A 55,973-nucleotide genomic window follows, 5' to 3' on the forward strand; every position below is an offset into this window, starting at 1 on the left:
CATGGTGTATCCTCGGAAACTGCGGCCTCAGGCGGCCATCTTCAGGTGACTTCCGGCGCGAGTGCTAAGGCGTCGCCGACCGGAGCGCAAGATTTCCCGGTGCCGGCGCACCAGAGCTGTGGCCTCAGCGGCGGGTCGCCACCACCGCGCCGCCGACGATGCAGAGGCAGGCGAGCCCCAAGGCAAGGCTGGGGGCGGCGAAGCCGGTGAGCACCAGCAGCACCGTGGAAAGCACCGGCGCCGCATAGGAGGCCACCCCCAGCAGCCGCACGTCGCCCCGCTTCATGCCGATGTCCCAGGCATAGAAAGCGAGTCCCACCGGACCGATGCCCAGCGCCACCACCGCCCCCCATTGCATGAGGTCCGCCGGCCAGATGGTCTGTTCCCACACAAGATGGCAGAGGCCGGCGAGCAGCGCCGTCACCAGGCAGAAGCCGGCGACCGCAGCGGTGGGCACATCGGCGAAATGGCGCGAGGCTACCGAATAGATGGCCCAGATGAAGGCGCAGGAAACGGCGGCGAGATAGCCGGGCACATAGCGCGCCTCGATGCCGGAAAAGCCACCCTTGCCCAACAGCAGCACCACCGTTCCAGCAAAGCCCAGAAGCGCGCCGATCACATGGGTGCGTTTCAGCCCGCCGCCCGGCAGGGTCGCTGACAGCAGCACGATGAGCAGCGGCCACAGATAGTTGAGCAGCCCCGCCTCGGCCGGCGGCGCCAGCTTCAGGGCGGCGAAATAGAGGAAGTGATAGCCGAACAGGCCGCCCACCCCGTGCACATAGGCAAGCGGGCGCTGCCGCAGCACGCCGAGCCCCGGCCCCAGGAGCGCCGCGACCAACCCCACCAGCCCGCCGGTGCCGAAGGTGAGCGCCGTGAGCAGAAAGGCCGGCACCGCGCCGGTGGCTGCGGTGAAGAAGGCCAGCGTGGACCATAACAGGATGGCCACGAGGCCGATGCGCGTCGCCTGGCGGGGAGAAATCTCGCGGAGCGACAGGGCCGATGGGGAGGCCGAAGGCATGAACGGATCCGAACGAAAGGCCGGGCAGCACCCTGCCCGGCGAAGAGGCTTCAAGGGCCGAGCAGGTCGATGAGCGGGGGAATGAGCGGCGCGTCGGCGGGCGGCATGTCGAGCTCGCGCAGCTTGCCGGGGCGCACCCACTTCAGGGCCTGATGCTCCTTGCGGGTCACCGTGCCCTCCCAGCGCCGGCAGATCCACAGGGGCATGAGGAGATGGAAAGTCTCATAGGCGTGGCTGGCGAAGGTGAGCGGAGCGAGGCACGGCTCCTTCACCGTGATGCCCAGTTCTTCCGCCAGCTCACGAATGAGGCAGTCCTCCGGCCGCTCGCCGGGCTCCAGCTTGCCGCCGGGAAACTCCCACAGGCCGGCCAGCGCCTTGCCCTCCGGGCGCTGGGCCACCAGCACCCGGTTGTCGGCATCGATGAGCGCGCAGGCGGCCACCAAGGTGATCTTCACGAGCGATAGTCCCCGTTGATGGCGACATATTCCTTGGTGAGATCGCAGGTGAGCACCCGGTCGGCGCCGCGGCCGAGGCCGAGGTCCACCGTGAGGTCGATGACCGGGTTCTTCATGTAAGCGGAGACCACCGCCTCGTCATAGTCGGGGTCGCGCTCGCCGTCGCGGGCCACGCACACATCGCCGAAGGAGATGGTGAGCTTGTCGCGGTCGGCCGGCTCGCCGGCCTTGCCCACGGCCATCACCACCCGGCCCCAATTGGCGTCCTCGCCGGCGGCGGCGGTCTTCACCAGCGGCGAGTTGGCGATGGACATGGCGATGCGCCGTGCCGACTTGTTGGAGACGGCGCCGGTGACATGGATGCGGATGAGCTTGCGCGCGCCCTCGCCGTCGCGGGCCACCTGCTCGGAAAGATCTGCCAGAAGGTCCACCAGCGCCCGCTTGAAGGTCTTCAGGCGCGGATCATCCGCATCCTTGATGAGCGGGGCGCCCCGGGTCTTGGCAACGCCGGTGGCGAACATCAGCAGGGTGTCGGAGGTGGAGGTGTCGCCATCCACCGTCACCGCGTTGAAGGTGTTCTTCACGCCTTTGGAGAGCAGCTTCTGCAGCACGTCGGCGGCGATGGGGGCATCTGTGAAGACGAAAGAGAGCATGGTCGCCATGTCCGGGGCGATCATGCCGGCGCCCTTGGCGATGCCGTTGATCCGCACCGGCACGTCGCCCAGCAGCACCTCGGCGGTGGCGAGCTTGGGGAAGGTGTCGGTGGTCATGATGGCGCGGGCGGCATCCAGCCACGGCCAGTCCACCAGACGGCCGGCGGCTTCCGCCAGCACGCCCTCGAACTTGGTGGCGTCGAGCGGCTCGCCGATGACGCCGGTGGAGGCCAGCGCCACCTCCGACGGCTTGCAGCGCAGCACGGCGGCGGCGATCTCGGCGGTGAGCTGGGTGGATTCGCGGCCCTTCTTGCCGGTGAAAGCGTTGGCATTGCCGGAATTCACCACCAGCGCCCGCGCCTTGCCCTTCTTCACCAGCTCCCGGCACCATTCCACCGGCGCCGAGGGGCACAGCGACTTGGTGGTCACCCCCGCCACCGTGGTGCCCGGCACGAATGACATGACCAGGACATCGGTGCGGCCCTGGTAGCGGATGCCGGCCGCGGCGGTGGTGAAACCCACGCCGGGAATGGGAAGCAGCTCGGGCACGAACTGGGGCGCCAGGGGTGAAACGGTCGCAGACATGGGAAATCCCCGCACGAGCCCGGCCCGAACCTTCCGCCCGGACGGGCTCATTGAAGAAGCGAGCACCGCTTGAGCGGCACGCGTCCAGGGCGGCACAGCCGCCCGGGTGCCTTTCCTGTGCCGCAGCCGCGCCGCGCGCGCAAGGGGTTGAGCGCTGCGGGCGACACCCGCGCCGCCACCGAGGAGGCCTTGATCCCCGCTCTTTTCTCCCGTGCCGTCCCGGCCTTACAGTGGTCGCGTTTCAGCCGCGGTCCACCGCCTCATTTTTCTTTTCTGTCTTGAGGAGCCGTCATGGCCCGTGCCCTTTGCGCCTTCCTTCATCGCCCCGATGTGCCTACCCGCGCCGCCCTGCAGCCGGCCATCGATGCCCTCAAGCTCAAGGTGACCCTGGACGACGGCTATGTGCCTCTGAAATCGTCCGGCTACCTGCCCTGCACCCTCGATGGCGAGGATGCCGGCTTCACCGTTCGCTTTCATGATGTGGATGCCGCTCTCGACGCCATGCCCAATCTCAAGGCAGCGCTCGACGGACGCGACGTGGCGATGGACCTCAAGTGGAGCGGCGACGTGCGCGAGAAGGTGAGCGCGCTGGCGGTCTGTTCCGCCCTTGCCGGCAGCTTCGGCGCCATCGTCCACGAGGCGGAGGGCGACAAGGTGCTCACCGCCGCCCAACTCACCGCCCGCGCCCGTGAGGGGCTGGAAGAGCTGTAGACAGCAAAAGGGGCGCCGCAGCGCCCCTTTCTTCAACACTGGCGATGTGCCCGTGTCACTTCCCGGCGGCGGCCGGAGCCGGCGTGGCGGCAGCACCCGGGGTGGCGGGCGCCGCGGCCTTCTCGATCTTGGCGTCGGCGCGCAGCTTGGTGACGAGATCGGCCTGGGCCTTGCGCACCAGATACTGGTCCAGCTGGCCTTCCACCTGCGCGTAGGTGGGCACCGGCTTCGTGCGCTTGTCCTCGACCTTGATGATGTGCCAGCCGAACTGGCTCTTCACCGGGTCGGAGATCTGCCCCTTGTCCAGCTTGAAGGCGACCTCGGCGAACTCCGGCACCATCTGGTCCTTGGTGAAATAGCCGAGATCACCGCCGTCGTCGGCGCCGTCCTTGGAATATTCCTTGGCGAGCTTGGCAAAATCCTCGCCGGCCTTGGCCTTCTTGGCGATTTCCTTGGCCTTGGCCTCGTCATCCACCAGAATGTGGCGGGCGTGGACCTCTTCCTCCGGCGGCTGAGACTTGACGAACTCGTCATAGGTCTTGCGCTTGAGCTCGTCGGTCACCGCACCCTTGGCCGCCTGGGTCATCAGCGCTTCCATCAGCGCCTTGGTCTTCAGGTAGTTCAGGGTCGTCTGGAAGGCCGGGGTCTGGTCCAGCTTCTGCGCTTCCGCCGCCTGCGCCAGCAGGGTCATGTCGGTGAGGAAGGACAGCACATAATCGCGCCGCGCCGGCCCCTGAAGCTGGGGCGGCAGGCCGGGACCGATGTCCTCGGCGGCGATGGCCAGCTGGCTGGCATAGATCGGCGTGCCGTTCACCGTCGCCACCACCAGGTCGGTGTCGGCGGGCTTGGAGGCATCAGTCTTGGCAGAATCAGGCTTGGCAGCGGCGGGCTTGGCCGCAGCGGACTGAGCAAGGGCCGGACCGGAAACGGAGAACAGGGCGACAGACGAGACGAGGGCAGCCGCCAGCGCGGCAGTGGAAACGGAGCGCTTCATGGGTCCGGGTTCCTTTGGGTCCGGGTTCCTCGGGGATGGGTGCACCCCGAACGGCGTGCACCCTTGCCCGCCTTCTCCTTATCTGACAAGAGGGCATTGTTGAGGCGCCGCACCGGAATGGACAAAACACCGGGGCGGGGCTTCCGCTTCGCCGCGAGAGCCTGTATAAGGCGCGCCTTCAATCGAGAAACAGGTTTCGCTACAGCCTCGCGCGAACCGACGCAGAGGGCGAGACCGATCTTCGGATGTCTCGTCTTCAGGAGTTTGGACAATGGCCGTCCCTAAGAGAAAGACCTCGCCGTCCCGTCGCGGCATGCGCCGCTCGGCCGATGCGCTGAAGCAGCCCACTTATGTGGAAGACAAGGATTCCGGTGAGCTGCGTCGTCCGCATCACCTGGACCTCAAGACCGGCATGTACAAGGGCCGCCAGATTCTGGCTCCCAAGGCCGAAGCCTGAGCCTAAGATCGTACCGTCCCGGGTGAGACCCTCCCGGGCCGGGACAGGCCGGGGGCGTGATCATCACGCGCTGAACGCCGGCCCTGCCGTGCGTCCGCGCCGAACGCCCCTCGCCTCTTCCCTCCTTGCGGCCTGCCTCCTTGTCGCCCGCGTGGAGAGCCCAGGATCCGGTGCTGTCCGGATCGTCCTGGGGGCCCACGCGCACGGCCTCATCCGCCGGTGTCGGCAGATCGCGACTTGCCGCCGCCCGCGCTCGCTGCGCGGCGCCGCGGATGCACCGGATCGGCGGCCAAAAAGAAACAGCGGCCAAAAGCACCCGCAGGGCATCGACCTGGAATGGTGCGGCTGCCCCATGCGCGCCCGCCCACGCGACACGCTCCCCATCAATCATCCGACGGCGAAGGCCGCCGTGTCAGCGACGGCACGGGGCGCACAAAACACGCCCGCCAGCAGGCACGGCAACGGAACGGTGACACTCCGCACGGCAAGGTGGCACCTTGCCAATCCCCCTCCGCGATGCGGCATCCGTGTCCCAGCGTCGCCGCGGCCGCGGATCGGCCCGAAGGAGCACCTATGCTGACACCGGTTCCGTTGCTGATCATTCCGTTGGCACTGTTCAATATCGTCGCATTCCTGACGCCCAGCCTCAGCTGGGATTCGCCGCTCACTATCGTCTCCATGCTGTCCGGCGCCCAGTGGAAGATCACCCTCGCCGAGGCCTTCATCGCCTTCTCGCTGCTGATCCTGTTCTTCGAGATCGTCAAATCGACCCGCATCAGCTCCCGCTCGCTGATCGATCACATGCTGTCCATTCTGCTGTTCGTGGTCAGCCTTGCCGAATTCCTGCTGGTGCCGCAGGCCGGCAACTCCGTGTTCGCGCTGCTGTTGTGCGTGATGCTGCTGGATGTGGTGGCCGGTTTCTCCGTCTCGGTCCGCGTCGCCCAGCGCGATTTCTCGGTGCGCCCCGACCAGTCGTGAGGGGGGCCAGGCCCAGCGCAGCGGTAGGCGGTGCGGACACGGGACCGACCTGAACGGCAAAAGGGCCGGCACTATCATGCCGGCCCTCGCCATCCATCCTCACGTGCAGCCGGGCGCCGGCCTCAGCCGTTGTCGTCGGGCTTCGGCACATCGGGCGCAGGCGGCGCGACGTCGGGTTCCGGCGTCGGCGCCGGGCGCACCACCAATTGCTCGAGCTTGGCCTGCATATCCGCCATCTGGCGCTTCAGCGCATCGAGCTCGTCCGCCTCCTTGGCCGGCGTGGACGCAGCCGGCGCGGCGCCAGCCTCCTCCTGCTCCTCGTCCTTGGGGAACGGCAGGAACATGTGGAAAGCCCGCTCGAACATCTCCATGTTGCGCCGCACGTGATCGTCGAGCCCGGCGAAGCCGCCGCCCGTCAGTGTCTTGGCCACGTGGTCGCGATACTTCTCCTGGTCCTTGGTGAAGCTGTCGATGGACGCTTCCAGGTACCGGGGAACCAGCATCTGCATGCTGTCGCCGTAAAAACGGATGATCTGGCGCAGGAAGGTGATGGGAAGCAGATTCGTTCCCTTATTTTCCTGTTCGAAGATGATTTGCGTCAGAACCGAATGGGTGATGTCATCGCCGTTCTTGGCGTCATACACCACAAAATCCTCGCCATCCTTCACCATGTTGGCGAGGTCTTCCAGCGTCACATAGGTACTCGTGCCCGTGTTGTACAGGCGACGGTTGGCGTATTTCTTGATGGTGACTGGTTCTTCTGATTTTGCCATCGTCCGGTCATCCGATGTCCTTGGGGTTACACCACGTTAAGTGGTTTCGCGCCCCATAGCTACCAAATTATGTGCAGCGCGCGCATTCCTGGTGCACTGCCCGCGTCGCACGCAGGCCGGATCCCAAAGCGGCATCCCCAGCGACAAACCGGCGGCCCGCTCAACCCTGGGCACAGTGCGCCCCATATTGCACTTGCCATGATGTGGATCATTGACACATGGTCGTGCTCGACAGCGATATAATGCTCTGATCCAAAAGCGGCGCAAAGCCGCTCCCGCCTGTTCTAAGTCCCAGGAGATTCAATATGAAGGACGAGGTCGTCATCGTCGCCGCCGCGCGCACCCCGGTCGGGTCGTTCAACGGCGCGCTGGCTCCCCTGCCGGCGCACGAGCTCGGCGCCGTCGCCATCAAGGCGGCCCTCGAGCGGGCCGGTGTCTCCACCGACGCCGTGAGCGAGGTCATTCTCGGCCAGGTGCTCACCGCCGCCCAGGGGCAGAATCCCGCCCGCCAGGCCTCCCTCAAGGCCGGCGTGCCGATCACCAGCCCGGCTTATGAAGTCCAGATGGTGTGCGGCTCCGGCCTGCGCTCCGTCGCCCTCGGCGCCCAGGCCATCGCCAATGGCGACAGCGAAGTGGTGGTGGCCGGCGGCCAGGAATCCATGAGCCAGTCCGTGCATGGCGCCCACCTGCGCAACGGCCAGCGCATGGGCAACATGGAATTCGTCGACACCATGATCAAGGACGGCCTGTGGGATGCCTTCAACGGCTACCACATGGGCATGACCGCCGAGAACGTGGCCAAGCAGTTCCAGATCACCCGCCAGGAGCAGGACGAATTCGCCGTCGCCTCCCAGAACAAGGCCGAGGCGGCCCAGAAGTCCGGCAAGTTCAAGGATGAAATCGTCCCCGTCACCATTTCCACCCGCAAGGGCGACGTGGTGGTGGACCAGGATGAGTACATCCGCCATGGCGCCACCATCGACGCCATGACCAAGCTGAAGCCCGCCTTCGCCAAGGATGGCTCGGTGACCGCCGGCAACGCGTCCGGCATCAACGACGGCGCCGCCGCCGTGGTGCTCATGAGCGGCGCCAAGGCCAAGGCCGAGGGCAAGACCCCGCTGGCGCGCATCGTCTCCTGGGCCCAGGCCGGCGTCGATCCGTCCATCATGGGCACCGGCCCCATCCCGGCCTCCAAGCTGGCGCTGGAAAAGGCCGGCTGGACCACCGCCGACCTCGACCTCATCGAGGCCAACGAGGCGTTCGCCGCCCAGGCCATCGCCGTCAACAAGGGCGTGGGCTGGGACACCTCCAAGGTGAACGTGAACGGCGGCGCCATCGCCATCGGCCACCCCATCGGCGCCTCGGGCACCCGTATTCTCGTCACCCTCCTGCATGAAATGCAGAAGCGCGATGCGAAAAAGGGCCTTGCCACCCTGTGCATCGGCGGCGGCATGGGCATTGCCATGTGTGTCGAGCGCGACTGAGACTGTCACTCAACCATCATACTTTGGGCCGCGATCGAAGGTCGCGGCCCAAGACCCTCGCAACCTGCTGCAGGTTTGCTTAGACACAATCCCTGTGTGGCCCGATCCGCTTGGGATTGTTGTATTTCGTCTTTAGGTCGGGCCAACAGATGATGGAGGGAACTATGGCGCGTGTCGCATTGGTCACGGGCGGGACTCGCGGAATCGGCGAGGCCATCTCGATCGCGCTCAAGGAGGCGGGCTACACCGTCGCGGCGAACTACGCCGGCAATGACGAGGCTGCGAAAGCCTTTACCGAGAAGACCGGCATCCCCAATTTCAAGTGGGACGTCTCCAATTTCGACGCCTGCAAAGAGGGCATCGCCAAGGTCGAGGCGCAGCTGGGTCCGGTCGAGGTGCTGGTGAACAACGCCGGCATCACCCGTGACGCCCCCCTGCACAAGATGTCGCTGGAGCAGTGGAACGCGGTGGTCAGCACCAACCTTTCCAGCTCCTTCAATATGTGCCGCAATGTGATCGAGGGCATGCGCGCGCGCGGTTTCGGCCGCATCGTCTGCATCTCCTCCATCAACGGCCAGAAGGGGCAGTTCGGCCAGACCAACTATTCCGCCGCCAAGGCCGGCGAGATCGGCTTCGTGAAGGCGCTGGCCCAGGAATCGGCGAAGCACGGCATCACGGTGAACGCCATCGCCCCCGGCTACATCGGCACCGACATGGTGCGCGCGGTGCCGGCCGAGGTGCTCGCCAAGATCATCGCCACCATTCCGGTGGGCCGGCTCGGCGAGCCGGAGGATATCGCCCGCGGCGTGGTCTTCCTCGCCTCCGATGGCGCATCCTTCGTCACCGGCTCGACGCTGACCATCAACGGCGCGCAGTACATCTGCTGAACCGGGCTTCCCGCTCCATCATTCCGGCCGGCTCGTGCGCGAGCCGGCCTTTTCTTTGCGCCGCCCCGGCCTCAGGCCGGGGTCCTCACCAGGGCCTGCAGCACCGCCCGCACCGGATCGGGAATCGGCACCGGGCGCTGGCTGGCGCGGTCCACATAGACATGGACGAAGTGGCCCTGGGCCACCGCCTCGTCATCCCCCTGGAACAAAGCGATGTCATAGCGCACCGAGGAGGAGCCGAGCTTGGCCACCCGGAGCGCCGCCGTGACCGGCGCCGGAAAGGTGAGGCTGCGGAAATAGGTGCAGCGGGTCTCCACCACCAGCCCGATGATCGGGCTCGTCTGCGGGTCGAGCACCCCGCGGGCGATGAGATATTCGTTCACCACCGTGTCGAAATACGAATAATACACCACATTATTCACATGGCCGTAGACATCCACATCCGCCCACCGCGTGCTGATGGCGAGGCTGTGGGGAAAGTCTTTCAGAACGAAGGGGGCCTCCCGCCCCGGGGCTGACGTTCCCCGCGCTCCATGTGCCTCGGCCATCGGCATGCCTCCCTGTTGTCGTCGGCGCCGCGCCAGGCGACGCTCAATCCAGAGCCGCCTTGTAGAGCGCGGCGGCATCCTGCGCCACGAGGGGGCGCGGATTATTGGCCAGCAGCCGGCCCTGCCCCATGGCTGCCGCGGCCAGAGGGGCCACGTCCACCGCCTCCACCCCCACGGCGCGCAGGTCCGTCGGCAGCCCCAGCTCATGGAAGAAGCGCACCAGGTTGGCCGCGAAAATATCGGCACGCGCCTGGGCGTCGCCCACCATCGGCCGTTCGGGAAACAGGCGGGCGGCCAGCAGGCCGTAATCATGCGCCGCCACCGGTCCGTTGAAGCGCACCACCTGCGGCAGCATCAGCGCCGCGGCAAGACCCGCCGGCAGGCCATGCCGCACGCAGAGCGGATAGGCCAGCGCATGGGCCGCGCCGGCGGGCGCGTTGGCAAACGCCTGTCCGGCCATGAGCGAAGCGGAGAGCATGGCTTCGCGCGCCCGCCGGTCGGCGCCGTCCATCACCACCAGGGGCAGCGCCCAGCGCAGCAGCGCCAGCGCCCCTTCCGCCAGCGCCCGCGACACCGGATTGGCATTGGCATGGGCGGAGGTGAAGGCCTCCATGGCCACCGCCAGGCAGCCGGCCCCGGCCGCCGCTGTGGCCTCCGGCGGCGCGGTGAAGGTGAGGTCCACGTCGAGCAGCGCCGCATCGGCCAGCAGGCAGGAAGACACCACCGCCCGCTTCTCGCCATCGCTGGTGACCAGGGCGATGGGCGTCACCTCGGCGCCGCTGCCGGCCAGGGTCGGCACCAGCATGAGCGGCAGGCGCGGGCCCTCGGCAAGCCCGACGCCGTAGATCTCCGACAGCGCATCATGGCCGGTGGCCAGCAGCGCCGCCAGCTTCGCCACATCGAGACAGGAGCCGCCGCCGAGCCCGAGCACCCCCTCGGCGCGCATGTCCACCGCCTGCGCGGCGGCGGCCACGGCCAGTTGCGCATCGGGATTGGGGGTGACCGCCTGGAACACCTGGTGAGCGATGGACTCGGCCCGCAGGGCTTCGAGCACCGCCGCCAGGGCGCCGGCGCGGGCGACCCCGCCATCGGTCACCACCAGCACCCGGCCGACCCCGGCGGCGCGCCAGCGCCCTGCCACCTGCCCCGCCGCGCCGGCGGCGACCACGATGCGTGGCGGTGTGTTGAAGACGAATCCGGCCATGGGACACCCCCGGCTTTTGGCTTGCCCAGGGGGTCATGCTGCGCGCCTGCCGCGCGGCGTCAAGGGTTTGCTGGGCGCGTCAGTCGCGCGGCTCCGCCGGGCCGCTGGATGCATCCGGCAAGGGCACCTCCCGCGCGCCCAGGGCATCCGCCAGGCGCATGCGGGCGGAACCGGGGGCGAGCGGCTTCTGCTGGCTCTCATGGGGCACCCAGCCGGACAGCCAGACCATGTCGAAAGTCACCCGCAACCGCCCGTCGGCATCGGCGAAGCGCTCGCCATAGACTTCAGCCGCGCGCAGCAGCGTGGCGCGGCGCAGCGGCACCCGCCGCCGCTCCACCAGCGCATTGGTGGCACCCATGCGGCGCAGCTCGGAGAACAGGGTGAAGGGGGAGCCATAGCGCACCACCACCCGGTCCACATCCGCCACCGGCAGGGCGAAGCCCGCCCGCTGCAGCAGGCCGCCAAGGTCGCGCACATCGGCGAACGGCGCCACCCGGGGCGAGAGGCCGCCGGTCACTTCACTCTCGGCGATGGCGAAGGACTGGCGCAGCTCGGTGAGGCTGGCGCCACCGATGAAGCCGGCCAGGAACAGGCCATCGGGCCGGAGCACCCGCCGCACCTGGGCCAGCACCCCCGGCAGGTCATTGACGCTCTGCAGCGCCAGCGCCGACACCACCAGATCGAAGCTTGCCGGAGCGAACGGCAGGGCCTCCTCGTCGGCCACCACCGCGGCGCCATCGGACGAGGCGGGCGCCAGCGGCGCTGCCCGCAGCACCTGCCCCACCGCCGGCACGCCAGCCAGGGCGCGGGCCAGCCCATCGGTGGGGGTGCCGAGATCCAGGGCACGATCGAACCGCCGCTGCACCGCCCCCAGCCGGTCGACGAGGTCCTCCACGACCCGATCCAACAGGAAGGTTTCCGGTCCGAGGCCGGCGGCGCGGGCCAGCCGCCGGCGGACCAGGCGGCGATCAAAGACGAGGGGCAGAGAGGCGCTCATGCCGCCGCATATAGGCCCTTCCGGCCGGCGATGCATCGGTTGGATCGCGTCACACTTATTGACAGTACACTGTCGTTATGGCTGTATACTGTCATTATGAACGTTGTGCACGACCCCTTCACCCACCCCGCCAGCCGCCTGGCTCTGGAGGTCTTCCGCCTCAATGGCGCGCTGATTTCCGCCGGTGATACCCTGGTGGCGCCGCTTGGGCTCACGAGCGCCCGCTGGCAGGTTCTGGGCGCCATCACCGAGGCGGGCGGCGCCCTGCCCACCGCGGGCATTGCCCGCAACATGGGGCTCACCCGCCAATCGGTGCAGCGGGTGGTGGATGATCTGGCCGCGCGCGGGCTGGTATGCTTCGCCACCAACCCCCACCATAAGCGCGCCAAGCTGGTGCAGCTCACCGCCGCCGGGACGCAGGCCTTCGCCGCCGCCAGCGCCCGCTGGGCCCCCTTGGCCGACCTGCTGCTCGCCCGGATCGGGCCCGCCGCGGCAGAGGCCGCCGCCACCACCCTTCACCAGTTGCGCACGACGCTGAGCGAGGCCGGCGCCGGTTCGGGAGACCCCACATGATCCGCCGTCTGCATCCCCTTGCCGCGGGCCTCGCCCTGCTGATCATCCTCAGCTTCTGGAGCGCCACCGTCGTGAGCGAGGCCTTCGGCACGCCCGCCGCGGTGCGAACGGTAAAAACCGCCATTCTCTGGGGGATGCTGGCGCTGATCCCGGCGCTGGCGAGCGTCGGCGCCACCGGCTTCCGGCTCGGCGGGCGCTCCACCCAGCCGCTGGTGGTCGCCAAGCGCCGACGCATGCCGGTGATCGCCCTCAACGGCCTGTGCCTCCTGCTGCCGAGTGCGATCTTCCTTCAGTCGCGCGCCGCCACCGGGCTGTTCGATTCATCGTTCATGGTGGTGCAGGGGGTGGAACTGGTGGCCGGGGCCCTCAACATCACGCTGCTCGCCCTGTCCCTGCGGGATGGCCTGCGGCTCGCCGCCGCCCGGCGGGCCCTTCAGACCGCCTGAGCGCCAGACCGGGCCGCACTCAGCGGCGGGGCGCGGGCTCCGCGCAGGTGGTGAAGCGCACCGGGTCCGCATCCGGCGGCACCAGTTCCCCCATGGGCTGGCAGCGGCCGGCGCTGCACACCCGCCAGTCGGCGGTGGCGCCGGAGCGCCGCAGCAGCACCTCTTTCTGCGGCGCCAGCCGCGGATGGGCCACATAGAAGTCGCCCTGCAGCACCGCGTCGTCGGGCGGTTCCATGCCGGCGCCGGAGCCCTGGACCCGCACCTCGGTCAGCTGGAGGCCGGCGGGGGTCGCCCGCCAGTCTTCCTGCCATTCGCTTTTCTGCACCGAATGGGTCCAGGCCAGGGTCACGACCGCCGCCAGCCGCACCACGGTGGTACCGGCGACCAGGCAGGCGAGCACCGCCACCTCAGGCCTGCGCCACCTTCTGGGCGCGGGTGCGCCAATAATGCCAGGCAATGAAGGCCGCCGCCGCCACGAAGCCCAGCTCATCGCTCAACGGCACAGCGGCGATCAGCAGCGCCGCCGCCGCGAAGGCCACCACGCGCTCGACGATGTTGAGCGGGCCCAGCAGATAGCCGGTGGCGGTACCGGCCCACAGCAGAACGGCGATCACCGCCTTGATGAAGGCGTAGGCCACCGCCGGCCAGAAGCCGATGAGATCGGCCATGGGATCGCCGGTCTGCAGCATCAGCGCCGGCGAATAGACCGCCATGAACGGCACCACATAGCCGGCGAGGGCGATGCGTGTCGCGTTCACGGCGATGGCCTGCCCGGAGACGCCGGCGATGGGCGCCGCCGCGAAGGCGGCAAGGGCCACCGGCGGCGTCAGGTCAGCCATAATGCCGAAGTAGAACACGAACATGTGCGAGACGATGAGCGGCACGCCCAGGGCCAGCAGCGCCGGCCCGGCGATGGAGGCGGTGATGATGTAGTTGGGAATGGTGGGCAGGCCCATGCCCAGGATCAGGCACGCCACCATGGTGAGCACCAGCGACAGGAGCAGGGAGCTCTCGCCCACCGCCACCACGAAGGTGGCGAAGGTGGTGGCGACGCCGGTCAGGGTGAAGATGCCGATCATGGTGCCCACCAGGGCGCAGGCGATGCCCACCGGCAGCGCGTTGCGGGCGCCGTCGGCCATGCTGTCGAGGGCGATGCGCAAGGTCTCCCGCCCGCCCTTCACGAACAGCAGCAGCGCCACCAGGATGGCCACCACCGTGGCGACACCGTTGATGCCGTATTCCACGAAACTGGCGGCGGCGATGCCGAGCACCACCCAGAACACCACCCGCAGGCCATAGGGGCCGATGAGGCGGGCCACCGGCGTGCCGAGCACGATGAGCGCGGTCAGCGCCAGGCCCACGGTGCCGGCGAACAGCGGCGTGTAGCCGGAGAACAGCAGCCAGACCAGGACGCCCAGCGGCAGGATGAGGTACCAGCGCGCCTTCAGCGCCGCCCAGGCATTGGGGCACTCCGCCTTGGGCAGGCCCGACAATCCGTTGCGACCAGCCTCCAGATGCACCATGGCGAACACGGTGAGGAAGTAGAGGAAGGCGGGGATCACCGCTGCGGTGGCGATGCTCGCATAGGGCACGTCGATGGTCTCGGCCATGATGAAGGCCACCGCACCCATCACCGGCGGCATGATCTGCCCGCCCATGGAGGCGGTCGCCTCCACCGCGCCGGCGAAGGCCGGCTTGTAGCCGAAGTTCTTCATCAGCGGGATGGTGAACTGGCCGGTGGTGACCACGTTCGCGACGCCGGAGCCGTTGATGGTGCCCATCAGCGCCGAGGAGATCACCGAGACCTTGGCCGGGCCGCCGCGGGCATGGCCCACGGTGCCCATGGCCACATCATTGAACAGCTTGATCATGCCGGCCCGTTCCAGGAACGCGCCAAACAGAATGAAGAGGAAGATGTAGGACGACGACACATAAGTGGGCGTGCCGTAGATGCCCTCGGTGCCGAGGAACAGCTGGTCCACCACCTGCACGAAATCATAGGGCCGGTGGTCCAGCGGCGCTGGCAGATATTCGCCGAACAGGCCGTAGAGAATGAAGAAGCCGCAGATGATGGGCAGCGACAGGCCCATGAGCCGGCGCGAGCCCTCGAACACCAGCGCCACCGCCACCACGCCGACCACGATGTCCATGGTATCGGGATCGCCGGCACGGGCGATGAGGTCGGAATAGAAGATCCAGTGATAAAGGCCCACCACGAACGACAGGATGCCGAGCCCCCACAGCATGACCCGCCCGCCGCCGACCCGGTGATTGCCGGCGATGGCGAACACCACCAGCAGCAGGAAGCCCACGTGCACCGAGCGCACGATCTGGCTCGGCAGCGGGCTCCAGGCGGCGGTGATGATCTGGAAGGTGGAGAAGGCGACCGCGATCCAGAATACCGCGCGCCCCCAGCTGCCCGGGCCCCAGGTGAGGTCCAGCAGCGCGTCGTCCACCACCACGGAGGCCCCGTGATTGGGGTTGTTCAGGTCGTGGCTGACGGGTGGAGTCGTGGTGGGCGTGTGCAGCGAGGAGGTCATGGACGTGCGGCCTCAACAGGTCAAAAACTCTCCGCCCGGCGCCCCGCGCCCGGCGGCAACGTCACTGGAAACGATCACGGTCCCATCGGGGAGGAGAAGACCACAAAGGGGCTGCGCGCCCGTCGGCGCCGGCAGCCCCCGCATCTTTCATCCGCGGCGCGACACCGCGAGCGGCGGCGCCCTTAAGGGCCGCCGCCAACCCGGCTTCAGGGCGTGACGCCCTTTTCCTTGAAGTACTTGGCGGCGCCGGGATGGAACGGCACCGGCGAGCCCTTCATGGCATTCTCGAGCTTGATGCTCTTGGCCGCCGAATGGGCCGCCGCCAGCTCGGGCAGATTGTCATAGATGGCCTTGGTGATCTCGTAGACCTCCTCGTCCTTCATGTTGGAGCGGGTCACGAGGAAGTTCGGCACGGCCGCGGTCACCACGTCCACCGACTGGCCTTCATAGGTGTTGGCGGGGATCACCGCCTTGATGTAGGGCGCGCCCACCTTGTCGACCACGGTGTTGGGCACTTCCACCACCACGATCGGCACCGAATTGGCGAGATCCTTGATGGAGGCGACGCCGAGGCCGGAAGACTGCAGGGTCGCGTCCAGCTGACGGTTCTTCATCAGCTCGACGGATTCGGCGAACGGCAGGTATTCCACCTTGCCGAGATCGTCATAGGTGAGGCCAGCGGCGCCGAGGATGGCGCGGGCGTTGAGCTCGGTGCCGGAGCGCGGGGCGCCCACCGACAGGCGCTTGCCCTTCAGATCGGCCAGCGTCTTGATGCCGGAATCCTTAGCGGCCACGATCTGGATGTAATTGGGATAGATGCCGCCGAGCGCCACCACCTTGGTGAGCGGGGCCTTGAAGCCCGCCTCGGCCTTGCCGGCGGCCCCGTCCGCGAGACTGTCGGCCAGGGTGAAGGCCACTTCGCCCTTGCCCTGCTGAATGAGGTTCAGGTTCTCCACGGAGGCCTTGGTGGCCTGCACCGAGGGGCGCGCGTTCGGCACCTTCTCGCCGATCACCTTGGAGATGGCGACCCCCAGCGGATAATAGACGCCGGACGTGCCGCCGGTCAGAACGTTCACGAACTCCGCCTTGGCGGCAACAGGCGCCAGAACCAAAGCTGAGATGAGCGCGGCCGTGGTGATACGGATCATCAGCATCCTCCCTATCGGTATTGTTATAAGCGTTAACAGTGAAGCTAACGGCTCCGTCCGTAAAGGCCAGCACCTTTTACCCATTTCAAACGAAAGTCTAATGTCCTGTCCCCTGGCGGCCCGCCGGCGTGTTGAAAACCACGGCGACCGGCCGCATGCACAGGGCCTCGGAACCGGCGCGCACAACCGTATAAAGAGCATGGAAACAGCCACATCCACACCGGGCGCGGCCCCGGCGATTCTCCGGGCCCTGTTCGCGGCGGCGCTCGCGGCGGCGACGCCGGAAGGCAAGTTCGCCGGCCGGCTGCCGGCGCCACCCAAGGGGCGCACCCTGGTGGTGGGGGCCGGCAAGGCCGCCGCGCGCATGGCGCGGGCCTTCGAGGCCGAATGGGACAGGCCCTGCACCGGCCTCGTCATCACCCGCTATGGCCACGGCTGCCCCACCCGCTCCATCGAGGTGGTGGAGGCCGGCCATCCGGTGCCCGACGCGGCCGGTCTCTCCGCCACCCGGCGCCTGCTGGACATCGCCCGCTCCGCCGGCGCCGACGACCTCGTGGTGTGCCTCATCTCCGGCGGGGCCTCGGCCCTGCTCACGGCGCCGGCCCCGGGCCTCACCCTGGCGGACAAGCAGGCGCTGAACACCGCGCTGCTGCGCTCGGGCGCGCCTATCGGCGTGATGAACACGGTGCGCAAGGCGGTGTCGGCGGTGAAGGGCGGGCGGCTCGCTGCCGCCATCGCCCCGGCGCGGTGCGTCACCTATCTGATCTCCGACGTGCCGGGCGACGATCCGGCGCTGATCGGCTCGGGCCCCACGGTGCCCCGGCCGTCGGATCCCGAGGCGGTGCTGGCCCTGCTGGGCGCCTATGGCATCGCCGCCGATGACCGGCTCGCGGCGGCGATCCGCGCCAATGCACGCCTCACGGCGCCCCCTGTCGCGCCGACCGAGGCCGCGCTGCATCTCATCGCCACCCCATTCATGGCATTGCAGGCTGCGGCGGCGCAGGCGCAGGCTCTCGGCATCACGCCGGTGATCCTCGGCGACGCCATCGAGGGAGAGGCGCGCGCCGCCGGCACGGTGCTGGCCGGCATCGCCCGCGCCGCCGCCGCCCATGGCCAGCCGGCGGCGGCGCCCTGCGTGCTGCTCTCCGGTGGCGAAACCACTGTGCGGGTGACCGGGCGCGGGCGCGGCGGGCGCAACAGCGAGTTCCTGCTGGCCCTCACCCTGGCCCTGGAGGGCCTGCCGGCGGACGGGCCGGCGATCTCGGCGCTGGCTGCCGACACCGATGGCATCGACGGCAGCGCGGACAATGCCGGGGCCTGGAGCGATTCACGCACCCTGGCACGCGCCCAGGCCCTCGGCCTGGACCCGCGGCGCCATCTGGCGGACAACGACGCCTATGGCCTGTTCGCGACCCTCGACCAGTTGGTCGTCACCGGCCCCACATTGACCAATGTCAATGATTTCAGGGCCATACTGGTGCTTCCGCGCGCGACGTGAGCGCCCCGGCCCTCGAACATGGCCACAGCAGGGCCCGGCCTCGTCCAAAAGTCGCATCCGCCATGCGCCATTTGCATGGCTCATACGACATCTTACATTTCAGCATGTTGCGCTGCAGAATTGCCGTCTGCAGGGGAGTTCTGAACAGAGGGTTAAGGTCAGCCCCCTTGACCTTTGTTGCAGTGCACATAAATTCCGGCCCCAGGAGGAACCGGGGGGCTTCAAGACGCCAAGTCTGGAGACCAATATGACCGAACAGGTCGCACCGGGGATCATCCGCAAGCTTTGGGCCGGGGAAGCCGAGATCTTCAAGGATCACCTCCTCAGGCTCGATGTGGAGAGCCGTCGGTTCAGATTCGGCTCTGCGGTGTCTGCCGAATTCGTCGAGCGATATGCGGCGCGGGCATTCCGCACCGGCGCCATCGTTCACGGTTATTTCGTGGACGGCACCTTGCGTGCCGCCGCCGAACTCTACCCCATGGGCGATGTGCTGCCCGGGGAAGCGGAAGCCGCGTTCAGCGTGGAGCGCGAGTTCCAGAACCACGGCCTCGGCACCCAGCTGCTGGAGCGGGTGATCCTGGCCGCGCGCAATCGCGGCATCGGCAAGCTGTGCCTCAACTGCCTGGCGCAGAACCGGCGCATGCAGCAGATCGCCCGCAAGTTCGATGCCGAGCTGAGCTTCGACATCGATGAGGTGACGGCGGCCCTGAAGGCGCCCTTCCCCACCGCCTTGTCGCTGGCGCAGGAGGCCGCGGCCGACCTGCAGGGCATGGCGGGGGCGGTGCTGCAGGCCCAGCGCCTGGCCACCGGCCGTATGTTCGACATGCTGATTCCCGCCGGGGACGACGCGCAGATCGAAGCCGAAGCCGCCTGAGCAGGCGCCCCGCGCGCGCCGCTGGAGGCGCGGCGAAAACGATGAAAGGCGGTGTCCTGAGGATGCCGCCTTTTTTCATGGACGTGCAGATTTTATGGGCCTGCAGATTTTATGGGCCTGCAGATTTTATGAGCGCGCACAGGAACGCCCTAATGAACGGCGGTTTTCGAGAACAGGTTGACCACCAGCACCCCGGCGATGATGAGGCCGAGGCCGATCAGCCCCGCCGTATCCAGCGCCTGGCCGTAATAGATCCAGGCGAAGCCCGCCACCAGGATGATCCCCGCCGCCGACCAGATGGCATAGACAATGCCCACCGGCAGGTCGCGCACGGTCAGCGCCAGGAAATAGAACGCCACCACATAGCCCGCCCCCACCACCAGCGAGGGCAGCAGCCGGGTGAAGCCGGCGGTGGACTTGAGCGCCGAGGTGGCGATGACCTCCGCAAGGATGGCGATGGCGAGATAGAGATAGGTCATGTCCCGGCAATCTCATGCTGAACGGCGCACCGCCCGTGGGCTTCGCAGCGGCGAGGCTTGAACTTATTTTCCATACAGGAAAATCAGTGCCGCGGGAGAGAAATCACACGCTTTGGATCGGGGTTGAGACGCGCGCTCCGCCAGGCGGCATCCCGGCGCGGTGACAGTGCTCCGCCTCGTCCGGCCATCCCCCTCCAGCGGCGCGTCTTCCAGAGCTGAACGGGGCCTGGCACCCGACGGGGGGTACGCCGGCCGAGGCCTCAGCGCTCAATGGAAATTGCGCCCGCGCGGCAAAGCGGCACCGGGGTTCTCCCGGATGCGCGCGGCACGGCTGCGCCCGGCATCGGGGCCGCGCCGGCCTTCGTCGGCCGGGGCGGCGACGGGCAGGTCGGCGCCACGCTCGCCCAGACGCTCCAGGAGCGGGCTCCAATCCTCCACCTTCTCGGCCACCAGGTGAATGACGCTCTGTTCATTCTGCAGCCGGCCCGACACCATCACCAGCCGCGCCCCCAGCACCTGCGGGCGGAACGCCTCGAACACCCGGGGCCAGACGATGACATTGGCCCAGGCCGCCTCGTCCTCCAGGGTCATGAAGATGACGCCGCTGGCGGTGCCCGGGCGCTGGCGCACCAGCACCAGGCCGGCCAGGGTCAGCCGCCGGCCGCTGGCCAATGCCGGCAGCCGCGCCGCCGGGGTCACCCCGCGCCGTTCCAGCTCCGGCCGCAGGAAGGCCAGCGGATGGGCCTTCAGGGACAGTTTCATGTGCCGATAATCGGCCACCACCTGCGCCCCCGGCGGCAAGGCGGCGAGGTCCACATCGGGCTCACGCGGGGTCGCGGCGGCACGGAACAGGGGCAGGTCGTCCTTGTCGCCGGCGCGGCGCAGCCCCTTCACCGCCCACAACGCGGCCCGGCGATCGAGCCCGAGGGAGCGGAAGGCATCGGCATCCGCCAGTTTTTCCAACGTGGACGGCGGCAGGCCGGTGCGCAGCCACAGGTCGCGCACGGAATCGTAGCCGGCGCCGCGCAGCGCCACCAGCCGGCGCATTTCCTCCTCTTTCAGCCCCTCCACCTGCCGCAGCCCGAGCCGCAGCGCATGGGTGGTGCGGATATCTCCCGCCATGGCGCCATGGCGTGGCTGCAGCCGCCGCACCGCCGCCGACGGCTCCCCGGCGCCCCCAGGACTTCGAACCGGTGTGGATCGCTGCGTCCCGGCGCCCTCCGCTTCGGTTCGCCCCGGGTCCGCACCCTGTCGACACCCAAACGCCCCCGGCCTCCTCTCGCCCCGCTCCCTGTCCCCCGCCTCCCTCTCTTTTTCCGACACGGCAGCCCCCTCTCCCGCTTGCGGGGGAGGGTTGGGGAGGGGGAAGGAGGCGGTCTGGAGGGGGAAAGACGCGGTCTGGAGAGGCGAACGCGCCTCGGCGCCCCCCTCCTCCGCCTCCAGCGTGTGATCCCAATGGGAGGCGTTCACATCCACCGGGCGCACCGCGACCCCGTGCTCCTGGGCGTCGCGCACCAATTGGGCGGGGGCGTAGAAGCCCATGGGCCAGGCATTGAGAAGGCCGGCGGCGAACACATCGGGATAATGGCACTTCAGCCAGGCCGAGGCATAGACGATGAGGGCGAAGCTCTCCGCATGGGAGCGCGGAAAGCCATAGGAGCCGAACCCCTCGATCTGCCGCCACAGGCTTTCGGCGAACTCCCGCGTGTAGCCGTTCCCGAGCATGCCGGCGATGAGCTTGTCGTGGAAGCGGCCGATGGTGCCCACCCGCTTGAAGGTGGCCATGGCCCGGCGCAGGGCATCGGCCTCGCCGGCGGAAAAGCCGGCGCCCACCATGGCGATCTGCATGGCCTGCTCCTGGAACAGCGGCACCCCGAGGGTCGGCTCCAGGACCTGCCGCAGCTCCGGAGAGGGATAGGACACCGGATCGAGCCCCTGCCGGCGCCGCAGATAGGGATGCACCATGCCGCCCTGGATCGGCCCCGGCCGCACGATCGCCACCTCCACCACCAGATCCTTGAACTCCTTGGGCTTCAGGCGCGGCAGCATGGTCTGCTGGGCGCGGCTTTCCACCTGGAACACGCCGATGGAATCCGCCCGCTGCAGCATGGCATAGACCCGATGATCGTCGAACGGCGCATCGCCGATGCGGGCCATTTCCACCCCATAATGCCGCTTCAGCAGGCCGAAGCATTTCTGCACCGCCGTCAGCATGCCCAGGGCCAGGATGTCCACCTTGAGCAGGCCCACGGTTTCCAGATCGTCCTTGTTCCATTCGATGATGGGGCGCTCATCCATGGCCGAACGGGTGAGCGGCACGGTCTCGTCCAGCCGGTCGTGGGTCACCACCATGCCGCCCACATGCTGGGAGAGGTGGCGCGGAAAGCCGATGAGGGCGCGGGTCATCTCCAGCACCCGGGCGAGGCGCGGCTCGTCGGGATCCAGGCCGATGCGCCGCGCCTCCTCCGCCTTCACCCCGCCGGAGGACCAGCCCCAGATGGTGCCGGCCAGCGCTCCCACCAGATCCTCCGACAGGCCGAACGCCTTGCCCACCTCGCGCACCGCCGAGCGGGAGCGATAGGTGGTGGTGGTAGCGGCGAGCCCGGCATGGGCGGCGCCGTAGCGGCGATAGATGAAGGCCAGCACCTCGCCGCGCCGCTCATGCTCGAAATCGATGTCGATATCCGGCGGCTCGCCCCGCTCCTCGGAGATGAAGCGCTCGAACAGAAGATCGCTCTTCATGGGGTCCACATCGGTGATGCCGATGCAGAAGCACACCGCCGAATTCGCCGCTGACCCCCGCCCCTGGCACAGGATGCCGGCGCCGCGGGCAAACCCCACGATCTCATGCACGGTGAGGAAATAGGGCGCATAGGCGAGCTTGCCGATGAGGGCGAGCTCATGGTGCAGCGCCCCCTCCACCTTGGGCGGCACCCCGGCGGGATAATGGGCCCGCGCCCCGGCCCAGGCGAGGGCCTCCAGCGCCGCCTGGGGGCTTTCGAACCCCGCCCGCGCCTCGCGCGGGTAGGTCGGCTTCAGATCATCCAGCGAGAAATGCAGGCGGGAGAGAAAGGCGGCCGTCTCCGCCACCGCCTCCGGCGCGGCGCGATAGAGCCGGGCCATCTCCGCCGCCGGCTTCAGGTGCCGCTCGGCATTGGCGGCGAGGCGGCGGCCGGCGCCATCCAGGGTCACGTGGGCGCGGATGGCGGTGAGCACATCCTGCAGCGGCCGGCGGTCGGCATCGTGATAGAGCGCGTCGCAGGTGGCGAGCAGCGGCACGCCCGCCTTCGCCCCCACCGCCTGGAGCCGGGCGAGCCGGCGGGCATCGTCCCCCGCGAGGATCATGGGCGCCGCCAGCCACACCCGGCCGGAGGTGGCCGCCTGGAGATTGGTCAGGAACGGGCCGAACGCCTCCGGCAGGCGGCGCGGCGGCATCACCGCGAGGCAGAGGCCTTCGGCCCATTCCATGAGGTCGGCGCCGGTGAGCAGGCAATCGCCCTTGGCCGCCCGCATGTTGCCGGTGGTGAGCAGACGGCACAGGCGGCCATAGGCGGCGCGATCCTCAGGGTAAGCGAGAATGTCCGGCGTGCCGTCGGCAAACACCAGGCGCGCACCCACCGCCAGCCGCACCCCGCGGGATTTGGCCATGGCATGGGCCCGCACCACCCCCGCCAGAGTGTTGTGATCGGCGATGCCGATGCCCGCATGGCCGAGAGCGGCGGCGGTCGCCACATATTCCTCCGGATGGGAGCCGCCCCGCAGAAACGAGAAATTAGTGGTGACCGCCAGTTCCACGAACGACGGCGGCGCCTGCGGCGGGCGCGGCGGGGTGGGCGCGGAACGGAAAGGAAGCGGCGGGGCCATGGTGCTCACCCGAACAGGCCGTGGAGGAACCAGGTCGGCCGGCCGGCCTCCCGCCCGTAGAGGCCGGCGCGGAACAGCCAGAAGCGATGGCCGCTGGCGGTCTCGACCCGGAAATAGTCGCGGGTGGGCAGATCTCCCGCCGCGCGCCACCATTCGGCGGCGATGCGCTCCGGCCCCTCCGCCCGCACCACCGGGTGCAGCTGGCGCCGCCAGCGGAAGCGGATGGGCGGCCCATCGGGCACCTCGGCCACCGCCTCCACCGGCTCCGGCGCCTCCAGAAGCCGCAGCGGCCGCGCCGGCCCGGCCAGGTCGGGGCACTCTTCTTCCGCACGCCAGGACTCCCTGAAGATCGCCCCATCCGCATCACAGTTCCCGCCCCCACCGGCGAGAAACAGTTGGGATGGCCGCGCAGCCATCCGTCCCACGTCGACAGAAGCCACAGCAGCGCCCGGCCCAATCGCCCGCAACGGCGCCCGGCCTGTTGCATCCGCCTCATCCCCCTCCGCACCACCGCTCCCTCTCTCGCTTGCGGGGGAGGGTTGGGGCGGGGGAAAAGCCACAGCTTCCGCTGCTGCAGGAGCAGCACCAGCGCCCGGGTCAATCACCCGCAGCAACGCCCGGTCCTCTGCAGCCGCCCCCTCCGCCGTCGCACCACCGCTCCCTCTCCCGCTTGCGGGGGAGGGTTGGGGCGGGGGAAAAGCCACAGCTTCCGCCGCTGCAGGAGCAGCACCAGCGCCCGGGCCAATCATCCGCAGCAACGCCCGGCCCTCTGCAGCCGCCCCATCCTCCGTCGACACCCCATTCTCTTCCCACCCACCGATGCGCGCAGGTTGGGATACGGCCGACAGCCGCCCCCCTCGTGACACCGGCTCAGGAACGAGCTCCTGCTCCCCCGACCGCACCGGTGCGAGGGTGGATGCCGCCGGCGGCCGGAACGGGACGGCGGCGGGCGGATCATCCGCCCATGAAGCCATCGCCCATGAGGCCATCGCCCATGAGGCCATCCCTGGCGCCATGGCCGCCCCAGCCGGAGGCAGGGCCAGAGCGGCGGCGGCCTCGGCCCAGCCGCGCCGGCCCTGCGCCGGCACCGGGGGGCAGGCCTCTTCCGGCAGGTGGCGGTCGGCCGGCACGAGGCGCTGCACCTGGGGGGCGCCGAAGCGGATGGCGAGGCGGTCCATCAGGCCATCCAAGGCCGCCGCGCGATCGGGCTCGGCGCCGAAGCCGTCCTGCTGGGCCGTGAGCGGTCCGGTCTCGCGCACGGCGAGGCGCAGCAGCTCGAAGCCGAAGCCGGGCTCCAGGCTGGACAGGGTCGCCACCTTCTCCGCGAACAGGCGGCGGATGGCCTCAGGCTCCCGCAGCGGCCGGCTGGTGCCGATGGCGAGCCGCGTTACCTTGCCATCCACCCGGAACAAGGTGAGATCCAGCCGCCGCGCGCCCACCCCGTGCCGCTCCAGCGCGCCGGACAAAGTGGTGGCGAGATGGGTGGCAAGGCCCAGCACGTCCTCCACCCGCTCCACCGGTTCCGGCAGCGCCCGTTCGACGCAGAAGGCCGGCGGGGGAAAGCGATAATCCACCGCCATGGGCGCCCGCCCCAGGGCTTCGTCGAGACGGCGCAGCAGTTCCGCCCCGAAGCGGGCGGCCAGCGGTGCGCGGGGGGCGGCGCGCACGTCGTCGATCCGCCGGAAGCCGAGCCGGGCGAGGCTGTCCACCCGCGCCGGCTCAAGGCCCAAGGCAGCAAGCGGCAAGGGCGCCAGCACCGCGCCGAGGTCTTCGTCCGGCGGCACCACCACGCCGCCCCGGCCGGCGGCGAAGCGGGCGAGGGCGAAGGCGGCGCCGGCGGTGGCCGCCAGTGCCGCCCGTCCGGTGAGGCCGGCGCCCGCCACCCGCCGCAGCAGATCGCGCACCAGCCCCTGTTCGCCGCCGAACAGATGGGTGCAGCCGGTGACGTCCAGCAGCAGCCCGTCGCGCCCTTCCAGGGCGATGAGGGGGGTATAGCGCTCACAGGCATCCGCCAGCTGAGCGAGCAGTCGGGCCACCGCCCGCGGCGCCTCCTCACTCACCTCCAGCTCGGGATGGCGCGCCCGCGCGTCGGCCAGGGTGAGGCCGGGCTCAAGCCCGAGGGCAGTGGCCGCCCCATTGCCGGCGATGAGCCGCAGCGTGCCCTGCTGCAGCGCCACCACCACCCGGGGCGCCAGCCGTGCCTCAGGCGACAACGACCGTTCGATCCGGTCGGTGGCGAGATGGGGCAGGACGAGGCCCAGGTAGCGCCGCCCGGCCGCCGGGGTCGGATGGGGCGCGCTCATGCCCGGCCTCCCCGACCAGCCGGAACCCGTCCGCCTCGATGCGCAGCGGCCATTCCCCGAGGGGGCCGAAGCGGTTGCGAGTGAGGCGGGCGCAGACGCACGGCGCACCGAGGCCGCCGAAGCCGTCCTGGGCCGGACTCGGCCGGGTGCGGATACGCCAGCGGGTGAGCGCCGCGCAGGGGGCCGGGTCCGCCTTGTGGCGCACCAGAAGGCCGAGCCGGTCGGAGCCGCGCGCGGCGAGGGAGAGACGCCGGGTGGCGGTGAGCGCCTCCGGCACCGGCGACAGCACTTCCCCCAGCACCACCGACAGACCCGCGCATTTCAACCCCTCCTCCATCACGAACATCACATCCTGCGGGCGTGGCACGCGCACCAGCAGCAGCGCCTCCGGCGGCAGGCCCAGCGCCGCCAGCCCCGGGCCGTAGAGCGCCCCCGCCTCCCACTGGGCGAACGCCTGCTGCACCACCAGCACCGGGCGCCGGAGCGCCCGCGCGCCCCGCGCCGCCAGGGCGAGGGCGAAGGCGCTGAGCGCCCCCTCCTCCCCCGGCCCGGCCGCCACCTCGTGCAGCGCGCCCCACCGGAACCCGCCGCCGAGCGCCCCATCCACGGCCGGCACGCCCAAAGCGAGCGGAGGCGGGTCACCGAAGGGCCGGGGGGGCGCGATGGCGGCCGGAACCGCAGGCACCGGGGACCGAGGCGGGGCGCCACCTTCCCCGGCAGGTCCGGGGCGCCCTGATGGGCTGTGCCCATCGCCCGCGTCCGGCTGAGGGGGTGGGGGTGTTGAAGCGGCACACATGCCGCCTTCAGAGCCGGCCACCAGCTCCGCCGTCGCCTGGGCCACCGGCCCGCCACCGATCGCTCCACCGATCGTCCCTTGGATCGGGGCCCGGGTCTGTGGCAGCTCCTGCGTCCGGGACGGCGGGGTAACGCCGCGCTCGATGGCGGAAATGATGCCGCGCAAACGCGCGAGATCGGCCGCGGTGCGGGATGCGCGCGGAATGCTCATGACGGCCCAACCGCCTCGTGTTCACTATTTGTTCTAGATAGATTCCGGAACCCGAGGCGGGAGTCAAGGCTCTCGTCCCGCCCATGGTAAACGCCCCGCCACTCCCTCAATTGACAAGCGCTTCACCTATAGGTGAACCTGGAAGCAAAGGTGGATCGGAGCAACCTGCCGCCCCGATACCGGACCCGGAAACGGCAGGCTCCTGAAGCAGAACACCCGCGCGGCGGCCATCCGGCATGCCGCCATGGAGAGGAAACAGATGTCCCTGCCCGCGCTGTTCCACGGCCGCCTGGCCGTGCCCGCCATCGCCGCCCCCATGTTCCTGGTCTCGGGGCCGGACCTCGTCACCGAGACCTGCCGCGGTGGCATCGTCGGCACCTTTCCGGCCCTGAATGCCCGCAGCACCGCGCTTTATCGCGACTGGCTCGACGACATCGCCGCCCGCACCGCGCCCCCTTCCGGCAGCGCACCGTTCGGCGTCAACCTCATCGTCCACAAGACCAACACCCGCCTGGAGGCGGACCTGGCGGTGACGGTGGAGAAGAAGGTGCCGATCGTCATCACCTCCCTCGGCGCCGCGCGCGAGGTGGTGGATGCGGTGCACAGCTATGGCGGGCTGGTGTTCCATGATGTCATCAGCCGCCGCCACGCGGAGAAGGCGGCCGCGGCGGGGGTGGATGGCATCATCGCCGTGTGCGCCGGCGCCGGCGGCCATGCCGGCACCCTGAGCCCGTTCGCGCTGCTCGGCGAGATCCGCCGCGTGTTCGACAAGACCCTGATCCTGTCCGGCGCCATGTCCACCGGCGCCCATATCGCCGCCGCCGAGGTGATGGGCGCCGACCTCGCCTATCTGGGCACCCGCTTCATCGCCACCCGCGAGAGCCTCGCCGCCGAGGACTTCAAGCAGATGATGCTCGCCGCCGCCGCCGAGGACATCATCTATACGGACGCCATCTCCGGGGTGAACGCCAATTTCATGAAGCCGTCCCTAGTGCGCGCCGGGCTCGATCCCGCCAACCTCGTCCGCCACGGCAATCTGGACATGGGCAACGAGGCCAAGGCCTGGCGGGACGTGTGGTCGGCCGGGCACGGGGTGGGCGCCATCACCGATATTCCCGCCGCCGCGGATCTGTGCGCCCGCCTCGCCCGCGAATATGACGCCGCCCTCGCCGCGGTGAGCGCCCGCCAAGCCGCCCGCAAGCGCCACCCGGACATCGCCGCCGTCTCCTGATCTCCCGCGCGGCGCTTGGGCGCCAGGCCACCGGCACAAAAAAAGCCGGAGAGACCAAGCTCTCCGGCCAGACCGTGGCCGCGCGGCACAAGTTCTGCGCGGCCCGGGAGGATCCATGTCCAAGGGTCATGAGCATGACTCATGGGGACCTTGGGTCAAGCCCGCCCAGTGCTTGAGCGGACCCGCTTGGCGCCGGCCAAAGACCGGCGCCGATGGCGTCAGGCGGCGGGCTCGGCCACCTTATGGGCCGCCACCGCATGCATGGAGCCGGTCTCGCGGGCCCGCACATGCCAGGACAGGGCCTCTTCGATGAGGTGTGGGGTGTGCCCGCCCCGGGCCACCGCGCGACCGAAATAATCCTCGATTTCGTCGCGGAAGCTCGGGTGCACGCAATTGTCGATGATCACCCGCGCCCGCTCCCGCGGCGCCAGCTCGCGCAGGTCGGCCAGGCCCACCTCGGTGATGAGGATGTCCACGTCGTGCTCGGTGTGGTCCACATGGCTGGCGAACGGCACCACCGAGGAGATGGCCCCGCCCTTGGCGATGGACTTGGTGACGAACACCGACAGATAAGCGTTGCGGGCGAAATCCCCCGAGCCGCCGATGCCGTTCATCATGTGGGTGCCACCCACGTGGGTGGAGTTCACATTGCCGTAAATGTCGAACTCGAGCGCGGTGTTGATGCCGATGATGCCAAGCCGGCGGATGATCTCCGGATGGTTGGAGATCTCCTGCGGGCGCAGGATGAGGCGCGACTTGTAATCGGTGATCTTCGGCATCACCTCGTCGTGCTTGGCCTTCGACAAGGTGATGGACGAGCCGGAGGCGAAGTTCAGCTTACCGGCGTCGAACAGGTCGAAGGTCGAATCCTGGAGCACCTCGGAATACATGGTGAGGTCATAGAACGGGCTCTCGATGAAGCCGTGCATGACCGCGTTGGCGATGGTGCCGATGCCGGCCTGCAGCGGCTGGAGGCGCTCGGTGAGCCGGCCGATCTTCACCTCGTGCTTCAAGAACTCCATCAGATGCGCGGCGATGGCCGCGGTCTCCTGGTCCGGCGGCAGCACGGTGGATGCGGAATCGAGCTTCTCCGTCACCACGATGGCGGCGATCTTCTCCGGCGGGATCGGGATGAAGGGCAGGCCCACCCGGCTCTCGGGGGCCACCACCGGGATCGGCTCGCGGAACGGGCGGCGGGTGGGAATATAGATGTCGTGCAGCCCCTCCAGCTCCGCCGGCTGGGTCAGGTTGATCTCGATGATCACCTTGTCCGCCAGAATGGCGAAGGTGGCCGAATTGCCCACCGAGGTGGTGGGCACGATGCCGCCCGACGCGGTGATGCCCACCGCCTCGATCACCGCCACGTCGATGGGCCCGAGCTGATGGGTGCGCAGGTGCTCCACCGTCTCGGACAGGTGCTGGTCGACGAACATCACCTCGCCGGTATTGATGGCCTTGCGCAGGCCGGGATCGGCCTGAAAGGGAATGCGGCGCGACAACAGGTGGGCTTCCGCCATCTGCTTGTCGAGATCGTTGCCCAGCGAGGCGCCGGTGATGAGGGTGATCTTCATCGGCTCGGTCTTGGCCCGGGCGGCCAGCGCCACCGGCACGGCTTTCGCCTCGCCGGCCCGGGTGAAGCCGCTCATGCCGACGATCATGCCGTCCTTGATGAGGCTCGCGGCCTCCTCGGCGGAAACGATCTTGTCGCGCAGAGAGGCGAGGCGAATACGGTCCTGAGGCATGGCGTCGTCCCGGGGTTTCCTCGATTAGGTTGGTTCGCGCATACCCACCGTCACGCCGTCATCGGAATTCGACTTAAGACAAAGTCGCCTCAGGCGGTAATGCAGACGGGCAAGCCATGCGCGTCCTGTTCCGGTGGATCAGGAAAGCGCAAAGCCTTGCCATATGCCACTCTTTTCGCCGTCCAGGCGCAGGCGCAGGCGTCGATCAGGTCGTCCAGCCCTGCCTTGAGCGCAAGGGCGGCTTGCGCTGTGAGCGCATCAATCGGCAGACCTTCGGCCTCCAGCAAGCCCTTGCGCAAATCCAGGCCCGCCGGATTCGGGCGGTTCTTCACCTTCTTGGCCTGGCGCACGGGACTGCATCCGTTCATGGCCCAGAAGGCCACTTCCGGATGGCACTCATGCACAAAGGGCAAGAGCTCCGGACGCGACCGCAGCAGCGCGTCCACTTCCATGATCTTCGGAAAAATGTGAAAGCACTGCTTGGCCACCGCCCGGGGCGGGTTGGATGTGGCGCGGGCGGCCGCGCAGGCCGCGCGGTAGCGGGTCGCCTCGTCCACCCCGGCGCGCACTCCCGCTTCCACCGCCGCCCGGGCCGGCACCGAAAACACCGAGGATTGCCGCGGCCCGAGGTTCGGCCGCGCCAGCCGTTCCGCGGTGCGCCCCTTCGGCCCCACCGTTTCCGGCAGGCCGATGGGCATGTCGATGGCGATCATGGGGAGCGCCGCCGGCGCGCCGGCGGCGAGCAGGTCCTCCAGCCGGGCGATGCGGCTCAGCTGCAGGGCGTCGGCACCATCCCAGCGGGCGCAGATCCAGCCGCCGCGGCAACCGTCGAGGCCGATGAAGGCCCGTGACGGCATCATCACTCAATCCTCGCCCGGCTTGGCCTGGGGCAACGGCATGGGCGAAGCCTGGGGAACGGGGGCGTTATAATATTTCCGCTTGGCGATGGACCCGGTTTCCAGCCCGCTGCCATGGGCAGACGGCGCATAGGACATGGGTCCCGGCGGCCGCAGGCCCTGCGGCCCCACATCCCACCCCGGCGGCAATTGGGCCGGCGGCAGCGGCGCCTGCGAGCTGGGGGCCGGCGCGGGATAGCTCTGGGGCGGATAGGATTGGGGCGGGTAGACCGGAGGCGGCTCCGCCTTCACCGGCAGCGGCTCCGGCTGCTGCTGGGGCGCCATCACCGCCGGTTCCGCCATCGGCGGCGCCGCCGCCATGGGGGGCACGTTGGGCGCCGGCATGGGACGCGGCGCGGGCTTGCAGATCATGCGACCCTTGGCGTGGCGCATGAGATCCACATGAATATGGTCGTAGTGGAAGATGTTGGAGCCCGGCGCCAGCACCGTGGTGAAACGCTCGCACGCACCTGCCTGCACCTGCAGCAGGAAGCCGCGCTCCTCCGCTGTGCCCTTCCAGCCGTTCTTCACCGTGATCCAGCGGCCATCGGCGGTGCGGAAGGCGCCCACATCGAGGGCGTTGCCAAAGGCGTGCTCGGAGATTTTCGCGCCCGCCTGACCATTCATGGTGCGGCAGGAATAAGACGACATCTGGCGGATCGCCACCACCGGCTGGCCGAGCCAGGCCTGGGCGGCAGGCTCCACCACCTCTTTCACCCAGGCATCGGTCTCCCGGATCACCGGGCAGGCCAGCCGCGCGGACGGTTCCACCACGACATTGCCTTCGGCGAAGGCGCTGACGCGGAATGGATACTCCATGCCGCACGACCCATTGCCGTCAATCGCGGGCAATGGCTCCATGAAGGCGGAAGGCACCACGCCCTTCTCCGCCAAGCACTGCTCCTCGGCCTCGACGCGCCAGGCCTCACGGCCGCTATCGCCGAAGCGGCAGCCGGTGAGGAGCCCCATGCACACGAGCGGAGCGACAAGATACCAGGAAACGCCGCGCATCATGCGCCGCACACTGGCCGATGCGATCTTGCGAACAGGTTAAGGACCAGCCGATTTGCCGCCGCCGACGGCGGATTCCCTCCGCCGCCGTGTCCTCATCCACGCCAGCATCAGCAGGCAGGCGCCTCTTCGCTCGCCGCGGTGACATGCGAGCGGACAGGCGCCGCGCGCATGCCGAGGCGTTGCAGCAGCGCCGCGTCCCGGTCCCGGTCGGGATTGGCCGCCGTCAGCAGCGTGTCGCCGGTGAAGATGGAATTGGCGCCCGCCAGGAAGCAGAGCGCCTGCATCTCATCGCTCATGGCCTCGCGCCCCGCCGAGAGCCGCACCACGCTGCGCGGCATGAGCAGGCGCGCCAGCGCCACCAGCCGCACGAAGGCGATGGGGTCCACCGGCGCGGCCCGGTCCATCACCGGCGCCCCGTCGATGGGCGTCCACATGTTCAGCGGCACGCTCTCCGGCGGCTCGTCCAGGCCGGCGAGCAGCACCAGCATGGCGATGCGATCCTCCACCTCTTCACCCATGCCGACGATGCCGCCACAGCACAGCCTGATGCCGCCGGACCGCACCTGCGCCAGGGTCTCCAGCCGATCCTCCAGGGTCCGGGTGGAAACGATCTGCGGATAGAAGGCGGGGGAGGTGTCGACGTTGTGGTTGTAATAGTCGAGCCCCGCCTCGGCGAGGCGGGCCACCTGCGCCGCCGAGAGCATGCCCAACGTCACGCAAGCCTCAAGGCCCAGCGCCTTCACGCCGCGGATCATGGCGCACAGCGCCGCCATGTCCCGGTCCTTGGGGGCGCGCCAGGCCGCCCCCATGCAGAAGCGCGTGGCCCCGCCCGCCTTGGCGCGCCGGGCTTCCGCCAGAACCGCCTCCACCGCCATCAGCCTCGACGCCTGGACCCCGGTGTCCCAATGGGCGCTCTGGGCACAATAGCCGCAATCCTCCGGGCAGCCCCCGGTCTTGATGGAGAGCAGCGTCGCCGTCTCCACCGTCTGCGGATCGAAAGACTGGCGGTGGGTCAGTTGCGCCTGCAGCAGCAGTTCCGGAAAGGGCAGATCGTAGAGGGCCCGCGCCTGCGCCAGCGTCCAGCGGGGCGCCGCGGCCGGCGCGCGCACGGCCGGGGTCATCGGCCCAGCCCCGCGCGCAGGCGGGCGCGCAGACCGGCGGGCAACAGGCCCAGGCCCAGCGCCAGCACGGCGATGTCGATCAGATCGCTGAGAAGGAAGGGGAACAGGCCCAGCGGCAGGATCCGCCCGGCGGGGACGAACAGGCCCAGCCACGCCAGGCCGCACGCATACACCACCACGAGCCCCGCCAGCATGGCCCCGAAGCGACCAAGGATGGCGCCTGCCCGACGGGCCGAAGCCCCCGCGCTATCGAACCGGCGCGCCAGGTGCCCGGTAACGCCGCTGGCCAGCAGGAAGCCGAGCAGATAGCCCCCGGTGGGCCCGACCATATAAGCGAGCCCCAGGCCCCGCTCCGGCGTGCCGGAAAACACCGGCAACCCCGCCGCCCCACAGGCCAGATAGGCCAGGAAGGTGACGGTGGCGCGCGCCGGGCCCAGCACGAGAGCGAGCGCCATCACCGCGAAGGTCTGCAAGGTCAGCGGCACCGGCCAGAACGGCACATGCAGTTTGGCGCTGAGCGTGAGCACGCCGACCCCCAACGCCACCACCGCCGCCGCCCGCCGCAGCGCCTGCGGGCGGCGCGCAGTTTCCTGTGAAAGAGCCGTCTCCATGCCGAACCTCATTTATAGATAATTTTTACAACTATCTATAATGAATCCACGATAGGGCCGGAAAAGCAAGGCACGCTATCTATAATTTCAACCAGACCGCTCAGCCGACGATGGCGAAGGCGTCGCGCCGCCGCCCGCCCACGCCCGGCACCGGCCGTCGGCCGATCCATTGCACATGCCGCGCCAGCGTCGCGCAGGCTGTCTCCACATCGCCTTTGCGTAGGGCCGCCAGGATCGCCCGATGGTCGTGATCGGTCCGCGCCTCCCAGTCCGACCGCCAGGCGGCGAACAGGAAGCGCGCGCTGGCGGCGTGCAGGTCGTCGATGGTCGCCAGCAGCCGCGACATGCCGCACGGCTCCAGAATGAGACGATGGAAGCGGCGATTGGCCTCCTCCCACGAGCGCACGTCGCGGGATTCGTCACCCGCCCGGGTCGCGGCCTCGGCGGCGGCGAGGATCGCCGGCGTCACATGCGGCGCCGCGTGCCGCAGTGCCAGCACCTCCAGCGCCGCCCGCATCTCCGCCACCTCCTTCACCTCCGAGAGATCGAAGGCGGCCACCCGCACGCCGCGCCGCGGCTCGCTCACCGCCAGCCCCTGCGCCTCCAGGCGCCGGAACGCCTCGCGCACCGGCACATGGCTGGCGCCGAACTCCACCGCCACGTGATCCTGCCGCAGCCGGGCGCCAGGCTCGATCTCGCCGGCGATGATCCGCTCCGCCAGGGTGCGGCAGATCCGTGCCGCCAGGGTCTCTTCCGATCGCGCTGTCATGATTTTATAGATAATCTGCATCGCCCCGCCTGTCGACGCCGCGGGCGCCGGACCAGCCCACCACCGGCGGATGCGCCGGGCCCGCCGCAAGCCTCCGGATAGGCCGCTCCACCTTACCTCTCATTGGGTTGCGGGCGGATTGCATCTGGTGTGCGCGGGCAAATTGATATGTTATATGCCGCTGCGTCGGGCGGTGCCGATCGCCCGGCTCTGACCTCGTCGGGAGATGTCGTCCACCGGCCCTCTCGAGGACATTCAAGGCCGGTTGGACACGCCCGCCTCCGGGCTGGGCGCATGGGCAAGGAGACTAGGATGAAAGCGGCTCTCATCGTGGGCGCCATGGCGCTTGCTCTGGCGGGATGCAGTGAATATTCGCGTTCCGATCGCGCGGTGGGCGGCGCCCTGATCGGCGGCGGCGCGGGCGCGGCCATCGGCGCGGCGGCCACCGGCACCGGCACCGGCGCCCTGGTCGGCGGCCTGATCGGCGCTGGCACCGGTGCCATCGTCGGCGCCGAGACCACCCCCAAGGCCTGCTGGGCGCGCGATCGTTACGGCAATCGCTATCGGGTTCAGTGCCCCTGAGCGCCGCCGCTGCGGCTGCTTGCGCACGACCACACGAAAGGGGCGCCCAGCGGGCGCCCCTTTTGCTTTTGCCCCATGAGTGGCCCCATGAGTGGCCCCATGAGTGGCCCCATGAGTGGCCCCATGAGTGGCCCCATGAGTGGCCCATCATGGGGTCGATGACCGGCCGATGCCGACCCTGCGCCCTCTAAGGCACCGTGGGTCCGCGACGAAACAAGCCGATGACCGCAGACGCGACAAACAAGATCAGCGCCACGAAAAAGATCAGTTTCGCGATCTCGATGGCTGTTCCCGCAATTCCGCCGAAGCCGAGAACGGCGGCGATGAGTGCGATAATGAGAAAGCTGATCGCCCACCCAAACATGATCACCTCCAGTGCTGAACATGCGCTGCAGCGATACCTGTTTCTGTGCTGCACATCTGCATGATGAAAGTTGTCATGCCCTCTTCAACGCAAAATGTGGGAGCCTGTTCCATCGCAATGCACGTCACGGGATCGGGCAACGGAGCCGCCGCGCGCGGGGAACCGCCTGCCACCACAGGCGTTGTACACGCACCAACGAGCATGGAGGCCCCCATGAACGGCATGAGATCATCCCCCACGGCACCCACCGGCCGGCCGCCCATCGGCTACGACCGGCTGGAGTTCGCGCCGCAGGACTGTGGGCGCGACTTCCCCTCCCCACCGCGCCGACGGCGGGTGGGTGACGAGGAGCGCGCCCACCTGCGCCGCGTGACGGCGGACCTGCGAGCCCAGCCGGGCGATGACCACCAGCGCACCGGCTCCGACCTCGACATGGACAGCGAGGCGCCGCCAGGCGACGGCTCCTCCCGGCTCTATCGCGACTAGGCCGCGGCGATTCAGCCGGATCACGGCGCCCCAGGGGCGGCACCCTGGTTGCCTTACGGCCATCAGGGTGCCAGATGTAAGCCATTGCCTGCGGCAACGGGCGCGCCGGGCCACCGGCAAGCCGGACTTGAAGGCTCGACGGGGCATGCGAGCGGAGTGTGGCGGTTCATCCCAAGGGGCCATCACGCGAGGTCCGACCGCCGCGCGCCGGCCTGCCGCCAAGGTCCGTTCATCCTGGCAGCGCCCCTGCGCGGGTGCGGCCCTCGCGTTTCATTTGATGTGTCGATCTACGCCCATGACCAAACAGAACCAGCGAGACATCCGCGCCATGCGCATGCCCCATCGACGCGACATCTCCGCGCGGCAGGATCTTTTGGGACGGGAGCTGCGCCAATTGTTTGACGATTATGCGCAGGAGTCCGTACCGGACGAATTGGAGAGCCTCGCCCGTCGGCTGCAGACCGCCTTGACCGACCACCCCAAGGACGAAGCCCGGCACGACGAAGCGCCCCAGGATGAAATGACGAAACGCGGGACGCCCCAGGAGGAGACAGCGCCCACGCCCGCCGGGACGACGCCGCCCACCGAGGGCCGGGACGAGACCTGACAGGGCGCTCGCCAGCGCAACCCAGCCCACCGCCCCAGGACGTCGTGCGCCACCTCATCACGCCCGCATGTTCTCGAACAGATAGCTGCCCGGTTTCACCCCTGACGCTGGGAACCCTTGCGGACCAAACGCCGAAGACCCGCCGCAAGGCCGACACCTCCCGTTCAGCCGCAGTTCGCGCAGGGCCACGGCAGCATCGCCCGACGCAGCAGATGAGGCCTGATCGCCGGTCGGAAGAGCGGCTGTGTTCAGCGCCCCCCCGGCATGCGGGGCAGCAACTTGTCCCGGCAACCAACACCATGAGGGCGGCGCCGGGCCAGATGCGCGGAATGCAAACGGATGCTAGAGCTTCAGCCCCGCGCTCCGCTTCTTCGCCCGCTTCCCATCCTTGCCGTTGGGATCAATTTGGCTGCAGTGCAAGAACGCGCCCTTCGCAGCCTTCAGTTGGCCGAGCTCCTGAAGAGCCACTCCCCAGAAATACCACGCATCGGCGTGCGCGGGGGCGTAGACGATCGCATTCCGATAGGCGTTTTCCGCCGCCGCCGACCGGCCGAGCTTGCGATAGCAGTGCCCCAGCTGCACCCAGGTGAGGAAAAGTGACGGTCGCAACAACAGCGCCTGGCGATATTCATTGCAGGCCTCAAGCCACTTTTCTGCCTGCTTATACTTGCCGCCGCGCAAGATGAACGCTTCAACCCTTTGCGTGATGCGCTTTTCTGACAGCCCGTTGAGAAAGCGCGTGAGGCCGTCGGGCGCCCGGGTCTCATCGGCACCGTCCGCAGAAAGACAGGCCGGATCATAAGCCACCGGCACGACGCGCTGGCTGGCCTTTTCCGCCGCCGACACGCGCTTCGTCAGTTCCGCAATCTCCCAGAAGCGTTCATCCACGCTCCGCTTCAGCGTGTCGATTTCGTGCTGTGCCGCGACGCGCCCCTCCTCCAGCCGGCTGCGCGTGCCTTCGAGATCACGCATGGCCTGCGCCAGAAGCGCCTCCTTCTGGGACAAATCTTCCGTCAGCCGTGCGACCGACTGCTCTGTCGCATCGCTCGCCGACACGCGCTTCGTCAGTTCCGCGATTTCCCAGAATCTCTCATCCAGGCTTTGCTTCAGCGCATCGCGTTCGCTGGACAGGGCCGCGACCACTTTCGGATGCCCCGCCTTGAGGACCTCGCTTTCCGCGCGCAGGTGTTCCAACTGGCTGCGGGCGTCCGCCAGTTCCTCCGTGGCACTCTCCAGCGCCGCACTCTTCTGCGACAGCTCTTCCTTCAAACCTGGAAGCGACCGGCTCGCATCTTCCGCCGCGAAGATGCGTTTTGCCAACTCCGAAATCTCCCAGAAGCGGTCATCCAGGCTCTGCCGAAGCGCATCGCGTTCACCGGAAAGCGTGCGGATCGCTTCCCCATGCTCCCGCTTCAGGGTGCCGATTTCCTCGTTCGCCGCGACCCGCTCCTGTTCCTTTCGGCTCCGGAGCTCATCAAGGTCGCGGCTGAGCGCTGCCAGAACAGCATCCTTCTGGGCCAGCACCTGAGAGAAGACGCTCAGCTGCGTCGTCAGCTCCCGCTCGCGGAGCTGTTCCTCGCTGAGCCGCCGATCGCGCTCATCCAGCAGAGTGGACAGGCGGGCGTTGTCCTTGGTCAGCTCGACGCTTCGCTTCTCCGCGACGTTACGGGCCGCATCCGCCGCGATCTGCGCCTCCCGCCGCTCCTCGGCCACAACCTCCCTTTGCTTCAACGCCTCCCGCGCATCCCGCGCCGCCGCCGAAGCCGCCTCCACCTCACGGCCGCGCTGCCCGAGGTCGCTCCGCAGCTGCGCGTTCTCCTGGCGCAGAGCTTCAAGGCTCTCGCTGGCGCGGGCCAGGGCACTGCGCCCCTGCTCACAATCGCGCTCAAGCTCGGCCACGCGCGCATCCCGCGCCGCCTGTAGTTCGCTCAAGGCCTGCTCGGAGGCCACCACACTCCCGTTCAGGCGGGCGCACTCCGCCTGCAGCGCCTCCACCTGCGCGGCGAGGGACGACAGCGTCCGCCCCCCCTCCTCCAGCTGGCTCTTGGCCTGTGAAAGCTCCGCCTGAACTGCACCGACCCGCTTCCGCGTCCGCACACCAGCGCCGATCAGCGGCGACAAATTCGTGATACCCGAGGCGAATTCTTCCCGAATTGCGTCCAGCGCGGAAAAATCCTGCGGCCGCTCGCCCTCCGCGACCCAGCTCTCCAGAATGCCATAGACATCCCGCAGCCACGCGGGGTTGGCGTGATTTGTCAAAATCTCCGCCCGCGGCGCCCGATTGTGCCGCAGGCTCGGAAGCAGGAACTCACCGATGCCGGCGGCCACACGCTCCGACAAGCGCGGCCAACGAAAGCCGAGATGCCGGCTCATGCCCTCGACGACACCCGCCCAGTCATCGAGAAGACGGTCGTAGGAGGTGAAGCTGCGCGTCATGCCACGACTGTCATGCTCCGCACTCAGAACATGACCGAGCCAGATCAAGCGGCCGAGGTCCGGCTCGATGCCGTTGCGCTGATAGAGCGACTGGCCGACGTCCTGCGGCCCACGATGAATGTGAACGACAACCGGACGAATCCCCTCCGCCTCCAGCACCCCCCGCCAGAACGGCAGCAGGCGGCAGATCCGCGGGTCCTTGAGGACGAAGAGGGGCGACTGCCCAAATTCACGCCCCAGAGCATCGATCGCCTGGCCCTTGAACATCTCGGCGTGCGGCGTCTCAAGCCAATCCCGACTAAATGGAAGCCAGTCATCCCAAGTCGAACCCGCGGACTCAAGAATGGCATTATTCAGATCGCGAACGGTATTTGATTCAAAGTAACCCTTCGGATTCGGCGAATGCGGCGCCATCAGGTCCTTCGGCAGATCGCAGCCCAGCTGTGCCAGAACCCCCGCCAACGCGGATGTCCCCGACCGATGCATCCCCAAGACAAGAACCGCGGTGCGCTGCGTGGGCTGTCGAATGGAACCCTCCACCTGGGTCATCTCCATGGCGTCCCGCTCTTTCCTGTCTCTCACATCTGCATCGGGCCGATCCGGGGATCTAGCACGGACGGGGACAGCGCCGCCACATGCAAAGTCATGCAACTATGGGCGCAGCCTCACAATGCCTTCAGCATGTTGTCGAATTCATTCAAAACATAAGGTAAAGACGAGCGGGCCTGCACCTCGCGCATGATCTGTCGCCCGTAACGCCACTCCGGGCCACCAATGGAGTCCTTGGCGCGCTCAAGCGCCTCCACAATCGTCTCCGGCCCCGCATCATCGTCCAGCAGATAGGGATAGTCTGCGCCGAGATAGAACGGTGCATCTCCAACGGATCTCTGGATCAGCATATTGCACCCGCAATGCGCTGCCACGAAACCCTTGAGGAACGGCTTCGCCCCATCGATCCCGCGTGTCCGACGCAAGGCATAATGGAAATTATAACCGGCCAGCGCCTCGATCCAATCATTTGTTTGCTTGCTGGTATCGACCGAATTGAAATCCACCAACCGTGCGATCTCTTCTTTTCGGATGGTGTTGACGAGCTCGCCAAAATACCCAGCCCGAAAATCACCAGCCGCGGCCTCCTCCTGGAACGGAATACGCACATCAACGTGGTGCGTCACGTGAAACGCAGGCATGTTCCGGAAGACCGTACGATAGTTGCGATAGCCACGGATCGACGACGCAATGAGCGCGTCAAGCTCCCCGAGAAGCTCTTTCCGGGGTGGCTCATCGACAAAATCCGCGACCACGATGTTATCGCGACGCAGGCTCCGCAGCTGTTCAGGAGTCACCCGCTTGAGGAAGCCCTTAGCCAGGATCACGACAGCATCATGGATGTCCGCCGCACTGTTCACCAAACGCACATTCCGCTGCCCCTCATAATGAGCGGCGACGATTTCCGACAGTTGCTGACTCCGCAGCACCGTCGAGCCCGTTTGAGCGTATTTCTCATCGTAAAGAAAGACGACGTCGCGCGGCCGCACCCTGAGCGCGGGCGCACTCGGCTCCTCCCGCAGACGCTCCGCAGGGTCCGCCACCTCCTGCACCGTAAGCTCTGCCGGCACCTCCACGTGTATCTTGCGGTGCGGCACCTTGAGGAAGTAAATGTTATCACGAGACGTGCCGAGCCGGCTCGAAAGCAGGCATGGCCGCATGCCGGTCTTCCAGACCAGATATGACAACGAGAGCTGATCGCGGCTCGTGAAGCGGCAGATCTCCTGCCACCACGCCTCCATCAGCTCCTGCACCGCCGGTTGCGCGTGCCTGCGCCAGATGAAGGACGCCTCGAACATGGATGTATGTCGCGGCAAGCCCTCGTCGGCGTAATGGCGCAGCTGGTCCAAAAGCCCATCCGGCCCGTGGCGCATATGACCGATGATGGCGCACGTTTCCACATAGGCATCATCCCGCGTGGGATGTGGCCACATCACGAAATCGCCACCCGCACGGCAAATCTCAATAAGCTCGGCAACCCGCCCGGTAAACACTGTATTGGCATCAACGAACATCGAATATTCATATTCTGGCATGTATTTATGGGGCAACACCTTAAACACTTTGGCATTCAAGTTATTCGTCGCCTGCTGCGGATCGGCGATGATTTGCTTCCAACCCGTCGCCTCACGCGGCCTGTCAGTGAAGCATATATAATCGACCCCCGGCACCGGGTCAGACACCGAGGACAACTGATCAATTTCACCGAACAGGGTGGTATAAATACAGACTTTACAAGGGCTTTGATAATCCTCACCAGCGCTCGCGCGCGACAGATCCTCGGGGCCGACAACCGTGAACCCCTCGACCTTGCGCGGCGGCCGATCGAATTGAATCGCACTCCGGCCATGACGGCCGGAATTTTCCCCACGCTCCACCTCCGCCCAGAATTCGCGCCAGCTCTGTTGCGCTTGCACCCAGTTTCCCGTCAAAGTCGCGTTCACTGCAAGGGCTTCACTCAGCGATCGACTTGGCCCGAATCTACCTAGAATACGCCGCGCGACGTCCGCCACCAGGGCGTAATCTCCATTCTCGCTACCCCTCTTCAACTGAGAATACAAAAGTCCCTCGTCCAAAAAATATTTCTTCAAAAATTCAACAAAATCTCCCCGCCCCACAGCTCCATTCTGCTCAAGAACGGGGATCCGTTTCGCATGGAATCTCACGCTCGTCGCGCGGGACAAGTGTCGCCCCACCCGCCAATAATGTTCGGCAGGGCCCATTTCCATGAGCGAGACGTCCCCGTAGTTTTTGAGATACCATTCAGAATCGAACAGGGCGTATTTGAGACCAAGAGCGCGCCAATCCTCCTCAAGTGGAGCAGCGATCACACCTTCGCGACGCCCGCTCTCAATGTAATGAACCAGGGAACATATGCCCTTGCGCGCGACATCAGGCCTGCGCAATTGGTAATAGGTCACATTGAACCGCTCACTGGGATCCAGCTGGAGTAGATCACCGTAGAGCACGAAATGATAAAGATCGTCCATGCCGGGCACAGCGTAGGGCGCAGAGACCTTCCGATAGTATTTTACGTCGAAAAAACCTGAATTGGCGATCAGACGCCGCCAAGCGGTCGCGTGGACGTAGCGGCGCACGAGGTCCGGACCATACAAGCCCATGGGCCGCCAATTACTGGCCGCACCATGCTGCTGCCAAGGCAGAAGCAAGAAGTCATGACCGTCGGGTTTCTTCTTTTCCGTCAGATAAACGCTCGCCCCGACCGACGCGGCAAGGGCGCCAAAGACGCGCTCGAGCGTATGGGCGAGCATGCCATCACCCCCGGTGGTGCTCGCCGCCTCCTGCTCGATCTCCCGCTGGAAGTCAGGCGCCAGATCGGCCAGATCCTTGAGCAGCCGCCCGGCGATCCAGAACATGGTCCCCGAGAAGAAAGGCCAATCAGTCGCGCGAATGCCCAACGTGGCAAGCAGCGCCTCCATGCGGCTGCGATTGCCGTACATCAACGTGTTGGCGGAGCGCAGCTGAAAGGCGGCCCCCACCATGCCCGCATCCGGGTCATGCTCAAAGACATCGAGGATCTGGCGCACGAGCGCGGGCGAACCGCACAGCCCCTCCAGCATGATCCGCCCCTGCTCGGCACGCAGGCTGGTGGCGCGGTTCTTGGTATGCAGCTTCAGAACGGCGCCATATCGGTGGAGCTCCTTCTCCCGACAGAGCTGAAGAAACGGCAGCACGTCCATGCCGAGATTGGGGAGCACAACGACCTGCGCGCCCGGGAGGTCCCGGGCGACACGTTCGGTGACCAATGTGTGAATCTGCGGGCGACATGTAATGAAAAAATCGGCATTTTCCGGAATATTCTTCAAATATCCGACAATATAATCCCACATATCTTCATAATAAATATGAACGCATACAGCAACGTTGTTTCGCATCGCCACCCTCATAGCCTCATCACTGTGTCGTGCCGCCATCCACAATGGCGCTATGCCCCCCGTGCAGAAACCGGAACCGACGCCCTTGATGCAGGCCTGGGAGCGTCGGGTCCTGCTGCGTTAGATCAGATCATCAGACAACACAGGTCACACTGAATAATAGTTGCGGTACCAAGAGACGAAGTGCCGCACCCCCTCCGCTACCGGCGTTTTCGGGCTGTGACCGGTCAGTTGTTGCAGTAATTGGGTGTCTGCCCATGTCGCAGGTACATCCCCTGGCTGCATCGGCATCAGATTACGTTCTGCTGTCAGACCGGTTGCAGCTTCGATCGCCGCGATGAAATCCGTAAGCGGCACGGGGCTCGAGTTGCCGATATTGACGACGCGGAACGGCGCGACAGGTGAAAGACTGTCGCCTTCGGGCACCGGCCGCTCCGGCACGGGACCCGGCGGAACAACCTCGGAAAGCGCCATGATGCCGTCGACCAGATCGTCGATGTAGGTAAAATCACGCCGCATGTTGCCGTAATTATAGACGTCGATCGGGTGGCCTTCGAGAATGGCGCGCGTGAATTTGAAAAGCGCCATGTCCGGCCGCCCCCAGGGGCCATAGACGGTAAAGAAACGGAACATTGTAATTGGAATATTGTAAAGATGAGCGTAGCTGTGCGCCATCGATTCGCCGGCTTTCTTCGTAGCGGCGTAGAACGACATCTGGTGATCGGCGCGCATGGTCTCCACATAGGGGAAATCCGTATTCGCCCCATAGGCCGACGATGTGGAGGCCAGCAGCATGTGGCGTGGCGGATGCGCCCGTGCCGCCTCCAGCAGTTCGTAGGTCCCGACGATGTTGCTCTCGAGGTAGGCCCGGGGATTGTCGATGGAATAGCGCACGCCCGCCTGAGCGGCGAGATGAATGACAAGTTCGAAATTCTCTTCGGCGAAGAGATCGGAAAGAAGACCCCGTGTTTCCACATGATCTTCGATCAGCCGGAATGGGCTACCTTCCGGAAGGTTACGCAAACGCGCACGCTTGAGGGAAATATCATAATAATCCGTGAATGCATCGAGGCCGACAACACGCCACCCCTGCTTCAGAAGGCGATCGCAGCATTGGGCCCCGATGAATCCGGCCGCGCCGGTGACAAGAGCTGTTCGCATCATTTCCCTAACGAGAGATCTGTCCAGATAATGCCGATAAGGAGGCGCCGCTTCGAAGGCGCCCCGGATAGAACCGAAAACCTGCACAGCCAGCCCGGCACTGCCGCGGCGTGCATCAGAGCTGGATTCCGCAGTCGGCTGAAGGCTTTGGCGGGCTCTGCCCTGCTATTCGCCCCATTGCCACCTTGATGCCACCGCAGGCCGTGTGCACCTCCTTCTGCGTTCGCGCGCAGAGTAGGGCCTCGTTCGATGGCAAGAGGTCATAAACCCGCCCATGGCGGGCGGGACCTCAGGACCAGTTTCGAGGGCGTGACCGTTGATGCACGAGTATTTCCAGGCCCGCAAGAGGTTCTCGCTCAACATATGGTCCACCCACCAGCCGCTACCATTCCTGAGCCGCGCATCCGCCTGCCTGGTACCTCCACAACCCGCAGGCGCTCCAGCCGGCGCCGGGATCCGCCGCAGGCCGGCGCCCGAAAGCCACCGCCCCGGCCTTCCCTACGGAGGTTGTACCGCAGGTAGCCGCACCGGAGCGACGCCGTCACCTGGCAGGATGACGGCGCGACGAGGTCCCCGCACCCGAACCTCGGGCAGCCCCCGGCGACGCTCACAAGGTGGGCGTGTCGCGCAGCAGGCCCAGCAGGTAGGCGCCATAATTGTTCTTCGAGAGGCGCTCGGCGATGGCGGTGAGCTCGGCGCGGCTGATCCAGCCCTGGTGGAAGGCGATCTCTTCGGGACAGCCGGATTGAACCCCCTGGCGGGTCTGCAATGTGCGCACGAAATTGCCGGCATCCAGCAGGCTGCCGTGGGTCCCCGTGTCGAGCCATGCGAAGCCGCGGCCCATGCGCTTCACATCCAGCGTGCCCTCCTCGAGATACATCTCCAAGAGGCTGGTGATCTCCACTTCGCCACGCGCCGAGGGCTTCACCTGGCGGGCCCGCTCGGAGGCGCGGCCATCGAGGAAATAAAGACCCGTCACCGCATAATTGGAGGGCGGCACCTTGGGTTTTTCGGTGATGCCGATGACCTTGCCGGCGGCATCCATGGCCACCACGCCGTAGCGCTCGGGGTCGTTCACATGATAGCCGAACACGGTCCCGCCCACGGCCTTGGAATCCGCCTGGGCCAACAGGTCCGGCAAACCATGGCCGAAGAAGATGTTGTCGCCCAGCACCATGCAGGACGGTGCGCCGGCAAGGAAATCCTCCGTCAGCGTATAGGCCTGGGCGAGGCCGCCGGGATCGGGCTGCACCACGTAGGAGAGGCGGATGCCCCATTGGCTCCCGTCGCCGAGCACCCGCTGAAACTGGTCCTGGTCCTGCGGGGTGGTGATGATCGCGATGTCGCGGATGCCCGTCAGCATCAACACGGACAGCGGATAATAGATCATCGGCTTATCGTAGATCGGCATGAGCTGCTTCGACACCCCGATGGTAATCGGGTAAAGTCGCGTTCCGGATCCGCCAGCGAGGATGATCCCCTTGCGCTCAGTCATCGCCCCTCCTTCCTTTCACTTCCCGGCCCACCGAAAGTGGTGCAGCCGCGGGCGTGGTGGCGGCCCCCGCATCCGGCCTCCGACCCTGGGACAAAGCCCGCGCACGTCATCCAAACAGCCGGCACGGACGGGCCTGCAATAGCGCCAAGCCGTCCTTCGCACCACCTCAGCGGACGAACGTGAACCATGCAGCGATAGCAAGTTGACAGGCCGTTGAAAACCGTTTGTCCGCCAGGACACTCACAGCCGTACCAAGTTACGGGCGAGCGGCCCGCCGCCCCTTCTCCACAGCCGCAGGACGCGGAGGTATGGTGGAAACACCCCAGCTGCCGCACCCCAGCGCTCGCGCGCAGCCGCGGCGAGCGTGCGCGCCCCGGGGATTGGACACCGGTATGTGGCGCAGGCGGGACTTGCTCAGCCTCCGCTGAAGATACATCCGAACAGCAGGGCCCGGCCCCATTCTGCGGACCGCGTCCCTCCGCCTCCTTCCGCCTCCTTCCCTTGCACGCTCCTTTCCGTGCCGCCCCGCGCGCGACAGGCGGCCTGAAGGCGCAAGCTGAAACCGCGTGCTCTGGAACCATGGTCCCGCCACCGGTTCCTCAAGGGTGAGACAAACGCGGCGCGACCCGTCGACACGGGTTGGGAAATTTCGTCACCACCCGCGCCAAACCTGTTGCGCAAACCCGGTTCGCTGGCTAGTCTTATGATAATGAAAGATCATTTCACTAGATGAAATGACAGCAGGAAGCGAGAGGGGGACCATGAGCGACATCGACCAGATCGTCGTCGAAACCGCCGCACGACTTTTCGCCGACGACGTCACGCCACAGCTGCGCAATGCTGCCGAGGCCGACACCTGGCCGCAGGCGCTGTGGGAGGCCGTCGCTGACCTCGGCCTGCCGGAAGCCCTGGTACCGGAACAGGCGGGCGGCTACGGGCTCGATCCGCTGGTCGCCCTCGCCGTGGTGCGCACCACCGCCCGCTTCGCCGTGCCTCTGCCCCTGGCCGAGACCCTGTGGGCCAATCGCCTTCTTGCCGCCGCCGGCCTGTCGCGCCCCAGCGGCCCCGTCACCTTCTTCGCCCCGGCGACCTCGGCCCCCTCGGTGGATCCCCTGCAGATCACCCGCAGCGCGGACGGCTGGCGCCTCGTGGGCCACGCCCCGCGCGTGCCGTGGGGGGCGCAGGCCGATGTGGTGGTGGTGGCCGACAGCGCAGACGGTCCGATGATCGCCCGGGTCCCGGCCGGCCGGGCCACGGTCACGGCCGGTGACAATCTCGCCGCCGAGCCCCGCGACGACCTCGCCTTCGACCTCGTCCTCCCGGCCGATGCGGTGGCACCGGCTCCCCGTCTCGCCCTGTCGCTTCAGGAAGCCGGGGCCGCCCTGCGTGCGATTCAGATGGCCGGCGCCCTGGAACGGGTGCTCGAATTGAGCGTGCGCTATGCCAGTGAGCGGGTGCAGTTCGGCCGTCCCATCGGCAAGTTCCAGGCGGTGCAGCAGAATCTCGCTATTCTCGCAGGCCAGACCGCGGCTGCCGGCGGCGCCGCCGATCTCGCGGCGGAAGCCTTGGCGGGGGATCTCGACCCGCTGCCCATCGCCATCGCCAAGGCCCGCACCGGCGAGGCGGCGAGCAGCGCCTGCGCCATCGCCCACCAGGTGCACGGCGCCATCGGCTTCACCCACGAGCACGAATTGCACCACTTCACCCGCCGCCTGTGGGCCTGGCGCGACGAATACGGCAACGACACCCATTGGAACGCCCGGGTGGGCGCCGCCGTCACCGCCGCCGGGGCCGATGGCCTGTGGCCCCTCATCACCGCGGCCTGAAGCAGAATCATGACCGAGACTTCGATCACCTTCCCGCCGCCGCCGGCGGATACCCTTTCCGACCTGCGCGCCGAGGTCCGCGACTTCCTCGCCACCGCCCTCGCGAACCGCAAGCCGCGTGATCGCGCCCGCACCTGGACCGGCTTCGACGCCGATTTCAGTGCCCAGATGGGCGAGCGGGGCTGGATCGGCATGACCTGGCCCAAGCGCTATGGTGGCCATGAGCGCTCCGCTTTGGAACGCTATGTGGTGCTGGAGGAGATGCTGGCCGCCGGCGCCCCGGTCGCCGCCCACTGGATCGCCGATCGTCAGAGCGGCCCGCTGCTGCTGAAGGCCGGAACCGAGGAGCAGAAGCAGGCGATCCTGCCGCGCATCGCCGCCGGGCAGTGTTTCTTCTGCATCGGCATGAGCGAGCCCGACAGCGGCTCGGACCTCGCCGCCGCCCGCACCCGCGCCACCCCGGTGGAGGGCGGCTTCCGGGTCAACGGCACCAAATTGTGGACCACCTACGGCCACAAGTCCCATTACATGATCCTGTTCTGCCGCACCGGCGCGGCCGATGACCGGCACGGCGGCACCAGCCAGCTTTTGGTGGACCTCTCCACCCCCGGCATCACCATCCGCCCCATCGCCGACCTCTCCGGCGAGCACCATTTCAACGAAGTCGTGTTCGAGGACGTGTTCCTGCCCTCTTCCGCCGTCATCGGCGCCCTGGGGGATGGCTGGAACCAGGTGATGGGCGAGCTCGCCTTCGAGCGCTCAGGGCCGGAGCGCTTCCTGTCCTCCTTCATCCTGCTGGTGGAGGCGGTGCGGGCGCTGGGGCAGAACCCGTCCGTCGCGGCGCAGGCGGCGGTGGGCCGCCTCACCGGCCAGATCGTCACCCTGCGGCGGCTGTCGCGCTCGGTGGCGGGGCTGCTGCAGCGGGGCGAGAATCCGGCCCTGCAGGCGGCGCTGGTGAAGGACCAGGGCGCCCTCTTGGAGCAGGAGATCCCAGAGGTGGTGCGCACCATCCTGGCGGTGGAACCATCCCTGCGCAGCCCGGTGGATCTGTCCAACGTGCTCGCCCACATCGTCCTGGCCGCCCCATGCTTCTCGCTGCGCGGCGGCACCCGCGAGATCCTGCGCGGCATCATCGCCCGCGGCCTCGGCCTGCGCTGACATCAAAACCAAAGATCACCCGGGAACGCCCATGACCACGCCAACCGCCCTTCTGGAAACCCGCGACGGCGGCATCGTCACCCTGACGCTGAACCTGCCGGAGCTGCGCAACCCCATCTCCGACGCCGAGATCCTCGAGCTGATGCTGGCCACCCTGGCCCGGCTCGATGCAGATAACGAGACCCGCGCCATCATCCTCACCGGTGCCGGCTCGGCCTTCTCCTCCGGCGGCAATCTGAAGACCATGGGCGCCACCGGCGGCCTCAACGATGCGCTGCCGGCGCAGACCCGCCTCAACTACCGGCGCGGCATCCAGCGCCTGCCGCTGCTGATCGAGGCCATGGAAGTGCCGCTGATCGCCGCGGTGAACGGCCCGGCCATCGGCGCCGGCCTCGATCTGGCGCTGATGTGCGACCTGCGCATCGCCGCCGCGAGCGCGCGCTTCGCCGAGAGCTTCGTCAAGGTGGGCATCGTGCCCGGCGATGGCGGCGCCTGGTTCCTGCCGCGGGTGGTGGGCTTCTCCAAGGCCTGCGAAATGGCCCTCACCGGCGATGCCATCGACGCCGCCGAGGCGCTGGCCTGCGGCCTCGTCTCCAAGGTGGTGGACGACGCCACCCTGATGGACGAAGCTCGGGCGCTGGCCGCCCGCATCGCCGCCAACCCGCCCCATGTGGTGCGCATGACCCGCCGCCTGCTGCGCCAGGGTCGCGTCAGCGATCTGCCGGCGCTGCTGGAGGTCTCGGCCGCCATGCAGGCTCTCGCCCATGCCACCTCCGACCATGTGGAAGCCGTCTCTGCGCTGCTCGAGCGGCGCAAACCGGCCTTCACCGGTCGCTGACCTTTCCGGAGGCCTCGCCCATGCGCGCCTTTGTTGTCGATGCGGACGGGCGGCTCGCCCTCCAGGAGTGCCCGCCCCCCGTCCCGGCAGCCGGCGAAGCGCTGGTGCGGGTCGCCGCCGTCTCCCTCAATCGCGGCGAGGTCACCCGCGCCCAGGGCGCCAAGCCCGGCACCCGGCTGGGCTGGGACGTGGCGGGAGAGGTGGAAGTAGCCGCCGCCGACGGCTCCGGCCCGCCGGTGGGCACCCGCGTCGTCGGTCTGGTGGCGAGCCGTGGCTGGGCCGACCAGGTGGCGGTGCCCACCAGCCAGCTTGCCAAAGTGCCCGCGGCCATCGCCCTCGCCACCGCCGCCAGCCTGCCGGTCGCCGGCCTCACCGCCCTTTATGCGGTGCGCCGGGGCGAGGTGTTTCTCGGGTCCCTGCTGGGCCGGCGGGTGCTGGTCACCGGCGCCACCGGCGGCGTCGGCCAGTTCGCCGCCCGCCTCGCCCGTCTCTCCGGCGCCCGCGTGACGGCGCTGGTGCGCTCCGCGGCCGACGCGCCGCTCGCCACCGCGGCGGGTGCCGACGCGGTGGCCATCACCGACGGGGACGCGGACGCTGCCCGCGCCCTCGGCCCCTATGATCTCATCATCGAGTCCGTGGGCGGCTCGTCGCTGGCGCGCAGCCTCGACATGCTGGCACCGCGCGGCATCTGCGTAGTGTTCGGGGTCTCCGCCGACACCGAGGCACATATCGACGCCCGCGCCTTCTACATGGCCGGCGCCAAGACCATCAGCGGTCTGGCGGTGTTCGAGGAGATCAAGACCGCGGAACCGGCCGGGCGCGCGCTCGCCCTGCTGCTGGCGCTCGTGGGCGCGGGGCGGCTCGAGCCGCCCCCGACCGAAACCCGCCCCTTCGCCCGTCTGCCCGAGGCCGCCCAAGACCTGTTGGCGCGCCGGGTCCGGGGCAAGCTCATCCTGACCCTCGAATAAGAACAAGAACACCACCGGGAGGCCCCCATGGTTCATGACAAGGAACCGCGCAACATCCTCGATCGTATCGATCGCGCGCTCGTGCTGTTTTCCGCGGCCTGCATGTTCATCATCATGCTGATCGTGATTGCGGACGTTCTTCTGCGCTACGCTCTCCACATGCCGCTGGCGTGGTCCTATGACGTGATCTCGCTTTATCTCATGGTCGGCATGTTCTTCTTTGCCATCTCCGACACCCTGCGGGTGGGGGGCCATGTGGGCATCGATGTGTTCCAGCCCTATCTGCCCTCCACCGTGCGCCACGTGGGCGAGGCCATCGGCTATCTGGCCGCCGCCTTCCTCACCGGCATGATGGCCCAGCTGGCGTTCTTCCGCGGCCTGTCCGCGTGGCAGAACGAGGAGATGCTCTCCGGCGCCTATCTGTGGCCCACCTGGATCGCCCAGGTTCCGGTGGTGGTGGGCACCGCCATGATCGCCCTGCGCTGCCTGCTGCTGGCCGCCACCCACGTGCGCGACATCTTCGACAAGAGCCGCGCCGATGCCGACATGACCACCCCCAGCCTCGAGGAGCCCATCTGATGGTCGCCATCACCGGACTGTCCGCGCTCTTCATCCTGCTGGTGCTGGGGCTGCCGGTCGCCTTCGCCATGGCGATCTCCGGCTCCATCGGCCTTCTCATGGTGGGCGGCATGCCCATGCTGTCGGGCATCCTGGAAACGGTGCCCTTCTCCACCGCCAATTCCTACGAGATGATCACCATTCCCATGTTCCTGCTGATGGCGGAACTGGTGATCGTCTCCGGCGTGGCGGACGATCTGTTCACCGCCGCCTCCAAATGGGTGGGGCGGGTGCCGGGCGGCCTCGCCATGGCCACCGCGGTGGCCGGCGCCGGCTTCGGCGCCATCTCCGGCTCCAGCACGGCGGCGGCGGCCACCCTCTCCTCCACCTCCATCCCGGCGATGCTGCGCCAAGGATATGATCCCAAGCTCGCCGGAGGCGTGGTGGCCATCTCCGGCACCCTCGCCATGATGATCCCGCCCTCCATCGCCCTGGTGGTGTTCGGCATCATCGGCGACGTGTCCATCGGCGCCCTGCTCATCGGCGGCATCATCCCCGGCCTCCTGGTCACCCTCACCATCATCCTCACGGTGCTGGCGCTGGTGACCCTGGATCCCTCCAGCGCCCCCGCCGGCCGCGCCTATTCTATGCGCGAGAAGCTGGCGTCGCTGAAGGTGTCCGGCCCCATGATCGTACTGTTCGCGGCGGTCACCGGCACCATCTATCTCGGCATCGCCACCCCCACCGAGGCGGCGGCCATCGGTGCCTTCGGCGCCCTGGTGCTGGCGTTCTTCTCCGGCAAGCTCACCTTGAAGGCGCTCACGCGCTCGCTGGTGCGCGCCGGCCACGCCACCGCGATGATCCTCATGATCATCCTGTGCGCGCACATCTTCGGCACCTTCTTCACCCTCACCCAGATCACCCAGGACCTGGTGCATTGGGTGGGCGAGCTGCAGGTGTCGCGCTGGGTCATCATCGCCCTGATCCTGTTCGGCTACATCATCCTCGGCTGCTTCATGGATCAGTTCGCCATCCTGATCCTCACGGTTCCGGTGGTGCTCCCGGTGGTGGTCTCCCTGGGTTTCGATCCCATCTGGTTCGGCATCCTCGCGGTGGTCACCGCCGAGGTGGGCATGGTGACGCCGCCCATGGGCCTCAACGTGTTCGTGGTCTCCCGCTACACCGGCCGGCCGCTGGGCGAGGTGTTCGCCGGGGTCATGCCCCACGTGGTGTCCCACCTCATCCTCATCGCCATCCTCACCGCCTTCCCGTCCATCATCCTGTGGCTGCCCTCCCACATGAACTACTGACGGGCGCACCGGGCCTCACCCCCATAAACAACGGAAAAACACGGAGGAAATCATGTCGTTCAACGTTGCCAGACCACTGACCCTGCTGTCGCTGGCCGCCGGCTGCCTGGCGGCCGCCGGCGCCGCGCGGGCCGAGGAGATCACCCTCCGGGTGGCGGACTCCTTCCCCGCCGGCCACTATGTGGTGGAGCACGGCACCAAGCCGTGGATGGAGGAAATCACCCGCGCCACCAACGGCAAGGTTCAGTTCAAATATTACCCGGCCGAGCAGCTCGGCAAATCCAAGGACATGCTCAAGCTCACCCAGAGCGGCGTGACCGACATCGGCTATGTGGCGCCGGCCTTCGTGACCGACAAACTGCCGCTCTCCACCGTCGCCGAGCTGCCGGAATCCTTCTCCACCAGCTGCGAGGGCACGCTGGCCTATTGGCAGCTGGTGAAGCCCGGCGGCTTCCTCGACCAGAAGGAGATCAGCCCCGCCGGCATGCGGGCGCTGTGGACCCTGGTGCTGCCGCCCTACCAGCTCTACATGGCGCGCGAGCCCATCACCTCCATTAATGTCACCCAGGGCAAGAAGCTGCGCACCACCGGCGCCGCCAAGGAACTCACCGTGCGCAAGCTCGGCGCCGTGCCGGTGCAGATTCCTACCCCGGACGTGATGGAGGCGCTTTCCCGCGGCACCGTGGACGGCATGCTCTTCCCCCATTCCAGCATCACCTCCTACGACCTCACCCGCTATGTGAAGTCGGCCACCGTGGGGGAGAACCTCGGCAGCTTCGTCATCACCTACATGATCTCGAAGCGCAAATGGGATGCGCTGCCGGATGATGTGAAGGCCGCCATCGACCAGGCCGCCGACAAGATCAACCGCAACGCCTGCTCCAAGACCGACCTCGACGACAGCCGCGACATGGAGCGCATCAAGGCCACCGGCGTGGAGTTCGTCACCCTCTCGGCCGCCGACAAGGCCAAGCTGCGCGAGGACGTGGCCGGGGTGAGCGCCGAATGGGCGGCCAATCTGGACAAGCGCCGCCTGCCCGGCACCCAGACCCTCGAGGCCTTCCGCAAGGCCCTCGAGCAGAAGCCCCAGTGATCCGAGCGGCCACCGCCTGACCGGCCGCCGGGCCGGGGGCGCGCGCCCGCCATGGCGCCGCCCCCGGATTGAGCCGGGCTGCAGCGCACCCACAGGGACAAGGGGGCGGCCGTCCGCCCCTCGCGCCACGGCGCGTCGCCCGGCGCTTCGATCGGGCCCGGCTTCGTGTCTTCTGCGCGTTTTCTGCGTGTCAGTGCGAGACGGCAGTGACCGCCCAATTGAGAGCGGGCGGCAGCAGTCAAACGCCGCATGTGGCATGTTTTGCCACTGTCGTTTGCCAGCTCGTCGCCCACTTCAGCTTGCCGCTCCGGGTTCCGCCCGGAGCCGAGACACCAATCCCCTGGCCGCCGGCGCGGCGCGCCTCCTGCGCCGGCCGGGCTGCCACGTCTCCCATGGAGGGCCGCGATGGGCGGACCGCTCGACGGCATACGCATCCTCGATCTCACCTCGGTGCTGGTGGGGCCTTACGCCACCCAGATCCTCGGCGACCTCGGCGCCGACGTGATCAAGGTGGAGCCGCCCGCCGGCGACAATGTGCGGGGCATCGGCCCCATGCGCCATCCCGGCATGGGCGCCATCTTCCTGCATGCCAACCGCTCCAAGCGCTCGCTGGTGCTGGATCTGAAGCAGCCGGCGGCGCGCCAGGCGCTGCTCGACCTCGTCCCCACCGCCGACGTCTTCATTCACAACATGCGCCCGCGCGCCATGGCCCGGCTGGGGCTGGCGCCAGAGGACGTCACCGCCCTCAATCCGAAGCTCGTCTATGCCGCCATCACCGGCTTCGGCCAGGATGGTCCCTATGCGGACAAGCCAGCCTATGACGACCTGATCCAGGGCGCGGTGGCGCTGCCTTCCCTGATCGCGGAGGCCACCGGCAGCGACCCGCGCTACGTGCCCGCCACCCTGGCCGACCGCACCGCCGGCCTGCACGCGGTTTATGCGGTCACCGCCGCCTTGCTCCAGCGGGCCCGCACCGGGCGTGGGGAGGTGGTGGAGATCCCCATGTTCGAGGCGCTGACCGAGTTCATCCTGGGCGATCACATGGGCGGAGAGACCTTCGTCCCGCCCCTGGGGCCCACCGGCTATCCGCGCCTTCTGGCGGACCATCGCCGCCCCTACCGGACCCTCGACGGCTACATCTGCACGGTCATCTACAACGACAAGCAATGGCGCCACTTCCTGGGCCTCATCGGCCGCGCCGAGCTGCTCACCTGCGATCCCCGCTTCGCCGACATCGGCGCCCGCACCCGGCACATCAACGAGCTCTACGGCATGGTGGCCGATGCCATGGCCACCCGCACCACCGCCGACTGGCTGGCGGCCCTGGCAGCGGCGGAGATCCCAGCCATGCCGCTCCATACCCCCGGCAGCCTGATTGAGGATCCCCACCACGCCGCCACCGGCTTCCTGCCGCTCACCGAGCATCCGAGCGAGGGGAGCATGCGCGCCATCGGCATCGCCACCCGCTGGGCCGGAGCCCGGCCGAAGGTGCGCCGACACGCGCCGCGGCTCGGCGAGCACAGTGCCGAGGTGCTGGCCGAGGTCGGGTACGACGCCGCCCGCCTCGCCGCCCTGTGCGCCTGCGGAGCCGTGGTGGTCGCCGCCGATACCCCCACCGACATCACCGAACCCATGGAGTCCGCATGAGCGACGCCGCTTCCCCCTCTTCGCCCGCCCTCGGGGACGAGGGCCCCACCCTCGGCCTCGGTTTCCATTTCGAGGACCTGCCCCTCGGCACCCGCTTCCGCACCACCGGGCGCACCATCACCGAAACCGACCTGGTCGCCTTCGTGAACCTCTCCTGGTTCACCGAGGAGCTGTTCACCAACACCGCCGACCGGGCGCACATGGCGATCCAGGGCCGGGTGGTGCCGGGGGCGCTGGTCTATGCCTGCGCCGAGGGGCTGCTCACCACCTCCATGCAGCGCACCGGCCTTGCCTTCCTCAATGCCGAGGTGGACATGAAGGGACCGACCTTCGTCGGCGACACAATCCACGTCGCCTGCGAGGTGATCGAGGCGCGCCTGACGTCCCGCCCCGACCGCGGGCTGGTGCGCACCCGCAATCGGGTGGTGAAGCAGGACGGCACCGTCACCCTGGTCTACACCCCGCTGCGGATGGTGCGGGTGCGCGCGCCGGCGGCTCAAGCGGCGGAATAGATCTCCGGAACCCCACCCTGGGCGCGGATCGCCTCCGCCAGCTGCCCCGCCGTCTCCCGCAGCGGCTCCAGCAGCTGGCTGACGGCGGTCTCCGGCGAGACCGCGGAGCGCAGCATCATGATGTTGATGGAGGCACAGGCATGGTCGCCATCTATGACCGGCACCGCCATGGCCCATACCAGGCTCTCATATTCGCGGCTGGAATAGATGTCGTCCATCACCGCAAAGCCTTGCCGGCGCACGGTTTCGAGCATGGCTTCGGCGGCCGGGCGGTCAAGGGGCGCCACGTCCGGGCGCTGGGCCAGCCGGTCGAGAATGGCGGCCTGGCGCGCGGGGGTGCAGAAGGCGAGATAGGCCCGGCCCACCGAGGTGATGAGCACCGGTGCGCGATAGCCGGGGCGACGGTTGAGATGGAGCGGGCCCTGCTCGCGGCTGGTCTGCACCACGATCATCTCGTCGCGGTCGCACACGGCCAGATCCGACGGCCAGCCCACCCGCCGGCGGAATGCCGCCATGATGGGCTCGGCCGCCGCCTGCAGGCGCTCATGGAAATTGTATCCGGAGCTCAATTGCAGGGTGCGGCCGGCAGCGGCGTAGGTGCCGCGCTTGCCGGTGCGCACCACATAGCCGCCGTGCTCCAGCGTCTCCAGCATGCGCACGATGGTGGCCTTGTCGAGCCCGGTGGCCGCGTGCACAGAGCCCACGGTGGACTCCGAACTCTCGTTCACCGCCCGCAACACGTCGAGACCGCGCAGGACCGCGACCACGGGCTTGAATGACGGCATCGACGCTCCCCCTCGCGGCCGGTGGATCCGGCAACCTGCGCCGACGGGCGGTCACACACCGCCGGCGCCTGTGACTTCTAGGCACGCGGATCGACGCCCGCAACCACACCGAGTCATCGGCGCCCTTGTGGGGTGGATGACCCTGCGCTAGATTATATGAAATAATATTTCACAGAATGAAATTCCATGCAAGAACGTGATTCGGAAACGCTCCTTCGTTCCGCCCCCTATGCCCTCGCCGGCCTGCGGGTGCTGGATTTGAGCCGCGTCCTGGCGGGCCCCTGGGCCTCCCAGATCCTCGGCGATCTCGGCGCCGACGTCATCAAGGTGGAGCAGCCGGGGGC

General features: G+C 68.0%; 51 protein-coding genes (2 of these 51 running past the window's edge). 23 read left to right on the top strand and 28 right to left on the bottom strand.

The features are described 5' to 3' along the window. The 4 genes from leuB to argJ all read right to left on the bottom strand — a co-directional run. On the bottom strand, positions 1–3 hold the 5' end (the start) of the coding sequence (gene leuB / locus ACU4E7_RS03595; RefSeq protein ID WP_447020671.1) for a 3-isopropylmalate dehydrogenase. Its footprint begins 1,110 nt before the window's first position; only the first 3 of its 1,113 coding nucleotides appear in the window; its start codon is at positions 1–3; its stop codon lies beyond the left edge, outside the window. A gap of 121 nt (positions 4–124) precedes the next feature. Further along, complete coding sequence (yddG, locus tag ACU4E7_RS03600) at positions 125–1,018, bottom strand: aromatic amino acid exporter YddG (protein WP_447020672.1); 894 nt, start codon at positions 1,016–1,018, stop codon at positions 125–127. 50 nt (positions 1,019–1,068) lie between these two features. Continuing rightward, entirely contained in the window at positions 1,069–1,473 is a 405-nt protein-coding gene (locus tag ACU4E7_RS03605; RefSeq protein WP_238120415.1) for a (deoxy)nucleoside triphosphate pyrophosphohydrolase, read from the bottom strand. Continuing rightward, a complete protein-coding gene (gene argJ / locus ACU4E7_RS03610; protein ID WP_238120414.1) occupies positions 1,470–2,711 on the bottom strand; it encodes a bifunctional glutamate N-acetyltransferase/amino-acid acetyltransferase ArgJ in 1,242 nt (413 codons plus the stop codon). Before argJ ends, ACU4E7_RS03605 begins: the two co-directional genes overlap by 4 nt. Before the next feature lie 291 nt (positions 2,712–3,002). Between argJ and ACU4E7_RS03615 the strand changes: the two genes are divergently transcribed. Then, on the top strand, positions 3,003–3,422 hold the full coding sequence (locus ACU4E7_RS03615) for a hypothetical protein (RefSeq protein ID WP_447020673.1): 420 nt from the start codon (positions 3,003–3,005) through the stop codon (positions 3,420–3,422). A 55-nt stretch (positions 3,423–3,477) separates the two neighbouring features. Here ACU4E7_RS03615 and ACU4E7_RS03620 read toward each other — a convergent pair whose 3' ends face one another. Further along, a complete protein-coding gene (locus ACU4E7_RS03620) occupies positions 3,478–4,416 on the bottom strand; it encodes a peptidylprolyl isomerase (protein WP_447020674.1) in 939 nt (312 codons plus the stop codon). Between the two features lie 271 nt (positions 4,417–4,687). Between ACU4E7_RS03620 and rpmF the strand changes: the two genes are divergently transcribed. After that, positions 4,688–4,873: a 50S ribosomal protein L32 gene (gene rpmF / locus ACU4E7_RS03625; RefSeq protein WP_238120411.1), complete on the top strand. Its 186-nt coding sequence runs from the start codon at positions 4,688–4,690 to the stop codon at positions 4,871–4,873. Between the two features lie 573 nt (positions 4,874–5,446). Further along, positions 5,447–5,851, top strand: coding sequence for a hypothetical protein (locus ACU4E7_RS03630; RefSeq protein WP_238120410.1), 405 nt, complete (start codon positions 5,447–5,449; stop codon positions 5,849–5,851). Positions 5,852–5,973: 122 nt separating this feature from the next. Here the strand turns inward: ACU4E7_RS03630 and phaR are convergent, their stop codons facing one another. Further along, on the bottom strand, positions 5,974–6,624 hold the full coding sequence (gene phaR, locus ACU4E7_RS03635; RefSeq protein WP_447020675.1) for a polyhydroxyalkanoate synthesis repressor PhaR: 651 nt from the start codon (positions 6,622–6,624) through the stop codon (positions 5,974–5,976). A 305-nt stretch (positions 6,625–6,929) separates the two neighbouring features. Here phaR and ACU4E7_RS03640 point away from each other — a divergent pair, with 305 nt between their 5' ends. Further along, on the top strand, positions 6,930–8,108 hold the full coding sequence (locus ACU4E7_RS03640) for an acetyl-CoA C-acetyltransferase (protein ID WP_238120408.1): 1,179 nt from the start codon (positions 6,930–6,932) through the stop codon (positions 8,106–8,108). A 164-nt stretch (positions 8,109–8,272) separates the two neighbouring features. Beyond that, positions 8,273–8,995, top strand: a complete 723-nt coding sequence (gene phbB / locus ACU4E7_RS03645) for an acetoacetyl-CoA reductase (RefSeq protein ID WP_238120407.1) — start codon at positions 8,273–8,275, stop codon at positions 8,993–8,995. Positions 8,996–9,066: 71 nt separating this feature from the next. Here phbB and ACU4E7_RS03650 read toward each other — a convergent pair whose 3' ends face one another. From ACU4E7_RS03650 to ACU4E7_RS03660, 3 genes are all read right to left on the bottom strand, one after another. Further along, the gene (locus tag ACU4E7_RS03650; RefSeq protein WP_447020676.1) at positions 9,067–9,543 is read right to left on the bottom strand and encodes an acyl-CoA thioesterase; all 477 of its coding nucleotides are present in this window, start codon (positions 9,541–9,543) and stop codon (positions 9,067–9,069) included. A 43-nt stretch (positions 9,544–9,586) separates the two neighbouring features. After that, positions 9,587–10,747 (bottom strand): iron-containing alcohol dehydrogenase, encoded by a 1,161-nt coding sequence (locus ACU4E7_RS03655; RefSeq protein WP_447020677.1) that lies wholly within the window; start codon positions 10,745–10,747, stop codon positions 9,587–9,589. Positions 10,748–10,826: 79 nt separating this feature from the next. Beyond that, complete coding sequence (locus ACU4E7_RS03660) at positions 10,827–11,744, bottom strand: class I SAM-dependent methyltransferase (RefSeq protein WP_447020678.1); 918 nt, start codon at positions 11,742–11,744, stop codon at positions 10,827–10,829. A 96-nt stretch (positions 11,745–11,840) separates the two neighbouring features. On the opposite strand from ACU4E7_RS03660, the gene ACU4E7_RS03665 reads away from it, so the two are divergent. Both ACU4E7_RS03665 and ACU4E7_RS03670 read left to right on the top strand, forming a co-directional pair. Beyond that, positions 11,841–12,317 carry a MarR family winged helix-turn-helix transcriptional regulator gene (locus ACU4E7_RS03665; RefSeq protein ID WP_447020679.1) on the top strand — a complete coding sequence of 159 codons (477 nt, stop codon included), beginning with the start codon at positions 11,841–11,843 and terminating at the stop codon, positions 12,315–12,317. Continuing rightward, positions 12,314–12,763 carry a hypothetical protein gene (locus ACU4E7_RS03670; protein ID WP_447020680.1) on the top strand — a complete coding sequence of 150 codons (450 nt, stop codon included), beginning with the start codon at positions 12,314–12,316 and terminating at the stop codon, positions 12,761–12,763. Before ACU4E7_RS03665 ends, ACU4E7_RS03670 begins: the two co-directional genes overlap by 4 nt. A 19-nt stretch (positions 12,764–12,782) precedes the next feature. Here ACU4E7_RS03670 and ACU4E7_RS03675 read toward each other — a convergent pair whose 3' ends face one another. From ACU4E7_RS03675 to ACU4E7_RS03685, 3 genes are all read right to left on the bottom strand, one after another. Further along, complete coding sequence (locus tag ACU4E7_RS03675) at positions 12,783–13,169, bottom strand: DUF1850 domain-containing protein (RefSeq protein WP_238120401.1); 387 nt, start codon at positions 13,167–13,169, stop codon at positions 12,783–12,785. 1 nt (position 13,170) lies between these two features. Continuing rightward, the gene (locus tag ACU4E7_RS03680; RefSeq protein WP_238120400.1) at positions 13,171–15,303 is read right to left on the bottom strand and encodes a TRAP transporter permease; all 2,133 of its coding nucleotides are present in this window, start codon (positions 15,301–15,303) and stop codon (positions 13,171–13,173) included. A gap of 206 nt (positions 15,304–15,509) precedes the next feature. Then, a complete protein-coding gene (locus ACU4E7_RS03685; protein ID WP_238120398.1) occupies positions 15,510–16,451 on the bottom strand; it encodes a TAXI family TRAP transporter solute-binding subunit in 942 nt (313 codons plus the stop codon). 199 nt (positions 16,452–16,650) lie between these two features. Between ACU4E7_RS03685 and ACU4E7_RS03690 the strand changes: the two genes are divergently transcribed. Next, complete coding sequence (locus tag ACU4E7_RS03690) at positions 16,651–17,949, top strand: glycerate kinase type-2 family protein (RefSeq protein WP_447020681.1); 1,299 nt, start codon at positions 16,651–16,653, stop codon at positions 17,947–17,949. A 247-nt stretch (positions 17,950–18,196) separates the two neighbouring features. Next, complete coding sequence (locus ACU4E7_RS03695; protein ID WP_238120395.1) at positions 18,197–18,823, top strand: GNAT family N-acetyltransferase; 627 nt, start codon at positions 18,197–18,199, stop codon at positions 18,821–18,823. 149 nt (positions 18,824–18,972) lie between these two features. On the opposite strand, the gene ACU4E7_RS03700 is transcribed toward ACU4E7_RS03695, so the two are convergent. The 4 genes from ACU4E7_RS03700 to ACU4E7_RS03715 form a co-directional block, all read right to left on the bottom strand. Continuing rightward, a complete protein-coding gene (locus ACU4E7_RS03700; RefSeq protein ID WP_238120394.1) occupies positions 18,973–19,302 on the bottom strand; it encodes a DMT family transporter in 330 nt (109 codons plus the stop codon). Between the two features lie 267 nt (positions 19,303–19,569). Then, positions 19,570–23,166, bottom strand: a complete 3,597-nt coding sequence (locus tag ACU4E7_RS03705; protein WP_447020682.1) for an error-prone DNA polymerase — start codon at positions 23,164–23,166, stop codon at positions 19,570–19,572. Positions 23,167–23,171: 5 nt separating this feature from the next. Further along, positions 23,172–25,469, bottom strand: a complete 2,298-nt coding sequence (locus ACU4E7_RS03710; RefSeq protein WP_447020683.1) for a Y-family DNA polymerase — start codon at positions 25,467–25,469, stop codon at positions 23,172–23,174. Next, positions 25,369–26,076, bottom strand: a complete 708-nt coding sequence (locus ACU4E7_RS03715; RefSeq protein WP_447020684.1) for an ImuA family protein — start codon at positions 26,074–26,076, stop codon at positions 25,369–25,371. Before ACU4E7_RS03715 ends, ACU4E7_RS03710 begins: the two co-directional genes overlap by 101 nt. A 658-nt stretch (positions 26,077–26,734) precedes the next feature. Between ACU4E7_RS03715 and ACU4E7_RS03720 the strand changes: the two genes are divergently transcribed. Continuing rightward, entirely contained in the window at positions 26,735–27,706 is a 972-nt protein-coding gene (locus ACU4E7_RS03720) for an NAD(P)H-dependent flavin oxidoreductase (RefSeq protein WP_238120390.1), read from the top strand. Positions 27,707–27,924: 218 nt separating this feature from the next. Here ACU4E7_RS03720 and ACU4E7_RS03725 read toward each other — a convergent pair whose 3' ends face one another. From ACU4E7_RS03725 to ACU4E7_RS03750, 6 genes are all read right to left on the bottom strand, one after another. Next, positions 27,925–29,448, bottom strand: coding sequence for a succinate CoA transferase (locus ACU4E7_RS03725; protein WP_238120389.1), 1,524 nt, complete (start codon positions 29,446–29,448; stop codon positions 27,925–27,927). An 89-nt stretch (positions 29,449–29,537) separates the two neighbouring features. After that, positions 29,538–30,308 carry a DUF429 domain-containing protein gene (locus ACU4E7_RS03730; RefSeq protein ID WP_447020685.1) on the bottom strand — a complete coding sequence of 257 codons (771 nt, stop codon included), beginning with the start codon at positions 30,306–30,308 and terminating at the stop codon, positions 29,538–29,540. A gap of 3 nt (positions 30,309–30,311) precedes the next feature. Continuing rightward, positions 30,312–31,358: an extensin family protein gene (locus ACU4E7_RS03735; RefSeq protein WP_447020686.1), complete on the bottom strand. Its 1,047-nt coding sequence runs from the start codon at positions 31,356–31,358 to the stop codon at positions 30,312–30,314. Between the two features lie 107 nt (positions 31,359–31,465). Then, positions 31,466–32,479, bottom strand: a complete 1,014-nt coding sequence (gene bioB / locus ACU4E7_RS03740) for a biotin synthase BioB (protein ID WP_238120384.1) — start codon at positions 32,477–32,479, stop codon at positions 31,466–31,468. Beyond that, positions 32,476–33,090, bottom strand: a complete 615-nt coding sequence (locus tag ACU4E7_RS03745; RefSeq protein ID WP_447020687.1) for a biotin transporter BioY — start codon at positions 33,088–33,090, stop codon at positions 32,476–32,478. The genes bioB and ACU4E7_RS03745 overlap by 4 nt, the downstream gene beginning before the upstream one ends. 100 nt (positions 33,091–33,190) lie before the next feature. Continuing rightward, positions 33,191–33,880: a GntR family transcriptional regulator gene (locus ACU4E7_RS03750; protein ID WP_447020688.1), complete on the bottom strand. Its 690-nt coding sequence runs from the start codon at positions 33,878–33,880 to the stop codon at positions 33,191–33,193. Positions 33,881–34,171: 291 nt separating this feature from the next. Here ACU4E7_RS03750 and ACU4E7_RS03755 point away from each other — a divergent pair, with 291 nt between their 5' ends. Beyond that, positions 34,172–34,441: a glycine zipper domain-containing protein gene (locus tag ACU4E7_RS03755; protein ID WP_238120381.1), complete on the top strand. Its 270-nt coding sequence runs from the start codon at positions 34,172–34,174 to the stop codon at positions 34,439–34,441. A gap of 187 nt (positions 34,442–34,628) precedes the next feature. Here the strand turns inward: ACU4E7_RS03755 and ACU4E7_RS03760 are convergent, their stop codons facing one another. Continuing rightward, a complete protein-coding gene (locus ACU4E7_RS03760) occupies positions 34,629–34,805 on the bottom strand; it encodes a DUF1328 domain-containing protein (RefSeq protein WP_238120380.1) in 177 nt (58 codons plus the stop codon). A 213-nt stretch (positions 34,806–35,018) separates the two neighbouring features. Here ACU4E7_RS03760 and ACU4E7_RS03765 point away from each other — a divergent pair, with 213 nt between their 5' ends. Further along, complete coding sequence (locus ACU4E7_RS03765) at positions 35,019–35,291, top strand: hypothetical protein (RefSeq protein ID WP_238120379.1); 273 nt, start codon at positions 35,019–35,021, stop codon at positions 35,289–35,291. Between the two features lie 295 nt (positions 35,292–35,586). Continuing rightward, positions 35,587–35,898, top strand: a complete 312-nt coding sequence (locus ACU4E7_RS03770; protein WP_238120378.1) for a hypothetical protein — start codon at positions 35,587–35,589, stop codon at positions 35,896–35,898. 342 nt (positions 35,899–36,240) lie between these two features. On the opposite strand, the gene ACU4E7_RS03775 is transcribed toward ACU4E7_RS03770, so the two are convergent. The 4 genes from ACU4E7_RS03775 to rfbA all read right to left on the bottom strand — a co-directional run bounded on the left by ACU4E7_RS03775 (position 36,241) and on the right by rfbA (position 44,934). After that, positions 36,241–38,889: a hypothetical protein gene (locus ACU4E7_RS03775; protein ID WP_447020689.1), complete on the bottom strand. Its 2,649-nt coding sequence runs from the start codon at positions 38,887–38,889 to the stop codon at positions 36,241–36,243. A 110-nt stretch (positions 38,890–38,999) separates the two neighbouring features. Beyond that, positions 39,000–42,278: a rhamnan synthesis F family protein gene (locus tag ACU4E7_RS03780; RefSeq protein WP_447020690.1), complete on the bottom strand. Its 3,279-nt coding sequence runs from the start codon at positions 42,276–42,278 to the stop codon at positions 39,000–39,002. Positions 42,279–42,425: 147 nt separating this feature from the next. Continuing rightward, positions 42,426–43,439: an NAD-dependent epimerase/dehydratase family protein gene (locus ACU4E7_RS03785; protein ID WP_447021581.1), complete on the bottom strand. Its 1,014-nt coding sequence runs from the start codon at positions 43,437–43,439 to the stop codon at positions 42,426–42,428. A 607-nt stretch (positions 43,440–44,046) separates the two neighbouring features. Then, a complete protein-coding gene (gene rfbA / locus ACU4E7_RS03790) occupies positions 44,047–44,934 on the bottom strand; it encodes a glucose-1-phosphate thymidylyltransferase RfbA (RefSeq protein WP_238120372.1) in 888 nt (295 codons plus the stop codon). 761 nt (positions 44,935–45,695) lie between these two features. Between rfbA and ACU4E7_RS03795 the strand changes: the two genes are divergently transcribed. The 9 genes from ACU4E7_RS03795 to ACU4E7_RS03835 all read left to right on the top strand — a co-directional run bounded on the left by ACU4E7_RS03795 (position 45,696) and on the right by ACU4E7_RS03835 (position 54,844). After that, positions 45,696–46,760, top strand: a complete 1,065-nt coding sequence (locus ACU4E7_RS03795; protein ID WP_447020691.1) for an acyl-CoA dehydrogenase family protein — start codon at positions 45,696–45,698, stop codon at positions 46,758–46,760. Positions 46,761–46,769: 9 nt separating this feature from the next. Next, the gene (locus ACU4E7_RS03800; protein WP_447020692.1) at positions 46,770–47,918 is read left to right on the top strand and encodes an acyl-CoA dehydrogenase family protein; all 1,149 of its coding nucleotides are present in this window, start codon (positions 46,770–46,772) and stop codon (positions 47,916–47,918) included. Positions 47,919–47,949: 31 nt separating this feature from the next. Next, positions 47,950–48,756 (top strand): crotonase/enoyl-CoA hydratase family protein, encoded by an 807-nt coding sequence (locus ACU4E7_RS03805; RefSeq protein ID WP_447020693.1) that lies wholly within the window; start codon positions 47,950–47,952, stop codon positions 48,754–48,756. Positions 48,757–48,776: 20 nt separating this feature from the next. Next, positions 48,777–49,724 (top strand): zinc-binding dehydrogenase, encoded by a 948-nt coding sequence (locus ACU4E7_RS03810; RefSeq protein ID WP_447020694.1) that lies wholly within the window; start codon positions 48,777–48,779, stop codon positions 49,722–49,724. Between the two features lie 27 nt (positions 49,725–49,751). After that, positions 49,752–50,303, top strand: coding sequence for a TRAP transporter small permease (locus tag ACU4E7_RS03815; RefSeq protein WP_238120365.1), 552 nt, complete (start codon positions 49,752–49,754; stop codon positions 50,301–50,303). After that, on the top strand, positions 50,303–51,592 hold the full coding sequence (locus tag ACU4E7_RS03820; RefSeq protein WP_238120364.1) for a TRAP transporter large permease: 1,290 nt from the start codon (positions 50,303–50,305) through the stop codon (positions 51,590–51,592). The genes ACU4E7_RS03815 and ACU4E7_RS03820 overlap by 1 nt, the downstream gene beginning before the upstream one ends. Positions 51,593–51,644: 52 nt before the next feature. Continuing rightward, entirely contained in the window at positions 51,645–52,685 is a 1,041-nt protein-coding gene (locus tag ACU4E7_RS03825) for a TRAP transporter substrate-binding protein (protein WP_447020695.1), read from the top strand. 405 nt (positions 52,686–53,090) lie between these two features. Then, positions 53,091–54,332 (top strand): CaiB/BaiF CoA transferase family protein, encoded by a 1,242-nt coding sequence (locus tag ACU4E7_RS03830; RefSeq protein ID WP_447020696.1) that lies wholly within the window; start codon positions 53,091–53,093, stop codon positions 54,330–54,332. Continuing rightward, a complete protein-coding gene (locus ACU4E7_RS03835) occupies positions 54,329–54,844 on the top strand; it encodes an acyl dehydratase (protein ID WP_238120361.1) in 516 nt (171 codons plus the stop codon). Before ACU4E7_RS03830 ends, ACU4E7_RS03835 begins: the two co-directional genes overlap by 4 nt. On the opposite strand, the gene ACU4E7_RS03840 is transcribed toward ACU4E7_RS03835, so the two are convergent. Further along, positions 54,829–55,629: an IclR family transcriptional regulator domain-containing protein gene (locus ACU4E7_RS03840; protein WP_238120360.1), complete on the bottom strand. Its 801-nt coding sequence runs from the start codon at positions 55,627–55,629 to the stop codon at positions 54,829–54,831. The genes ACU4E7_RS03835 and ACU4E7_RS03840 overlap by 16 nt on opposite strands. Before the next feature lie 186 nt (positions 55,630–55,815). Here ACU4E7_RS03840 and ACU4E7_RS03845 point away from each other — a divergent pair, with 186 nt between their 5' ends. After that, positions 55,816–55,973 carry the beginning of a CaiB/BaiF CoA transferase family protein gene (locus ACU4E7_RS03845; protein ID WP_447020697.1) on the top strand. 1,102 nt of this gene lie beyond the right edge of the window, so 158 of the gene's 1,260 nt are visible here — the first part of the coding sequence; its start codon is at positions 55,816–55,818; the stop codon falls past the right edge of the window.

The organism is Xanthobacter sp. ZOL 2024, assembly GCF_052932325.1.

What these genes read in the sequence shown, in the direction of transcription:
- ACU4E7_RS03735 (WP_447020686.1), bottom strand. Translation starts at nt 31,358, where the DNA reads ATGATGCGCGGCGTTTCCTGGTATCTTGTCGCTCCGCTCGTGTGCATG.
- ACU4E7_RS03680 (WP_238120400.1), bottom strand. Translation starts at nt 15,303, where the DNA reads ATGACCTCCTCGCTGCACACGCCCACCACGACTCCACCCGTCAGCCAC.
- ACU4E7_RS03615 (WP_447020673.1), top strand. Translation starts at nt 3,003, where the DNA reads ATGGCCCGTGCCCTTTGCGCCTTCCTTCATCGCCCCGATGTGCCTACC.
- ACU4E7_RS03810 (WP_447020694.1), top strand. Translation starts at nt 48,777, where the DNA reads ATGCGCGCCTTTGTTGTCGATGCGGACGGGCGGCTCGCCCTCCAGGAG.
- ACU4E7_RS03700 (WP_238120394.1), bottom strand. Translation starts at nt 19,302, where the DNA reads ATGACCTATCTCTATCTCGCCATCGCCATCCTTGCGGAGGTCATCGCC.
- ACU4E7_RS03820 (WP_238120364.1), top strand. Translation starts at nt 50,303, where the DNA reads ATGGTCGCCATCACCGGACTGTCCGCGCTCTTCATCCTGCTGGTGCTG.
- ACU4E7_RS03780 (WP_447020690.1), bottom strand. Translation starts at nt 42,278, where the DNA reads ATGCGAAACAACGTTGCTGTATGCGTTCATATTTATTATGAAGATATG.
- ACU4E7_RS03815 (WP_238120365.1), top strand. Translation starts at nt 49,752, where the DNA reads ATGGTTCATGACAAGGAACCGCGCAACATCCTCGATCGTATCGATCGC.
- ACU4E7_RS03730 (WP_447020685.1), bottom strand. Translation starts at nt 30,308, where the DNA reads ATGATGCCGTCACGGGCCTTCATCGGCCTCGACGGTTGCCGCGGCGGC.
- ACU4E7_RS03805 (WP_447020693.1), top strand. Translation starts at nt 47,950, where the DNA reads ATGACCACGCCAACCGCCCTTCTGGAAACCCGCGACGGCGGCATCGTC.
- ACU4E7_RS03745 (WP_447020687.1), bottom strand. Translation starts at nt 33,090, where the DNA reads ATGGAGACGGCTCTTTCACAGGAAACTGCGCGCCGCCCGCAGGCGCTG.
- ACU4E7_RS03755 (WP_238120381.1), top strand. Translation starts at nt 34,172, where the DNA reads ATGAAAGCGGCTCTCATCGTGGGCGCCATGGCGCTTGCTCTGGCGGGA.
- ACU4E7_RS03760 (WP_238120380.1), bottom strand. Translation starts at nt 34,805, where the DNA reads ATGTTTGGGTGGGCGATCAGCTTTCTCATTATCGCACTCATCGCCGCC.
- argJ (WP_238120414.1), bottom strand. Translation starts at nt 2,711, where the DNA reads ATGTCTGCGACCGTTTCACCCCTGGCGCCCCAGTTCGTGCCCGAGCTG.
- phaR (WP_447020675.1), bottom strand. Translation starts at nt 6,624, where the DNA reads ATGGCAAAATCAGAAGAACCAGTCACCATCAAGAAATACGCCAACCGT.
- ACU4E7_RS03685 (WP_238120398.1), bottom strand. Translation starts at nt 16,451, where the DNA reads ATGATCCGTATCACCACGGCCGCGCTCATCTCAGCTTTGGTTCTGGCG.
- ACU4E7_RS03650 (WP_447020676.1), bottom strand. Translation starts at nt 9,543, where the DNA reads ATGGCCGAGGCACATGGAGCGCGGGGAACGTCAGCCCCGGGGCGGGAG.
- ACU4E7_RS03720 (WP_238120390.1), top strand. Translation starts at nt 26,735, where the DNA reads ATGTCCCTGCCCGCGCTGTTCCACGGCCGCCTGGCCGTGCCCGCCATC.
- phbB (WP_238120407.1), top strand. Translation starts at nt 8,273, where the DNA reads ATGGCGCGTGTCGCATTGGTCACGGGCGGGACTCGCGGAATCGGCGAG.
- ACU4E7_RS03840 (WP_238120360.1), bottom strand. Translation starts at nt 55,629, where the DNA reads ATGCCGTCATTCAAGCCCGTGGTCGCGGTCCTGCGCGGTCTCGACGTG.
- ACU4E7_RS03825 (WP_447020695.1), top strand. Translation starts at nt 51,645, where the DNA reads ATGTCGTTCAACGTTGCCAGACCACTGACCCTGCTGTCGCTGGCCGCC.
- ACU4E7_RS03765 (WP_238120379.1), top strand. Translation starts at nt 35,019, where the DNA reads ATGAACGGCATGAGATCATCCCCCACGGCACCCACCGGCCGGCCGCCC.
- ACU4E7_RS03795 (WP_447020691.1), top strand. Translation starts at nt 45,696, where the DNA reads ATGAGCGACATCGACCAGATCGTCGTCGAAACCGCCGCACGACTTTTC.
- ACU4E7_RS03750 (WP_447020688.1), bottom strand. Translation starts at nt 33,880, where the DNA reads ATGCAGATTATCTATAAAATCATGACAGCGCGATCGGAAGAGACCCTG.
- rfbA (WP_238120372.1), bottom strand. Translation starts at nt 44,934, where the DNA reads ATGACTGAGCGCAAGGGGATCATCCTCGCTGGCGGATCCGGAACGCGA.
- ACU4E7_RS03620 (WP_447020674.1), bottom strand. Translation starts at nt 4,416, where the DNA reads ATGAAGCGCTCCGTTTCCACTGCCGCGCTGGCGGCTGCCCTCGTCTCG.
- ACU4E7_RS03830 (WP_447020696.1), top strand. Translation starts at nt 53,091, where the DNA reads ATGGGCGGACCGCTCGACGGCATACGCATCCTCGATCTCACCTCGGTG.
- bioB (WP_238120384.1), bottom strand. Translation starts at nt 32,479, where the DNA reads ATGACCCCGGCCGTGCGCGCGCCGGCCGCGGCGCCCCGCTGGACGCTG.
- ACU4E7_RS03690 (WP_447020681.1), top strand. Translation starts at nt 16,651, where the DNA reads ATGGAAACAGCCACATCCACACCGGGCGCGGCCCCGGCGATTCTCCGG.
- ACU4E7_RS03665 (WP_447020679.1), top strand. Translation starts at nt 11,841, where the DNA reads ATGAACGTTGTGCACGACCCCTTCACCCACCCCGCCAGCCGCCTGGCT.
- ACU4E7_RS03640 (WP_238120408.1), top strand. Translation starts at nt 6,930, where the DNA reads ATGAAGGACGAGGTCGTCATCGTCGCCGCCGCGCGCACCCCGGTCGGG.
- rpmF (WP_238120411.1), top strand. Translation starts at nt 4,688, where the DNA reads ATGGCCGTCCCTAAGAGAAAGACCTCGCCGTCCCGTCGCGGCATGCGC.
- ACU4E7_RS03775 (WP_447020689.1), bottom strand. Translation starts at nt 38,889, where the DNA reads ATGGAGATGACCCAGGTGGAGGGTTCCATTCGACAGCCCACGCAGCGC.
- ACU4E7_RS03670 (WP_447020680.1), top strand. Translation starts at nt 12,314, where the DNA reads ATGATCCGCCGTCTGCATCCCCTTGCCGCGGGCCTCGCCCTGCTGATC.
- ACU4E7_RS03835 (WP_238120361.1), top strand. Translation starts at nt 54,329, where the DNA reads ATGAGCGACGCCGCTTCCCCCTCTTCGCCCGCCCTCGGGGACGAGGGC.
- yddG (WP_447020672.1), bottom strand. Translation starts at nt 1,018, where the DNA reads ATGCCTTCGGCCTCCCCATCGGCCCTGTCGCTCCGCGAGATTTCTCCC.
- ACU4E7_RS03785 (WP_447021581.1), bottom strand. Translation starts at nt 43,439, where the DNA reads ATGCGAACAGCTCTTGTCACCGGCGCGGCCGGATTCATCGGGGCCCAA.
- ACU4E7_RS03725 (WP_238120389.1), bottom strand. Translation starts at nt 29,448, where the DNA reads ATGCCTCAGGACCGTATTCGCCTCGCCTCTCTGCGCGACAAGATCGTT.
- ACU4E7_RS03705 (WP_447020682.1), bottom strand. Translation starts at nt 23,166, where the DNA reads ATGGCCCCGCCGCTTCCTTTCCGTTCCGCGCCCACCCCGCCGCGCCCG.
- ACU4E7_RS03660 (WP_447020678.1), bottom strand. Translation starts at nt 11,744, where the DNA reads ATGAGCGCCTCTCTGCCCCTCGTCTTTGATCGCCGCCTGGTCCGCCGG.
- ACU4E7_RS03630 (WP_238120410.1), top strand. Translation starts at nt 5,447, where the DNA reads ATGCTGACACCGGTTCCGTTGCTGATCATTCCGTTGGCACTGTTCAAT.
- ACU4E7_RS03710 (WP_447020683.1), bottom strand. Translation starts at nt 25,469, where the DNA reads ATGAGCGCGCCCCATCCGACCCCGGCGGCCGGGCGGCGCTACCTGGGC.
- ACU4E7_RS03655 (WP_447020677.1), bottom strand. Translation starts at nt 10,747, where the DNA reads ATGGCCGGATTCGTCTTCAACACACCGCCACGCATCGTGGTCGCCGCC.
- ACU4E7_RS03770 (WP_238120378.1), top strand. Translation starts at nt 35,587, where the DNA reads ATGACCAAACAGAACCAGCGAGACATCCGCGCCATGCGCATGCCCCAT.
- ACU4E7_RS03695 (WP_238120395.1), top strand. Translation starts at nt 18,197, where the DNA reads ATGACCGAACAGGTCGCACCGGGGATCATCCGCAAGCTTTGGGCCGGG.
- ACU4E7_RS03800 (WP_447020692.1), top strand. Translation starts at nt 46,770, where the DNA reads ATGACCGAGACTTCGATCACCTTCCCGCCGCCGCCGGCGGATACCCTT.